Source organism: Vibrio sp. 1078-1 (genome assembly GCF_033340475.1).
Genome location: NZ_JAWOWM010000023.1, coordinates 1 through 48,897, shown reverse-complemented (window position 1 = coordinate 48,897; position 48,897 = coordinate 1). Strand labels below are relative to the sequence as shown.

The following is a 48,897-nucleotide window of genomic DNA, read 5'->3' as shown; positions in this document are numbered from 1 at the left end:
GCGGGGTGGAGCAGCTTGGTAGCTCGTCGGGCTCATAACCCGAAGGTCGTCGGTTCAAATCCGGCCCCCGCAACCAAATACAAGACGATAGATTGAGTACTTATTTAGTATACAATTGTTAAGTCGTCTACGGATGCGCCGCTTGATTCAACGCCTGCTTCTCGCAACCAATCACATCGCTCTTTTCATAATGCTGCGAAGCATGAATCCCCAAAAGCTAAACTTTTATCCGCATCATATGATGTCGGACGATTTCGTTTGTGTTTAAAACACGATATGAATCGGCTGACGTACAGTATGATGAGGCTTCGCGTGTTTTATCTACTTTAATTAACAGAGTTATCCACATACGTCGTTCTGTGGATAAGTTGGTTGATAAAGTGTTTTTAGCTTGACTTTTTATGATGGGGAAGAAAGATCTTTTCTCTAAAATGAAGTTGAAACAACAAAGAAATACCAATTAAATCTTTGTTATATAAAGAAAAAATAAGTTTTTTGTCGGATCGAGTACGTTAAAATACGATCATTAACTGGTATTTTTTTGATCCTAGTCATTTCTCCGAGCTGTGTTTAACTTTTTTCTGTTAGCTTGTTTTTCTTGAATCTCAAATTTTTTTCCACATTACAAAATTGAGAACAAGGTCATGAATTGAACATGCAAAAGTACTTTCAATCTCTTGCATATAGACTACGCTCTATGCGTCTCTCGGCAGTCCCTTCTCGACTATCCTTATTAAGCGTTGCTTTTTCGTCTCTATAGATGAATTACTCTCAGTGGGGAGTTGATTCAGTTGCTCTGTCAAAGCCCATTTAATGTGCTCATCAAGTAATTTATTTTCACCTTGCCGACTTTCCAGCGCATCTATGATTCGCTGACTATATTCTGCATTACCAAGTGCGACAGCGATGTTACGTAGCCACTGTATATGACCAATACGACGGATAGCGGAGCCTTCCATATTTTTTAGAAAAGTCGCTTCATCCCAGTTAAACATGTCGACGAGGTCAGGGTTTTTGAAACTGTCACGACGGTGGAAATCATCTTGCTCCGTTATGTCGGCGTAGCGGTTCCATGGGCAAACCAATTGACAGTCGTCACAACCATAAATGCGGTTACCCATTGGCTTTCGAAACTCTTCAGGAATCACGCCATCGAACTCGATGGTGAGATAAGAGATACAACGCCTGGCATCGACAACTTTGTCTTCAACGATGGCTTGTGTTGGGCATGATGTAATGCATGCTTTGCATTTACCGCACTGATCAACGCTTGGCTCATCTACGGGTAGTGGTAAGTCGATAAGTAGTTCACCTAAAAAGAACCACGATCCACAGTCTTGATCTAAAATCAGGGAATGTTTCCCGGTCCAACCTAAGCCCGCTTTTTGGGCGAGAGGTCGCTCTAATATTGGTGCGGAATCAACGAAAGGTCGGTAACCATATTGACCAACCTCTTGTTCAATAAGTTTGCCGAGCTTATTTAGCTGCTTTCTGACGAGCTTGTGATAATCACGCCCTAGTGCGTAGCGGCTAATATAGGCATGACTTTTATTCGCGAGGTTTGAAGCGAATTGAGCCTCTGGTGGCAGATAGTCCATCCGGACGCTGATAACACGAACGGTTCCCGGGAGTAGCTCATGGGGTCTAGCACGCATCATGCCGTGACGAGCCATCCAATCCATTGAGCCGTGATAGCCTGCATCAAGCCATTTTTGTAGTGCTGCTTCATGTTCACTCAGATCAACGTCGCAGATCCCAACTTTTTGGAAGCCGAGTTCTTTTCCCCAAACTTTGATTTGTTGTGCGAGTTGTTCGTAGTTCATGTTAACCACCGGAATAAAGGGGGGCGGATCTTAACGGATCTCTGGCTTTGGTGCTACCCAGTTAGGTACGTTTTTGATGTTGTGAATACTGCTTATTGAAGTCATTTGCATATATTCTAAATCTAGGTCGATACTAAGATGATTAAGATACCGTTTATTGGATACTTTTTTCGCACATATGACATTTGAAAGCTTGTCTCTCAAAACCAACACGGTTTACTATTCCTGTTCTTTTGATTTTTATATAGTCAACGATCATTAGTTAGAGAAGCATCAATGAGCACGAAACAATTCAATTTAAAAGATGAGCATGAAACGGTTGCACTAGGCACCGCTCTGGCTCAGCTTTGTTCCCAGCAAACCACAATTTATCTGCATGGTGATTTGGGTGCAGGTAAAACAACCTTTAGTCGTGGTTTTGTCCGTGCTCTTGGTCATCAAGGTAACGTGAAAAGTCCAACTTATACTCTAGTCGAACCGTACCAGTTGGATCAGTGGCAAGTATATCACTTCGACCTTTATCGTCTTGCGGATCCTGAAGAGCTTGAGTTTATGGGGATTCGAGACTATTTCACAGACGATGCGATTTGCTTGGTTGAATGGCCTGAAAAAGGGCATGGCTTACTGCCACAACCGGATCTTGATGTAAACATTCGCTACCAAGGTGAGCAACGTGTAGCCGAACTAACAGCTAATAATGATTATGGTGTGCAGTTACTCAGTCGATTGGAGCTATGTTGAGTTTTTCAAATTTTAGAGTGGTGGCGACGTTTGTCGCCACTTTTCTCCTTCTCATCCCCAATTTAGCATTTGCTAACGTCGTTAAGAGTTTTCGAGTTTGGCCTTCACCTGATGAAACGCGTGTTGTCATCGATTTAGGCTCGGAAGCTGACTATTCCTATTTCTCTTTATCAGGGCCGGATCGCCTTGTCGTGGATTTAAAAAGCACGACGATGCAGGCCAAACTACCTGTTACTGTTACGGATAGCCCTGTTTTAAAACTGGTACGAAAAAGCTCGCCTCCAGAGAAGGGCACTTATCGTTTGGTGTTTGAACTAAAAAAGAGCGTTCAAGCGGAGTTATTTAAATTAAGCCCAACACCAGGTGGGCAGTATGGTCACCGCTTGGTGATTGATTTACCGCACGGTAAGAAGGCATCGACCTCTAAACCGAGTAAGCCAGCTGCGGCCAGCAAAGACATGAGCTCAGTTCAACGAGCTCAAGAAGTGTTAATTGTTATCGACCCTGGTCACGGTGGGGAAGACCCTGGCTCTATTGGCCCTTCACGTCGTAAGTACGAGAAAGATGCGGTATTGAGTATCTCAAGAAAAATTGCTGCTCAGCTCGATGCGACTCCTGGTATTAAAACGCGCATGACTCGTACGGGAGATTACTTTGTAAACTTAAACCGTCGTGTCGCGATTGCTCGTGAAAATGATGCACACTTACTGATCTCCATTCACGCTGATGCGTTTACCTCACCGAAGCCTCGCGGTGGTTCGGTCTTCGTACTAAATACTCGTCGTGCAAATACCGAAATTGCTCGTTGGGTCGAGAACCATGAGAAACAGTCTGAGTTATTGGGCGGCTCGGGTAATGCGTTCTTCACGAAGACAAAAGATCGTAATGTGAACCAAACTTTGCTGGACTTGCAGTTTAGTCACTCACAAAAAGAAGGCTATAAACTGGCAACAGAAATCCTAGGTGAGATGGGACGTGTTGCGCACCTGCATAACACCAAACCGATCAACACCAGCCTTGCGGTTTTACGCTCTCCACAGATTCCGTCTGTGCTAGTGGAAACGGGCTTTATTTCTAACCCAACAGAAGAGCGTTTACTGTTTCAACGAGCGCACCAAGATAAGTTAGCTCAGGCTATCACTAAGGCGGTCGTCAAGTACTTAAAAGATAACCCACCAGAGGGTACGGTGTTCTCGCCTTCAGCGAAGCCAATGGTACATATTGTAAAGCGTGGCGAGTCATTATCGGTGATCGCGAACAAATATGGGCTTAGCTCTAAAGCGCTGATGTCGGCAAACAACTTGAAGTCGACAGGCTTGGCAATTGGTCAGAAGCTCAACATTCCTTCTGCTGGTACGATTAAAGTGCCAAGTAAACCGATTACTGTTGAGACAGAAACCATTACGCACAAGGTTAAGTCTGGTGAGTTCTTAGGTAAGATTGCGAATCACTATAAAGTGAAGGTTTCAGATATCCGCCGAGAGAATAACTTGAAGTCAGATACGTTGTGGGTAGGGCAAAAGTTGAAGATAACGGTCGCGGTAAAAGATAAACCGATTCGTAAGCACAAGGTTTCTCGGGGTGAGTTCCTTGGCAAAATAGCGTCCAAATACGGCGTTAGCGTATCGAGCATTCGTAAAGCGAATAACTTACGCTCTGATCAGCTAGCGGTTGGGCAAGTCCTGATCATTCCAAACAAGTAGGTGAGCTTCTAACTCATTATGACGATTAAAATTTTGCCAGCCAGACTTGCAAACCAAATCGCCGCAGGGGAAGTGGTCGAAAGACCTGCTTCTGTGATTAAAGAGCTGGTTGAAAATAGTCTTGATTCTGGCGCAACTCGAATCGATATCGATATCGAGAAAGGAGGCGCAAAGCTGATTCGTGTTCGTGATAACGGAAAAGGTATCGCGAAAGATGAACTCGGCTTAGCGCTCAGTCGTCATGCGACATCTAAGATACATACCTTAGATGATCTCGAAGCCATTATGAGTCTAGGTTTTCGCGGTGAAGCGTTAGCCAGTATTAGCTCAGTCTCGCGTTTGACGCTCACGTCGCGTCCTGCGGCACAAGAAGAAGCCTGGAGTGCCTACTCCGAAGGGCGTGATATGCAGGTGAAGCTTAAGCCAGCAGCGCACCCGATTGGCACTACCGTTGAGGTGTTGGACTTATTTTTTAATACTCCAGCGCGTCGCAAGTTTCTTCGTACGGAGAAAACCGAATTTGCTCATATTGATGAGTTATTGAAACGCATTGCGTTAAGCCGCTTTGATGTCACCATCAATGTGCGTCATAACGGCAAGATCATCCGTCAATATCGCGCGGCGAAAAATCAGCTTCAAACCGAAAAGCGTATTGCTGCTGTCTGCGGTAATGCGTTTGTGCGGCATATGCTCAGAATCGAGCTTGAGCATCAAGGGTTAAAGCTACATGGGTGGATTACCACACCAGAGGGAGCAAGGCAGCAAAGCGATTTACAATATTGCTATGTGAATGGCCGAATGATGCGTGACAAATTAATCAATCACGCGATTCGTCAAAGCTATGAAATGAGCTTAAAGCCAGATCAGTTTGCTGCGTATGTGCTCTTTATTGAGCTAGATCCGCACCAAGTAGATGTGAATGTTCACCCTGCTAAGCATGAAGTGCGTTTCCACCAAGCTCGTTTGGTGCATGATTTCATCTATCAAGCTTTGACGGATGCACTTTCACAAAGCGCCGTGATTGATAAACCACAGGTGAATGAATCGGCATTTCATCGCGTGGAACCGACTGAATCCGAAGAGATTGAGCATTCGCCAGAGCCTGAAAAAGTACAAGAGCCAGCATCTTCACCAGTACCAGAGCGGGTTTATCAAGCGATAGAGAGTACACCGGCTTATCCTGGACGCAGTGATTATGAAGTGAAGCCTCGTAATAGCGGTCCTAGTGAAACCTCCGTGCGAGAGGCGCGCGTAGTGGAGTCATTCAAACGTAATGATTGGGTGGAATCCAAACCTGCACCAAAGCCAAGTCACAGTAAAGAGCGCCACGTAGAACCAGCGCCAACTAAACAAGAAGTACGCGCTTATCACGAGCTGTTGAAAACGCTAGAGTTTGAGGCTCAGGCAGTCACTCCAATAGCGCCCCAAACGATAACTTCGCACACATCAATGCCATCGATTACTGCATTAGGCAAAGCGCTGATGGTGGTCGATGAACAATTTGTTTTGATGAGCAGTGACAGTGGGGCGGCGTTAGTCTCGTTACCTAGAGCAGAATTTTATCGTGTAAAAGGCCAGCTTTCTCCAAGCGATGGTGCACTCAAGGCACAACCTCTGCTTGTTCCTCTATCTATTAAGTTAGAGGCCGAATTAGTGAGACTGGCCCAAGATTATCAACAAGATTTGGCATTGCTTGGTATTCAATTGAAAGCGAGAAACGAGCACGCCTTAATGGTGATGGGCGTCCCAGCTCCGCTGCGTCAACAAAACTTACAAAATTTAGTACCAGATCTGTTATCTTACGCGCAATCTTGTGTGAACGAAGGTATAGCAGCGGCTCAGATGCTGTCTGAGTTGATAGATTGGCTCGCATTACAGGTCACGACAGTGAAGAGTCACTATACTTTTTCTGAAGCCATTCAAATTATTGCGGAACTTGAACAGCTAAGACATGGTCAATTGCCATTAGAAGATACAAAATTCGTATCCGCTGTTGATTTCTCTGCCACGATAGCCAAATTAAAACCATGACAGATAAACTACCTTTGGCGCTATTTTTAATGGGGCCAACTGCATCAGGCAAAACTGAGCTGGCGATTCGTCTTCGTCAAAAATTTCCGATTGAGATCATCAGTGTTGATTCTGCTTTGATCTACAAAGGGATGGATATCGGTACGGCGAAACCGGATGAAAAAGAGTTAAGTTTGGCGCCTCATCGCTTGATAGATATTTTGGATCCAAGTGAATCTTACTCTGTCGCCGACTTTCGTCGAGATGCATTGAAAGCGATGGATGATATTGTTGCAGAAGGAAAAATTCCACTTCTTGTGGGTGGAACAATGCTGTATTACAAGGCGTTACTTGAAGGTTTATCACCACTTCCTGCTGCAAATCCTGAAATTCGTCAGCAAATTGAACAAGAGGCATTGACTAAAGGTTGGTCAGTGTTGCACGATGAACTCAAAGAGGTTGATCCTGTGTCAGCCGCGAGAATCCATCCCAATGATCCCCAACGTTTATCTCGGGCATTGGAAGTTTTTCGCATTTCAGGTAAAACTTTGACTGAATTGACTCAAACGAAAGGTGAAAGCCTACCATACCGAGTCAAGCAGTTTGCAATAGCTCCCAAGGATAGGGCAGAACTTCACCGTCGGATTGAACTCCGTTTCGAGAAGATGATGGAAGCGGGCTTTGAAGAAGAAATGAAAGCGTTACATTCGCGAAAAGATCTTCACCCCGATCTTCCTTCCATACGATGCGTCGGTTACCGACAGATGTGGGAGTATTTAGATGGGGAGTGTACACGTGACGAAGCGGTATTTCGTGGCGTATGCGCGACTCGTCAATTGGCCAAGCGTCAAATCACCTGGTTACGCAGCTGGGATGATTTAACTTGGTTGGATAGCGAGAACATTGAACAGGCATTAGAAACGATGTCGGAAGCAATAGCATCTGATTGACATAGCTGTGTATAATGTGATCGTTTTTGCGTGAACGCACTCTCAAAGGATCTGTTGTTGGCGGTTTTTATACTATGCTGCTAATTACTTAGAGTGCATTTTTGATTCGTTTAGCTCAGATGCAAAAGCCGTATCTTTTGCATTGCACCACTAGCTAAATAATTACAACTACAAATTAAATAAGGAAAATAAAAATGGCTAAGGGGCAATCTCTACAAGACCCATTTCTAAACGCGCTACGTCGTGAGCGTATCCCGGTATCTATCTACCTTGTGAATGGTATTAAACTACAAGGTCAGATCGAATCATTCGATCAATTTGTGATCCTGCTGAAGAATACTGTTAACCAAATGGTGTACAAGCACGCGATCTCAACAGTTGTGCCGGCTCGTCCAGTGAGCCATCACAGCGGTGAACGTCCACAAGGTGAGCGTCCACAAGAGAAATCTGAAGATTAATTCTTCATCGAGTATTTTTAAAATAAGGAGTTGATTGCTTGTTTGACCGTTATGAATCCGGTGAGCGAGCCGTACTTGTTCATATCAACTTCACGCAAGAAGGTGAATGGGAAGATCTGGCTGAGTTCGAAATGCTGGTTTCTTCTGCTGGGGTAGAGGCGCTACAAGTGGTAACTGGTAGTCGTCAATCCCCACACCCGAAATACTATGTCGGAGAGGGTAAGGCCCAAGAGATTGCTACAGCGGTACAATCAACTGGTGCCGAAATTGTGATTTTTAATCACGCCCTCTCTCCTGCCCAAGAACGTAACCTCGAAGCACTGTGCCAATGTCGAGTTCTCGACCGCACTGGTCTTATTCTCGATATCTTTGCTCAACGAGCTCGAACACACGAAGGTAAGCTACAGGTAGAGCTGGCTCAACTTCGTCATATCTCTACTCGTTTGATTCGTGGTTGGACACACCTTGAAAGGCAGAAAGGTGGTATCGGTTTACGTGGCCCGGGTGAAACCCAGCTGGAAACCGACCGTCGCTTATTGCGTGACAGAATCAAAGCCATCCTGCGACGCTTAGACAAAGTAGCGAAGCAGCGTGAACAAGGGCGCCGCGCCCGAAATCGAGCTGAAATCCCAACGGTTTCACTTGTGGGTTACACCAACGCGGGTAAGTCGACACTCTTCAACCGTATTACAGAAGCTGGCGTGTACGCGGCTGATCAATTATTTGCTACTTTGGACCCGACTTTACGTAAGATAGAGTTAGCAGATGTTGGTCCTGCCATCTTGGCAGACACGGTTGGTTTTATTCGACATTTGCCACACGACTTGGTTGCGGCCTTCAAGGCAACCTTGCAGGAAACGCAAGAAGCTGACATTTTGTTACATGTTGTTGATGCCAGTGATGAGCGTTTTCGTGAGAATATTCAAGCTGTTCATGAAGTACTAGAAGAGATCGACGCGCATGAAGTGCCGACTCTGGTTGTCATGAACAAAATCGACAATCTAGATTCGCAGAAACCACGTATAGAACGAGACGAGGAAGGCGTACCTCGCGCAGTTTGGGTTTCAGCAATGGATGGGTTGGGCATTGATGTCCTGTTTGAGGCGCTGACGGAACGTCTGGCGTCACAAATGGTCGAGCATCAGTTGCGAATTCCTCCACAGTATCAAGGACGATTCCGTAGTACCTTCTTCCAAATGAAGTGTATTCAACGTGAGGAATATGACCAGGATGGTAACTTGTTGATCGATATTCGAATGCAGCAAGTAGATTGGTCTAGACTTGAAAAAAGAGAAGGGGCAGTTTTGACTGGCTTTATAGTCACTTAAAGGACTGCTACAGTATAACGTCATATCAAATGATGGAGCTTTCTAATGGCGTGGAATGAGCCTGGAAATAACAACGGCAACAATGGCCGCGATAATGACCCTTGGGGTAATAATAATCGTGGTGGCCAGCGTCCTGGTGGCCGAGATCAAGGTCCGCCAGATTTAGATGAAGTGTTCAACAAACTGAGTCAAAAGCTGGGCGGCAAGTTTGGTAAAAAAGGCGGCGGTGGTTCTCCAATCGGCGGCGGTGGTGGTAGTGCAATTGGCTTTGGCGTGATTGCTCTGATTGCTGTTGCAGTTTGGTTCTTCGCTGGTTTTTACACCATCGGTGAAGCAGAGCGTGGTGTTGTACTGCGTTTAGGTAAATACGATCGTATCGTAGACCCAGGTCTTAACTGGCGTCCTCGCTTTATTGATGAGTACGAAGCGGTAAACGTACAAGCGATTCGTTCACTACGTGCATCTGGTCTAATGCTGACCAAAGATGAAAACGTTGTAACAGTTGCGATGGATGTGCAGTACCGAGTGACTGACCCATACAAATACTTGTACCGTGTAACCAATGCAGACGACAGCTTGCGTCAAGCAACGGATTCTGCACTACGTGCAGTAATTGGTGACTCATTGATGGATAGCATTCTAACCAGTGGTCGTCAGCAAATTCGTCAAACTACGCAAGAAACACTGAACCAAATCATTGATAGCTATGATATGGGTCTGGTACTTGTTGATGTGAACTTCCAGTCTGCTCGTCCACCAGAGCAAGTGAAAGATGCGTTTGATGATGCAATCGCAGCACGTGAGGATGAAGAGCGTTTCATTCGTGAAGCTGAAGCATACAAGAACGAAATCTTGCCTAAGGCAACGGGTCGAGCAGAGCGTTTGAAGAAAGAAGCACAAGGTTACAATGAGCGTGTCACTAACGAGGCTCTTGGTCAGGTAGCACAGTTCGAAAAACTACTACCAGAATACCAAGCAGCGCCTGGTGTAACGCGTGATCGTCTGTACATCGACGCAATGGAAGAGGTGTACTCAAGCACTTCGAAAGTGTTGATTGACTCGGAATCAAGCGGCAATCTTCTTTACCTTCCAATCGATAAGTTGGCGGGACAAGAGGGCAAAGCAGATACCAAACGTAAATCGAAGTCATCTTCAACCTATGATCAAATTCAACTTGAGTCTGATCGTACACAAGAAGACACTTCGAACACGCAGTCTCGTTCAACAGGTTCACGTCAAGGGAGATACTAAGAATGCGTAAGTTAATGATCCCTGTACTGGTAATCGCACTGGCATTAATGTTGATGTCTTTGTTTGTGATTCCTGAAGGTGAGCGCGGTATCGTGGTTCGATTTGGTCGTGTCTTGAAAGACAACAACGACATCACTCGAATTTACGAGCCTGGTCTGCATTTCAAGATGCCTTTGTTTGACCGTGTGAAACAACTTGATGCACGTATCCAAACAATGGATGGTCGTGCAGACCGTTTCGTAACGTCTGAGAAAAAAGACGTTATCATTGATACCTACGTGAAGTGGCGTATTGAAGATTTTGGTCGCTACTACCTCGCGACAGGCGGTGGTAACTCGCTAACGGCAGAGGCACTACTTGAGCGTAAAGTGACGGACGTGCTTCGTTCTGAAATCGGTGCTCGTGAAATCAAACAGATCGTATCTGGTCCACGTAACGATGATGTGCTACCAGAAGACGCAAGTGCCGATGTTGTCGCAACTGAAGCGGCTCGTGAAGCGCTTGAGATTGATGGTGAACGCGACCTAATCATGTCTGAAGTATTGAAAGACACGCGTGAAAGCGCAATGAAAGACTTGGGTGTTCGTGTCGTTGATTTCCGAATGAAGAAAATCAACCTGCCTGATGAAATCAGTGAGTCTATCTACCGTCGTATGCGTGCGGAGCGTGAGTCCGTTGCTCGTAAGCACCGTTCTCAAGGTCGTGAAAAAGCGGAAGTTATTCGTGCTCAAGCAGAACTAGAAGTAGCAACTATTCTAGCTGAAGCTGATAAAACGGCGCGTGTGACACGAGGTGAAGCGGATGCTGAAGCTGCGAAGATTTATGCTGAAGCGTACAACAAAGACCCTGAGTTCTTTAGCTTCCTACGCTCGCTACGTGCGTATGAGAAGTCCTTCAGCTCTAAGAGCGATATTCTGGTGCTTGATCCGAAGAGTGAGTTCTTCCAATACATGAACCAGTCGAAGGGCAGCATGGAGAAATAATCTCCGCGTCTCATTGAAATAAAAGGCTCCTTAGGGAGCCTTTTTTGTATCTGATGCTAAGTGCTAGCTCATCATGATGGCGATGACGGCTCCAGCAACTACTAGGCAGCCACCGATGCGTCGTAGCTGATTGTTGGGTTGTTCACTTAATTGAGCCACCATATTCCGCCAACCGTTAGGAGCAATCAGTGGCCCAATGCCTTCCACGATCAAGACGAGCCCAATCGCCAACCATATGGATTCAGACATAGCGCTTTCCAGTCGAATAGAGAAAGCTAAATACTATCAGTGATATGCTGATTTCAAAATGAACAAAGCGGCAAGATGACATTCTGGTAGCAACTCTGTGAACAAAAAATGACTGCAAGAAGCGTGATTCGGTGCTAGAATCCATTTTTAACTAGCAATCAGACTTGGAAAGATGGGAAATAACGTAGTCGTTCTAGGCACCCAATGGGGTGACGAAGGTAAAGGTAAAATCGTAGACCTTTTAACTGAAGATGCAAAATACGTGGTACGCTACCAAGGCGGTCACAACGCAGGTCACACTCTCGTAATTGACGGTGAAAAAACCGTTCTTCACTTAATTCCATCAGGTATCCTTCGCGATAACGTAAAATGTGTTATCGGTAACGGTGTTGTACTATCACCTGAAGCTCTACTTAAAGAAATGAAGCCTCTTGAAGAGCGCGGTATTCCAGTACGCGAGCGTCTTTTCATTTCTGAAGCATGTCCGCTAATTCTTCCTTACCACGTTGCAATGGACCAAGCTCGCGAAATCGCTCGCGGTAAAAAAGCTATCGGTACTACTGGTCGTGGTATCGGTCCAGCATACGAAGATAAAGTTGCTCGTCGCGGTCTACGCGTTGGCGACCTATTCGATATGGCGACTTTCGCAGAGAAGCTAAAAGAAGTCATGGAGTTCCATAACTTCCAACTAGTTAACTTCTACAAAGCGGAGCCAGTAAGCTACGAAGAAGTACTTGAGCAAGCTAAAGGCTACGCTGAACTACTAACGTCAATGGTTATCGACGTAACTGACGAACTAGACGCAGCACGTAAGCGCGGCGACAAGATCATGTTCGAAGGTGCACAAGGTACACTACTTGATATCGACCACGGTACTTACCCGTACGTAACGTCTTCTAACACGACTGCTGGTGGTGTTGCTGCAGGTTCTGGTTTTGGTCCTCGTCACATCGGTTACATCTTGGGTATCGCAAAAGCGTACTGTACTCGCGTTGGTGCTGGTCCATTCCCGACTGAACTATACGACGGTTTAGATAAGCAAGATCCAATTGGTAAGCACTTAGGTGAAGTTGGCCACGAGTTCGGTGCGACAACTGGTCGTCTACGTCGTACAGGTTGGTTCGATGCTGTTGCTATGCGTCGTGCAATCCAAATCAACTCTGTATCTGGTTTCTGTCTAACTAAACTAGACGTACTAGATGGTCTAGAAGAGCTAAAAATCTGTACTGGTTACAAGATGGAAGATGGCTCTGTGCTAGAAGTTTCTCCGATGGCTGCTGAAGCATTCGAAAAAGCAACGCCAATCTACGAAACAATGCCTGGTTGGTCTGAGAACACATTTGGTGCTAAGTCACTAGATGCTCTACCACAAGCCGCTCTTGACTACATCAAGCGTATTGAAGAGCTAACTGGCGTTCCAGTAGACATCATCTCTACAGGTCCTGACCGTAACGAAACTATCATCAAAGTTCACCCATTCGAAGCTTAATTGATAGCCGTTAAAGATTGCAAAAGCCGACCTTCTGGTCGGCTTTTTTGTATCTGAACAAAAACAGCGTGACTCTCATATGGCAAGCTTTTGCCGCTGAGCCTAAATCAGAGGCAAAAATTGTCTAAAGCTTAGCTGTTTTTTGCCGATAAGGTTATCAAGCAGAGGAGATCCTTCACCGATCTTTGGTTTCTTAGATACCTTAAGGGTACGTTTATGAAGTTACGAACAGTGGCTGCTTCACTGTTGTTGACCTTGGTTGCTACCACAGTGAAAGCCAATGTTGCTGATGTGGGGGCACCAGTTCCGATCTATACCGAAGCAGAGCTGATAAAGCTTATTGAGCAAAATAAGCACTTACAACGTGTGCGCGCTGATAACTGCCAGCTGGTGGAGGATATCGTAGCTCGTGCGACTCGAATTAACTTACCCGCTTATGAATTTCTGTACGGAGATATGTTGGCTTGGGGGGTGTGTGTCGAGCAAGATGTCGAACTGGGTCTTTACTACATCGAAAATGCAGCGCATCAGGGGTTACCAGCTGCACTAGAGCAGATTGGCCGATACTATTCGCGTGGCACTTTAGTACAGCAAGATAAAGAACGTGCAATTCCATATTTGCGAGAAGCTGCGTCAATGGGAAACCTAAACGCGCGTATTCATCTGGCCGAGTTGCTTTTACGTGATTATGGCAGTCCACTCGATTACGAAGATGCGTATCGTTGGTTATATAACTCTGTCACAGCAGATAAGCGGCAGCATAAGCGCATAACTGTATTGAGAAACGGCCTTGAACAGCGCATGCCACAAAACGTTATTGCTCGAGCTAAACGGCGAGACACCTTTTGGTAACGCTTCAATATTGCAAACAACTTCATACAACAAAGCCCACGTCACGTGGGCTTTGTTGTTTTCCCGATAGTTGGTAGCGCTTAAACCACTTTGTGTGGACCGAAGCATTCGTAATGGAATTGCTCTTCTGGTACGCCAAGTTCTAATAGCTGTTTCGCTACGTGCTGCATAAATCCTACAGGACCACAGAAGTACACCTGCACTTTATCTTGCTTTAATGCAGCTTCAATTTCATACAGATTGACAAAGCCCGTGAAGTGGAAGTCTTCACCTAGCTTGTCTTCTGCCGTTGGTTGGTTATACCAAACGAGCGCGTTCATATTTTCTTTTTCTGCAACGAGTTGGTTTACGTGTTGCTTGAAAGCATGCTGTTGGCCATTTTCGGTTGCATGAACCCAAGTTACAGGTGCTTGATGTGCTGAGAGACTTTCTAGCATTGACAGCGTTGGAGTAAGTCCCACACCAGCAGAAATTAGAACAACGGGTGTTTGTGGTTCGGCATCCATAAAGAAATCACCGGCAGGGGCCGCAAGCTGCACTTTTTCGCCAATGTTCAGGCTATCGTGCAGGTAGTTCGACACTTTTCCGCCTTCTTCACGTTTTACTGAGATACGGTAGGTGTTCTCTTGGACCGCAGAAGACAGGCTATATTGGCGAATTTCTTGGTTTTCTAACTGGTCACTGTTGATGTAGATGCCAAGGTATTGTCCCGGTTTATACGGCGCCACTTTTTGGCCATCGGTTGGCTTGAACACAAAGCTGCAAATGTGTTCGCTCTCAATCTTTTTATCGACTAATTCAAATTCGCGTAGACCGCGCCAGCCGCCTTCCAAAGCTTCATTTTGTTGGTAAATTTGTTCTTCGCGCTGAATAAATACATTCGCAAGTACGCCGTAAGCCTCAGCCCAAGCATCCAACACTTCTTGACCTGGATTAAAAAGCTCATCGATTGTCGCAAGTAAATGCTTACCAACGATTTGGTACTGATCTTCTGTGATCAAAAAGCTCGTGTGCTTATGCGCAATTTTCTCTACTGCGCCAAGCAGAGCTGGCAAATTTTCAATATTGGCAGCATAGGCACAGATAGCGTTGAATAATGCTTCACGCTGATCGCCGTTACGCTGGTTACTCATGTTAAAAATATCTTTCAACTCAGGGTTATGAGTAAACATACGCTCGTAAAAGTGCGCGGTCAGTTTTGGTCCTGTTTCGGCGATGAGTGGTGCGGTCGCTTTGACGATCTCGATAGTTTGATTGCTGAGCATAAGGGCTTCCTACTTTAAGTTGTATTTATAATGCATGTTTAAAGTTGTATCTCAAATGTATCTTTCGATCAAGAAAAGATTTACACTTTTATCGATAGCTCAAGTTTGGGGTTTTAGCATCACCAGCGGGTTATTGAGTCGCACTTTGGGAGAGAATATGCAGTTAACTAGTTTCACTGATTATGCGTTGAGAACCTTAATTTTCTTGGCTTCGTTGCCGGAAGATGAGTTAACCAGCATTACCGAAGTGACGGATTTATTTGGTGTGTCGCGCAACCATATGGTTAAAGTTATCAATCGGTTAGGGCAGTTGGGTTATGTCCATACCGTGCGCGGAAAAAACGGTGGTATCCGGCTGATGAAGCCAGCGTCTGAAATCACAGTCGGTGGTGTTGTGCGCGATTTAGAGCCGTTAGATTTAGTCAACTGTGGTGTGGATTTTTGCCATATTACCCCTGCTTGCCGCCTCAAAGATAAATTGGCGAAAGCAAAAAGTGCCTTTCTGGCGGAGTTGGATGACTGCACGATTGAATCCTTGCTCAGTGACAATTCTGAACTTTTGATCTTGCTGGCTCGTCCTTAACTCATTTGCATGCCTAGAGTCGATCTCGATCATTCTTTTTTCAAAGCAATTCTGTAGCTTATCGAGAGACTCAGATATACTAGCCATATACCTTCCTTGCTAGATAGGCGTGCCTATGTCAGACAATATTCCAAACGATCCTTTTGCAGATCGTGAATCCAAAAATTACGAAAATCCAATTCCAAGCCGAGAGTTTATCATCGAGTTTCTAGAGCAAGCGGGCGTTCCAATGAATCGTAACGACTTGTTTGAGGCACTAAAGCTTGAGGGCGAAGAGCAATACGAAGGGTTGCGTCGTCGGCTACGTGCGATGGAGCGAGATGGCCAACTGGTGTTTACCCGCCGTCAGTGCTATGCATTGCCTGAAAAACTTGAAATGGTGAAAGGTTACGTGATTGGTCATCGTGATGGCCATGGTTGGGTACGTCCAGAAGGCAGCGTCGGCAAGGATGATGATATTCTGTTACCGCACCATCAGATGAAGAACATCATCCACGGTGATTTTGTCTTAGTGCAACCGACAGACAACAGCAAGCGCGGCCGCCGTGAAGGACGTTTGGTGCGTGTGCTAGAGGAGCGCAATGATCAAATCGTTGGTCGTTTCTTCCTTGAATATGGATACTCCTATGTTGTCCCAGATGACTCGCGTATCAGCCAAGATATCCTGATCCCAAATGAGCACAAAGCGGGTGCACGCATGGGTAACGTAGTCGTAATTGAAATTACTGATCGTGGCTCACGCTCACGCGGCATGATGGGTAAAGTGGTTGAAGTCCTTGGTGAAAACATGGCACCAGGTATGGAAACACAAATTGCGATTCGTACACACCAAATCCCTCACGAATGGCCAGAAGCCGTCGATAAACAAATCGAAAACTTAGGCGAAGAAGTACCAGAAGAAGCGAAAGTTGGTCGTGTGGATCTACGTGATTTGCCACTAGTGACCATTGACGGCGAAGACGCACGAGACTTTGATGATGCCGTTTACTGTGAAAAGAACAAAGAAGGTGGTTGGCGTTTATGGGTAGCGATTGCTGACGTCAGTTACTACGTTCGTCCTGACTCTGCGTTGGATAAAGAAGCGATCAATCGTGGTAACTCAGTATATTTCCCTTCGCAAGTTGTGCCAATGTTGCCAGAAGTACTGTCGAACGGTCTATGTTCGCTTAACCCGCAAGTAGATCGCTTGTGTATGGTGTGCGAAATGACCATTTCCGATACAGGTAAGCTGTCTGGTTACAAGCATTACGAGGCGGTGATGAACTCGCACGCTCGTCTCACATATAGCAAAGTGAGCGCGATTCTAGAAGGGGATGAAGAACTACGTGAGCGCTACCAGCCGCTTGTTTCTCATCTAGAAGAGTTGCACAAGATGTACAAAGTGCTGAAAGAAGCACGAGATCAACGCGGTGCAATCGAATTTGAAACCGTTGAAACCAAATTTATTTTCAATGCGGAACGTAAAATCGAAAGCATTGAGCCAGTAATTCGTAATGACGCGCATAAGATCATCGAAGAATGTATGATTTTAGCCAACATTGCTTCGGCATCGCTGGTAGAAAAAGCGAAAGAGCCCGCGCTTTATCGTATCCACGAATCTCCAGGTGAATTACGCCTGCAAGGTTTCCGTGACTTCTTAAGTGAACTTGGTCTTGAGCTAAAAGGTGGTTTAGAGCCTTCACCAACGGACTATGCTGATCTCGCACGTCAAATCTCCGGGCGTCAAGATCAAGAGTTGATTCAGACCATGCTGCTACGCTCAATGAAGCAAGCGGTATACAACGCAGATAACGCGGGGCACTTTGGGTTGGCATTGAAACGCTATGCGCACTTTACGTCGCCAATTCGTCGTTACCCTGACTTGTTACTTCACCGTGCAATCAAGTATCTGATTGCTAAAGAAGAAGGTCGTAATCAAGATCGCTGGACACCAACAGGTGGCTATCATTACTCGTTTGACGACATGGATTTTTACGGCGAACAATGTTCGATGACAGAGCGCCGTGCTGATGATGCAACACGTGATGTTGCGGATTGGCTGAAGTGTGAATATATGCAAGACCACGTCGGTGACGAACTAGACGGTGTTATTGCTAATGTCACTAGCTTTGGCTTCTTTGTACGTTTAACGGATTTGCACATCGATGGTTTGGTACATATTTCTACCCTTGCGAACGACTACTATCAATTTGACCCGATTGGTCAACGACTTATTGGTGAAAGTTTCGGTAACATCTATCGCTTAGGTGATGCAGTAAAAGTAAAAGTACTGGCTGTTAACCTCGATGATAAGCAAATTGACTTTGAATTGGTCGAAACAAGTCGTAAGCTACGCGGCGAAGGTAAGACTGCGAAGAAACGCGCAGCGGAAGCAAAACGCAAAGCGAAAGATAAAAAACGCGCTGCGACTCGCTCTTCATCGAAAGAAGGTGGCGCGGCTCGTGCAGTTCCTGCGATAGAGCCAACTAAACGCCCAGAAGAAACGGGCGCAACGAGTAAGCGCAATGGCCCAAAACGTGGTGACGCCGAAGGCAACGAGAAGCCTAAAGTGAAAAAAGCACGTAAAAAGAAGCCGCACAGTAAGCCGAAGAAAACCAAGCGCACTAAAAAAGAAGCGCAGTAGGTTGAAGCGCCAACTTAGTTCAAACTCGGTTGGCGCAGGCAATACGACCAGAACAACAGGTTAAACAATGAGTAACGAATTTATCTACGGCATTCACGCAGTGAAGGCGGTATTGGAGCGCGAACCAGAGCGTTTTATCGAGGCGTACGTTTTAAAAGGTCGTCAAGATGATCGCCTAATGCCAATCCTAAATGATCTTCAGGTTTGTGGTGTTTCTATTCAGCAGATGACACGTAAAACCTTGGATGACAAAGCGCGCGGTGCAAATCACCAAGGCATCATCGCTCGTGTGAAACCAGCGAAGCAGCTGAATGAGAACGATATAGATGACATCCTGGCGCAGCACGAATCACCACTGCTATTAGTGTTAGACGGCGTGACCGATCCACACAATCTTGGTGCGTGTTTACGTAACGCAGATGCGGCAGGTGCTGCGGCGATCATCGTACCGAAAGATCGTTCTGCGCCAATGAACGCAACCGTAAGCAAAGTGGCTTGTGGTGCAGCTGAAGTCGTGCCATTGATCCGAGTGACTAACTTGGCTCGTACTATGCGTACATTGCAAGAGAAAGGCATCTGGTTTGTTGGTACTGCGGGTGAAGCAACGCACGACATCTACCAAGCCAAACTGACTGGCCCCCTTGCTATCGTAATGGGGGCAGAAGGTGACGGTATGCGTCGTCTAACTCGTGAAACCTGCGACGATTTGATTAAGATCCCAATGGCTGGTAGCGTTTCAAGCTTGAACGTATCTGTGGCATCCGGCATCTGTTTGTTTGAGGCAGTTCGTCAGCGTATTGCTGCAAAGTAACGACGAAACAAACAGTTACTGTAGAATCAGACATAATGATAAAAACAAAGGATGGGGTGCCATCCTTTGTCGTTTTCACCGATTTATAAATAAAAATCCTCAGGGAAGTTATGACTCAACAAGACATTAAATTCATCGCCTTCGATCTAGATGGTACTTTGCTTGATAGCGTGCCCGATCTAGCTGTCGCGGCAGACCAAGCAGTACAGGCGCTTGGCTTTCCATCGGTTTCAGAAGAACAAGTTCGTGATTACGTGGGTAACGGCGCAGACGTGCTTATTGGTCGCTCATTAAGCCAAAGCCTGACCATCAACCCGGAGCTGAGTGAAGAGCTTCGTGCTAAAGCGCGTGTATTGTTTGATGATTACTACGAGCAAAGCGGTCACAAGCTAAGTCATCTTTACCCAACGGTAAAAGAGACACTAGCAGAGCTGCACAAAGCGGGCTTTGTTATGGCATTGGTGACCAACAAACCTTCAAAGTTTGTGCCTGACGTTTTGGAAAAGCACGACATCGCAAAATACTTCGTTGATGTCCTTGGCGGTGATGCATTCCCAGAGAAAAAACCAAACCCAGTAGCATTGAACTGGTTGATGGAAAAGCACCAAATCCAACCAAGTGAAATGCTGATGGTTGGCGACTCGAAAAACGATATTCTCGCAGCAAAGAATGCAGGCTGTGCCTCATTTGGTCTGACATATGGTTACAACCACGGTGAACCTATTTCAGCATCAAATCCAGATTTCGTCGCTGACAGTTTGGCAGAATTATTGGACGTTGTAGCGGTTTCTGCATAACGGCTACAAAAGAGCTTCCAAAATACTCGTTAATGAGTACACTGAGTAAACCGTGCACCTATTACTGCACGGTTTTTTTCATTTAATTAGATTAAGAAGTCAAAGGAATCATTCTAATGAGCAAACCCATTGTATTGAGTGGTGTTCAACCTTCAGGTGAACTAAGTATCGGTAACTACTTGGGTGCTCTACGTCAATGGCAGCAGATGCAAGACGATTATGATTGCCAATATTGTGTGGTAGACCTTCACGCGATTACGGTTCGTCAGGACCCTAAAGCGCTGCATGAAGCAACTCTAGACGCACTGGCAATTTGTCTGGCAGTTGGTGTTGACCCGAAGAAGAGCACGCTATTTGTTCAGTCACATGTACCAGAGCATGCTCAATTAGGTTGGCTTCTTAACTGCTACACTCAAATGGGTGAGCTGAGCCGTATGACTCAGTTTAAAGACAAATCGGCACGTTACGCGAATGACGTAAACGTCGGTCTATTTGACTACCCGGTGTTGATGGCGGCTGACATTTTGCTTTACGGTGCACACCAAGTACCTGTAGGCAGTGACCAGAAGCAACATCTAGAATTAGCGCGCGATATCGCAACGCGTTTCAACAATATTTACTCGCCAGAGCAGCCAATCTTCCAAGTTCCAGAGCCTTACATTCCGACAGTAAATGCGCGTGTAATGAGCCTTCAAGACGCAACGAAGAAGATGTCTAAATCTGATGACAACCGTAAGAACGTTATCACGCTGCTGGAAGAGCCTAAGTCGATCCTTAAGAAGATCAACAAAGCGCAAACCGATACCGAAACGCCACCAAGTATCCGTCATGATATCGAGAACAAGGCGGGCATTGCTAACCTAATGGGTCTGTACTCCGCGGCGACAGGTATGAGCTTCGAAGAGATTGAAGCGAAGTACCAAGGCGTAGAAATGTATGGCCCATTTAAGAAAGATGTTGGTGAGGCAGTTGTAGCAATGCTTGAGCCAATTCAAGCAGAATATCACCGTATTCGCGCTGATCGTGCTTACATGGACGAGGTAATGCAGCAAGGCGCTGAGAAAGCCTCGGCACGAGCGGCTGAAACGCTTAAGAAAGCATACGAAGCAGTAGGTTTTGTAGCTCGCCCATAGTTGCTAAGAACGAATACGAAAAAGCTCCACTTTGGTGGAGCTTTTTTTATGCCTGTATTACTGAAATGGTGTGTCTTTCATACAGCGTTCCATGTCGTAATATTCAACACGTCCTCGAGCCCCTAGAAAGGCAGACTTCACAACCATGCCTCTATCAATGAAGTAACTAAGCTGTACGCATGATATATCGTAGCTGAGTTCTTTAATTCTCGCTGGAATCCAGTAGGTTCCTGGCGTTCTTAGACGCTGAGTAAAGGTAATAACACCCTCGTCACTGACTTCTAGCTCTTCAATACCATCCAGTTCATTTTTGGCTGATTCGATGATGTCTTGATTCGCCGTAGGTTGAAGTGGCTCACTGGCGGTCAACTGACACCCCGCTATCAAGCCAAGTAGGGAGAGAGCTAGCACACTGCGTTGAATTTTTTTCATTTGTCGTTCCTGGGTTTACAGCTAATGAGATCTTATTGTCTCGCGCAGGTGTTATATCTTTTGTGTATGTTTTTGGCTAGTGAGTAATGAAAAGTTATTGAATAAATCATGAAAACTTTGAAGTATGAGGGGCCTGTATAAGAGAGAACGAAGCGAGTAATAGATTCTTGGGCTTGAACAGTGATACAAGTGAAAATTAAAGCATTCTAAATTAGTGACTAATTATATTTTTTATTTGTAACGGAACGGTTGGGTTAATAAGCAACTCAACAAGTGATGTATTTTCTACTCCTTAACATGAAGTGAAAAAGTAAACTGAGTAATCAATCTAAATTCTGACTTGTTTATCAATAGCGCTCTGTATTTATTACAAAAAATGTTTGAATGGGATGCTCTGGCATATTTTCTTATATTCACATGTGATTCATTTCACGGCTTTAATTACTCATTCTTATTTATTTCATAAATAAACCTGATAGTAGACGCAAATGGCAGGCTCTAATCAGAGCTAAGTTTGCATTTACATAAATATCAGGTACGACAATGGACACGTTAATCAAACCCTCAATACTCGCATTAACCATCGCCAGTGCACTTAGTGCAAACGCGAACGCAGAGATTATTATTTCCCAATACGTAGAAGGCGGCGCTTATAATAAAGCGGTAGAGATCGCTAATACGGGTGATACTGCGGTGACACTCACTGGCTACGAGTTGGCGAAATCATCAAATGGTGGTGGTACTTGGGGCAGCACATTCGACCTTAGCCAAGTGACGCTACAAGCTAACCAAGTGTATGTACTGGCGCATGGTGACGCGAGCGACGCCATCAAAGCGGTAGCAGGTATCACAGATAAAAGCGTTGCGAACTTTAACGGTGACGACCCGATCGCACTGCTTAAAGATGGTGAAGTGCACGACATCATCGGTGTGATGGGTGACGTAGATTTTGGTAAAGACACCACATTAGTTCGTAACAGTGATGCACTAACCCCTTCTGCTACTTATGATGCATCTCAGTGGACGGCATTTGAGAAAGACAACATTGACGGCCTTGGTGAGCTAAATGCGACTGAGCCACCAGCACCATTCGCTTGTGAAGTCGACGGTCAGCAACCTAACTTCACTACCATCCAAGATATTCAAGGTGAAGGCGATACGTCTCCATTCATTGATGGTTACCCATACATTACTGACGAAGATCATTTCGTAACTGGTGTCGTGACTGCTGTTACCACTGGCCTAACCAAAGGTTTCTACCTACAAGCATTAGAAAGCGACAACAACGACAAGACCTCAGAAGGCTTGTTCATTCATACCGACGCGGCGGACACGGCGCTGAAAGCTGGTGATGTTGTTTGTGTGAAAGGTAAAGTTCAAGAGTATTACAGCAATACTCAGCTTGCTTCTGATGCTAACAGCTATGTGAAAACAGGCACCTCTGAAACCTCTCGAGTTACCGATCTTGTTATCAAAGAAGGTGAGACACTACGTGATGCGCTTGAGCGTCATGAAGGGATGCAAGTTGAGTTGACCTCGGCAAGTGACTTGTTTGTAACTCGCAACTTCTCTTACGACTACGATTCACGTCGTAACAATATGATGCTCTCTCATGAAGCGCCATTGTTAAAGCCGACTCAATTACACGCGGCAGAGAGCGATGCAGCCGTTGAGCTAGCAAAAGACAACGCAGCAAACCGCGTATACCTAGAATCAGATGGCAAAGCACCAAACGGCCAAATCCCATACTACCCAGATTTTGCTAAAGATGCAGACCAAGATGGCTCTTCAGAGCAGCACATTCGCCTTGGTTCTCGAGTAGAAGGTCTTCAGGGTGTCGTGGCTTACAGCTACAACGAATACCGCCTGATTGCGACCAATGAAGTCGATAACACCAACTTTGTGACTTCAGGTGAAGGCTTCGATGTGGCTCGTAAAGATGCCCCAGCGATTGCGGACTCAGATTTGCGTATTGCAAGCTTCAACGTACTGAACTACTTCAACTCCGTGGCTGACAGTGGCCATGAAAACCCAACCGGACAAAACCGTGGTGCGACTAACCTAGATGAGTTCCTGATCCAACAAGCGAAAATCGTTGCGGCGATGAACAAGATGGACGCTGACATCATTGGTTTGATGGAAGTGGAAAACAACGGCTTTGGTGATGGCAGTGCTATCCAAAACTTAGTTGATGCCCTAAATGCTGAGATTGATGACGCTGAAGCTCATTACACGTATGTCGAAATCGAAGAGCAAGACAAATACCAAGACGAATACTTTGGCAGTGATGCGATCATGGTGGCGATTTTATATCGTGCTAACGCAGTAACGCCAAAAGACGCTGCAAAAGTGATCATCACGCCAGAGCAGCACATTGCAGAAAACACAATTACTCGTAAAGAGGGCACAGAAAGTAACCCTGCTTACGATAAGTACCAACGCCACAGTCTACTTCAGACCTTTACGGTGAAAGAGACGGGTGAAGATTTGTCTATTGTCGTAAACCACTTTAAGTCGAAAGGCTCTGAGTGTATTGAAGAGTGGATTGCTGGTGTAGAAGATTCTGAGCCAGCGGATCTGCAAGGCAACTGTAACAACTTCCGCGTTTCTGCTGCGCACGCAGTGGGTGAAGCGTTGAAAGAGGTGAAAGGCGATGTATTGCTCATGGGCGACCTCAATGCTTATGGCATGGAAGACCCACTTCTGACACTGACTGATTACTCGAAAGAGAAATACGGCCGTGACATTTATACTGCTGCTTACACAACCATTGGTGATGGTGAACTTCAAGTAGAGAAGACCAAAATTGAAAAAGGTTACGGTCTGCACAATTTAAACACGTTGCTGCACGGCACTGATACGTTTTCTTACACCTATTCGGGCGAGCTGGGTAATTTGGACCACGCATTGGCAAGCAGCAGCCTAGCGCAAAAAGTGGTAGCAATTGAAGATTGGCACATCAACTCACTAGAGAGTAACTTGTTCGAATACAGCAGCAAGTACACAGGTGATATGCCGAAGTACAAAGATGCGTTCTCTGCCTCTGACCACGATCCAGTGATCATCGCGATTGATTTACCAGATGATGACATCGATTTACCGAAAGCAGGTGACAACTTAGCCGTCGATGTCCGTTTACCACCAACGGCGGTTGTGGGCGATATTGTTACGGTGAACTTAACGCCATCCACACAAGCGGCTGCGGCAAGCAGCGATACGAAAGCTTACTCGGCTAGCCAAACTTTAGTTCAAGCTGATATTGATGCGCGTAGCGTGAATATTGAGTTTGAACAAACGCCAGAGCAAGGTAATTATCAGTTAGAAGAGAAAGTGACTGACTCGACAGGTAATATCGTGAAGTTTAGCTCTGTTCGTGATGTTTCAATGACGCAAACTGAAGCTGGAACAGAAGGGTCGAAGGATTCAGATGGTGGTTCGTTTGGTTTTGGTGCTCTATTTGCGCTGCTAGGTCTCGGCTTATTCCGTCGTCGCCGCTAAGCGAATTTACTTCCTGACAAACAGTTCCTAAATAACTGTAAAGACCAAAGGCCAGCCTATGCTGGCCTTTTTATTCAGCAAAAACTTGCCTTTCTTGCTTGGTATAGCAAAATACCGCCCTTGATTGTCACGAACGTGGCGATTCACTACGTAAGCATTGCCAAAACGGATTGGAGCAACCGACCCTTTATGTTGTTGATCATCGATAACTACGACTCTTTTACCTACAACCTTTACCAATACTTCTGCGAGCTTGGTGCAGACGTAAAGGTGGTGCGTAACGATGAAATCGATATCCAAGGCATTGAGGCGCTCAACCCAACTCATTTGGTGATCTCGCCAGGGCCATGTACGCCGAACGAAGCAGGTATTTCACTGAAAGCGATAGAACACTTCGCTGGTAAGCTTCCAATATTGGGTGTTTGCCTTGGCCATCAAGCGATAGCGCAAGTGTTTGGGGGTGAAGTGGTACGTGCACGACAAGTGATGCACGGTAAGACCTCACCGATTCGTCATAACGGTCGTAGTGTGTTTAAAAATCTGAATAACCCACTCACGGTAACCCGTTATCACTCTCTTGTGGTGAAAAACGGTACTTTACCCGACGTGTTTGAACTGACTGCATGGACAGAACTGCCGGACGGAAGCATGGATGAAATAATGGGTTACCAACATAAAGCCTTGCCAATTGATGCGGTGCAGTTCCACCCAGAATCAATCAAAACTGAGCAAGGTCACGAGTTGCTTGCGAACTTTTTAGCACGCAAAGCGATCTGATCGCGATCACTTTTCTTAACAAATCATTCATCTTTTTGCTGAGGTGAGCAGATTGCAAAACTATGCGATTCTCTCGAGTCTCTTTGTCTATTCATGTCTTTTTAAACCTTCTATCCCCTGTATTACATAACATTTATAAAAAATCACTTCTCTATTTTACTTTCTTGATGCATAAATAGTCATAAGCAGTGATTAATGGAAGTTGCTTTCGAGAACGAAAAGAATAAATCACTATTGAAATGGTTAATTAAATGTAAATACAATGCCGCAATAGCTTAAATGCAAAACATTATTTGCTGGCAAAGAGAGCCGGTTAAATTCGCTTATCTGCTACGCATGCGGTATCAAGAAGGAATGTGCAATGACAACGGAAATTAAAGTAGAGCGCGGTTTATTCGATGAGGTAATGGTACCTTGCTATAACCCGATGGAAATGATCCCTGTTAAAGGTAAAGGTTCACGTGTTTGGGATCAGGAAGGTAATGAATACATCGACTTTGCTGGTGGTATTGCAGTGAGCTGTCTTGGCCATTGTCATCCAGTAATGGTAAACGCACTAACAGAGCAAGCTAACAAGCTTTGGCACTTAAGTAACGTTATGACGAACGAACCAGCCCTTCGTCTGGCGAAAAAGCTAACAGAAGTGAGTTTTGCTGAGCGTGTGTTCTTTGCTAACTCTGGCGCAGAAGCAAACGAAGCCGCTTTGAAGCTGGCACGTCGTTATGCAGCAGACGTTCATGGTACTGAGAAATCTGAAATCATTGCATTCAAACAAGGTTTCCACGGTCGTACATTCTTTACCGTAACGGTTGGTGGCCAAGCGGCATACTCTGACGGCTTCGGTCCTAAGCCAGGCGACGTGACACACCTTCCTTACAACGATATCGAAGCTTTACAAGCACACATGTCTGATCGTACTTGTGCGGTCATGATGGAGCCATTACAAGGTGAAGGCGGCATCGTGCCACCAACGCCTGAGTTCGCTCAAGCGGTTCGCGAGCTGTGTGACAAACACAACGCCTTACTGATCTTCGATGAAGTGCAAACTGGTAATGGCCGAACAGGTAACTTCTACGCTTACCAAGGTTTAGGTATCACGCCAGATATTCTAAGTACTGCGAAATCACTTGGTGGCGGTTTCCCAATCGGTGCAATGCTAACGACAGCAAAATTGGCAGAGCACATGAAAGTGGGCACTCACGGTTCTACATATGGCGGTAACCCACTAGCGTGTGCGGTTGCAGAAGCGGTTGTAAATGAAGTCACTAAGCCAGAGGTGTTGGCTGGTGTACTAGAACGCGAAGCAATGTTCCGTGAAGGTCTAGAGAAGATCAACGCGAAGTACAACATCTTCTCAGAAGTGCGCGGTCAAGGCCTATTACTTGGCGCTGCACTAAATGAAGAATGGCAAGGCCGTGCGCGTGACGTGCTGGTTGCTGCAGGTAAACAAGGTCTCATGGTATTGGTTGCGGGTGCCAATGTCGTACGTTTCACACCATCACTCGTTATCACACAACAAGAAATTGAAGAAGGCTTGGCGAAACTGGATAAAGCGATCGCGACTTTAGTTTAAGCGCGATATCAGTTTAAACGTCAACGCAGACACCCCCGTCAAGGATCTCTGATGGGGGAATTGTTCCTACAATATAGTTAGGATCTTCTTGCATCTGGAGGGAGTATTGATGCTAGTAGTTCGCCCTATCGCGATGTCGGATTACGACGCACTGCACACTTGTGCGGTGGAGTCTGGTCACGGATTTACATCTCTACCGGTTAACGAAGAACTGTTAACCAATCGAATCAAACATTCAGAGTACAGCTTTGGTAAGCCAGATGTGGCAGAACCAGGCGATGAAGGCTACCTGATGGTTGGCTTTGACTCTGAAACGGGTGAGGTTGCGGGTACCACCGGAATCGAAGCATCTATCGGCTGGGATGTCCCATTTTACTCATATCACATTAGTAAAGTTGTGCACTCGTCGCCAAAGCTTGGCGTTAACAACGTCGTTAAACTGCTTACTTTTGGTAATAACTACACGGGTAACAGCGAAATTTGTACCTTGTTCTTGCGTGAGAAATTCCGCCAAGGTCTGAATGGTCGTCTAATGTCGAAGTGTCGTTTCCTAATGATGGCAGAGCACCCAGAGCGCTTCTCTGAAACGATCTTTGCGGAGATGCGTGGCGTTTCAGACGACGAGGGTAATTCACCATTCTGGCAATGGCTTCAAGAGCATTTCTTCTCTATCGATTTCACTCTTGCAGATTACCTGACAGGTATCGGCAAGAAAGGCTTTATCGCCGACTTGATGCCGAAACTGCCTATTTACATCAATCTGCTCAGCCCAGAAGCGCAAGCCGTGATTGGTCAAGTACATGACAACACGCGTCCAGCGCTGAAGCTGCTTGAGCGTGAAGGTTTTACCAACCGAGGCTACGTCGACATCTTCGACGGTGGCCCAACGGTTGAGTGTGATCTGCGTAATATTGAGTCGGTACGTCATTCATTCCGTGCGCAAGTCAAAATCTCTGAACATTCCAGCACACAAGACTTCTTGATGTGTAATTCATCTTTCGAGAACTTCCGTGCGACAGTCACTAAAGCGGCGTATGACGCAGAAACACAAAGCGTGATGATTGCACCAGACGTTGCGGATGCACTTTCGGTTGAAGAAGGGGATTTCGTTCGCCTTCTTCCGCAGTAACAGACGACAGAATTTAAGGATAGAAACAATGACACATTGGATTGCAGGTGAGTGGGTACAAGGTCAGGGTGAAGCATTTACGTCTCTGTCGCCGTACAACCAAGAAGTAATCTGGCAAGGCAAAGGTGCAACGGCAGAGCAGGTGAACCAGGCGGTATCTGCAGCGCGTGAAGCGTTTATTGACTGGAAAAAGCGTCCATTTGCAGAGCGTGAGGCGATCGTGTTGGCTTTTGCTGAGAAAGTAAAAGAGAACAGCGAAAAAATCGCTGAAGTGATTGCCAAAGAAACCGGCAAGCCAATCTGGGAAACACGTACCGAAGCGGCAGCGATGGCAGGAAAAATTGCGATTTCTATTCGCGCTTATCATGACCGCACTGGTGAGGCGAGCCGTGAAGCAGCAGGCAACCAAATCGTATTGCGCCACCGCCCATTGGGCGTGATGGCGGTGTTTGGTCCTTACAACTTCCCAGGCCACCTACCAAATGGTCACATTGTGCCTGCGCTATTGGCTGGTAACACGGTAGTCTTCAAACCGTCTGAGCAAACGCCATGGACGGGTGAATTGGCAATGAAGCTATGGGAAGAAGCCGGTCTGCCGAAAGGCGTGATTAACCTTGTCCAAGGCGCGAAAGAAACTGGTATCGCCCTCGCTGACGCAAAAGGCATTGATGGCGTACTGTTTACGGGTAGCGCGAATACGGGGCATGTATTACACCGTCAATTTGCGGGTCAACCAGGCAAGATGCTCGCACTAGAAATGGGTGGTAATAACCCGATGGTGATCTCTGATAAATATGGTGATTTGGATGCCACGGTTTACACCATCATCCAGTCAGCGTTTATCAGTGCTGGGCAGCGTTGTACGTGTGCTCGTCGTTTGTATGTGCCATTGGGTGAAAAAGGCGATGCGCTTATCACCAAGCTCGTTGAAGCGACACGCAATATTCGCGTAGACCAACCATTTGCAGAACCTGCGCCATTTATGGGACCGCAAATTTCGGTCGTGGCAGCCAAGTTTATTCTTGATGCACAAGCTAATCTACAGTCTCTTGGCGGTGAAAGCTTGATTGAAGCGAAAGCAGGAGAGGCGGCGTTTGTTTCTCCTGGCATCATTGATGTAACGAACATTGCTGAGTTACCAGATGAAGAATACTTCGGCCCACTTCTGCAAGTGGTGCGTTACGAAGGGTTAGACAAAGCCGTGGCGCTAGCAAACGATACGCGCTTTGGCTTATCTGCTGGTTTGGTCTCAACCGACGACCAAGAATGGGAATACTTCGTTGACCACATTCGTGCAGGTATCGTGAACCGTAACCGCCAGCTCACTGGTGCAAGCGGTGATGCGCCATTTGGTGGTCCGGGGGCGTCGGGTAACTTGCGCCCAAGCGCTTACTACGCAGCAGATTACTGTGCGTACCCAATGGCATCAATGGAAGGTCAAGAGACTGTCTTGCCTGCAACATTGAGTCCAGGTGTAGCGCTATAAGTTTTAATAATAGAGTCGCAACTATGCATTGCGGCTCACCTTGCCGGCGCATCATTTAGGTATGGGTTGTAGTGATCGTTGGCAGAACACGAAAAGTGAGCAAAGACTCGGAAAAGCGTGTTGACTGACTGGCATTTACCGTCACAGGTTGATGGTTGCTCGTTCATTATTCTGGACAACTTTTGTTGTGAACGAGCAGCCAACTTCCGCTTACCTTTAAACTCTACATCTCGTAACAAGGAGTCGTTATGACGCCCGATGTGTTATTTGAATCGCTATGGCAAGATTACATTCAACGTCTTTGCCCTTCGGCGGCTAAAGTGCATCAGCTGCTTCAAGAAGATGAGCCTCTGATTAATGATCATATAGCTTTACGTACCTTCAATATCGCGCCTCTTGGTATTGAAACTCTAGCTAAGCCATTTGTAGCTATTGGTTACAAGGCGTGTGGTGATTACGTTTTCGAAAGCAAAAAGCTGGTTGCTAAGCACTATGAGCACCCAGATCCGAAGCAACCTAAAGTATTTATTAGTGAGCTAAAAGTTGAAGAGTGCTCGCCTGAGCTACAAGAGATTGTGAAAAATTTGGTGGCACAAGTCGATGCTGACAAGCTGAACGATAGCGCATTCTTACATGGTGGACGCTTGTGGGATTTAAGCTTTGCTGATTACCAAACGTTGGCTAAAGAAAGTGAGTACGCATCTTGGCTTGCGGCGCATGGTTACGGAGCAAACCACTTCACGGTGAGCGTTAACCAACTCAATGAATATGAAGAAGTGAAGCAGGTAAACGATCATCTGCGTACCGCTGGGTTTACCATTAATGAAAATGGTGGTGAAGTGAAGGGCACTCCTGAGGTGTTGCTAGAGCAGTCATCGACCATGGCAGATAAAGTAGCGGTTCGTTTTAGCGAAGGCACTGAAATTATCCCTGGCGGGTTTTATGAATTTGCTAAGCGCTATCCGATGGAAAATGGTGATTTGTACCCAGGTTTCGTGGCCGCTTCAGCTGACAAAATCTTTGAAAGTACGAATGGCTAAGTTTTAGGGTTAACCTGTTAAGCTTACTCATTAGTGTTCGCTGCACCCTATCTTATTTGGTCATGAGTAAATAAAAAGCCACCAATGTTGCCATTGGTGGCTTTTATAATTTTGTTCGTGTCACTCTAGTTTGAGATTAACGAGTACCGTAAACCACGATGGTTTTACCGTGAGCAGAGATTAGGTTCTGCTCTTCTAGCATCTTCAAAATACGACCTACTGTCTCACGAGAACAGCCAACAATTTGACCGATTTCTTGACGAGTGATCTTGATTTGCATGCCGTCTGGGTGAGTCATTGCGTCTGGTTGTTTTGCAAGGTTCAGAAGCGTCTGAGCGATACGACCAGTTACGTCTAGGAACGCCAGGTCACCCACTTTTTGGCTAGTTACTTGAAGACGACGAGCCATCTGCGCAGAAAGACGCATTAGGATGTCTGGGTTTACTTGGATAAGCTGACGGAACTTCTTGAAAGAAATTTCAGCAACTTCACAAGGAGATTTAGCACGAACCCAAGCTGTGCGCTCTTGGTCTTCCTCGAATAGACCAAGTTCACCAATAAAGTCTCCTTGGTTTAGGTAAGAAAGGATCATCTCCTTACCTTCTTCGTCTTTGATAAGAACCGCAACAGAACCTTTAACGATGTAGTACAAAGTTTCTGCCTTTTCGCCCGCGTGAATTAGCGTGCTCTTTGAAGGGTACTTATGAATATGACAGTGTGAAAGAAACCACTCTAATGTTGGGTCGGTTTGAGGTTTACCTAGAACCATAATATCTCACTTCCTCTGCAGGGTACGCTTGCGCTATCCATATTTTAGCTAAGCCTGAATTAGGCCTACTAGAATAAGAGCACTTTTTATATGCTGCAAGCTCTCTTGTGTTTCGGTAAGAAATAGTATCCTTTTTCGAAAACGATTTCTTGATTTTAATCGTGCCATGATTGAGATTTTGTAAGCAAAACTGTGCACATGATCACGGTATGAAAAGTAAACATCTTCGCAGGCAGGTTTTTAGCCAATTTTCCCTGTTTCGATGAGCTGTTGTAGGATAGGCCGAACTATGAGCTCCATTGCAAAGCTCATCTTACCGCCGGGTACGACAATCGTGTTGTGGCGTGACATGAATGAGCCATCAATCATGGCCAGCAGATATGGGAAGTCGACATTCTTGATACCGCGTAGGCGAATCACCACAAAACTCTCATCCAAACTAGGGATGCCTTTTGCATTAAGTGGGTTGGAAGTATCAACGGTCGGTACGCGCTGGAAGTTGATGTGAGTACGAGAAAACTGCGGAGTGATATAGTTGAGGTAATCGTCCATGGATCGCACGATTGAGTCCATTACCGCTTCACGCGAATGGCCGCGATCGCGAGTGTCACGTACGAATTTTTGTATCCACTCTAAGTTCACAATCGGCACCATGCCGATTAAGAAATCCACATGTTGAGCAACATTAACATCGCCATCGACCACGCCACCATGTAACCCTTCATAAAACAGAACGTCGCTGTTTTCGGGTAAGTCTTGCCACGGTGTAAACGTGCCTGGCATTTGATTGTAGGGAACCGCTTCGTCAAACGTGTGCAGATAACGGCGCACGCTGCCAGTGCCGTCATGCCCGAACTTACGGAAAAACTCTTCTAATCCCGGGAAGTCATTAGCTTGTGGGCCAAAGTAGCTAATGTGTCGACCTTGCTCGCGGGCTTTGCGGATTTCGATGTCCATTTCTGGGCGAGTAAAGCGATGGAAGCTATCGCCTTCAACCCATGCGGGTTTAACGTTCATCATATTGAACATTTTACGGAAGGCTTCAGATGTAGTGGTCGTGCCGGCACCGGACGAACCAGTAACCGCAATAATTGGGTGTTTAGCTGACATGACAAACCTTGTCGAAAATTACTTACCTGTAATGTGCAGTAGAGTTACTACTGCACGGTCGATATCCCACTATAGCACGTAACAATACCTTGTCATCGAGTGGGATACGGTAAAATGTGAAGGGTCTAAAATTTTGTTTTATGCTGAATATCGACGGTTTCGTGTAGCTCAGAGAACACGATAACCGCTTCACCTTTTTCCAATTGAGCTTTAACTTGATCAATTTTGTCATGCAAAGAAACCTCGACGGTTCCGTAATCCGTTCCTTCGCGTAAGACGAATTCACGAATTAAGTTTTCCAATGTTTCCGGCGCAATGTCTTGCCATGGAATGATCATAAATACCTCTAACTTTTATGATGAGCGGCTAGTTTACTGCGTTCGTTGCTTGGATACAGCAGAAAGGTAATCTGCGGCGATACTTTCGTAATACGCGGGCAGCGCTTCCTCCAACCAAAACTTAGGTTTTAACGCCGTTCCTGTCAGGAAGCCAACATGGCCACCGTGCTCAAAGAGACGGTAATCAATATTATCTGGCAGAACAAACTTCGGTATCACATCATCGGTCATGAACGGATCGTCTTTGGCATGGATGATCAGTGTGGGTAGCGTGATTTGCTGTAGTTTACTTAAGCCAGAGCATTGGTCGTAATAATCTTGTGCGTCTTTAAAGCCATGCAATGGTGCGGTAATCAAATCATCGAATTCATACAGCCGTGTGACACGTTTGATTGAGTTGTAGGACAGCGCCAGCTCGCCATGCAGTAGATGATGCTTTTGTAACGCGTTACGTTTCAGTGAAGAAAGCAGATAACGGCGATACACTTTTGAAAAGCCTTGTTCTATACGGTTCGCACACGCCGCTAGGTCTAAAGGCGCTGAGATAATAGTCGCTGCATTCAAAATAGGGTGGTCTTTATATTGGGCTAAATAATTCGCCAACATGTTACCGCCAAGAGAAATACCAACCGCAACCTTGGGGTTATCAGGAAAGCGTTGCTCAAGGTGCTCTAAGAAGTGGAGGGCGTCAGTCACTTCACCAGAATGATAGGCGCGAGCTTTCTTGTTTGGCTTACCGCTACAACCGCGGAAATGCATCATCACCGACAGCCATCCAGATTGAGCAAATGCATTCATTAGCCCATTGGCATAAGGGCTATAGAAGCACCCCTCTAATCCATGAAATAAAACAAAAATCGGCTTTTTTTGTGCAGGCTCTTGGGTTGGGTCCTCGCTCCACGCGAGATCGAGAAAGTCGCCATCGGATGTATCGAGGGTTTGCCAAATCGGCGTAAACAACGCTTTTTTGCGAATAAAACGCGGCAAAAGCGTTTGGAGATGCGGGTTTTTGATCCCGGCGGCTGCGAAAAATTGTGTCATACCTAACTGCTCTTATGCGGTCCTTCGGTGTCCGTTGAAGAACTTATTAATATAATCCTTTATAAAGATTATAGGTATTCTACAGATTTATGGGCGTTTTGGTGGTTGAATGTTTGGCACCGGAATAGCAAAGGCTTGCTGCAAATGTTCCCCACCGAGTTGACGACAGTATCTCAACGTCAGTGGGTCATCATCATTTTTGAGTAGTGCAAGTGAGTTAATGCAGTCCACCAAATCCGCTTGTTGCTGCTTTTCTAGTTGCAGCTCAAACTGCAAGGTCTCACGATACAAAGCGTCATTGACTTGAGACTTAAGGTGGCGACGAAGGTCGCGAAAGGAGTGAAGTAAAGTTTCGCTCCTACCTAGACAGTCTTGCACCAAGGGCCAGTCTTTTTCTTGGAAAATGAGTTGCTGCTCATCGAGCCATCTGAGCAGCAGGAGTAGGTTCACGTTGCCGTGATAATTGTTCTGCAATGATAAACACGCTTCTTTCACTTCTCGCACACCATAAAACTGCAGACTGAACTGCCAAAGGTGTTCTAGGGTGAGTGTGTATTCAGCGTGTTGATTACTCATTGATTAAACTCTAGCTCCATCTGCTCCAGTTCTTCCTGAGCAGACATCCATTCCATTTCAATTTCTTCGAGCTCAGCTTTACTGGAAGCTTGAAGTGCCAGTACTTGGTTAAGTTTAGCTTTATTTTCGGCCGCATACAGTGAGTTGTCCGCCAATTGTTCTTCAGCTTCGGCCAGTGCAGCACCTAACTTATCCATTTTATTTTCTAGTTGTGTCAGCGTTTTGCGAATTGGCGCTGTCTGTTTTCGAAACTCTGCATCGCGACGTTTTTGCTCTTTCTTCGCAGCTGCGCTGTTGGCCGTATCTTTGCTTGGCTGCGCAGCCTGCGCTTCTTTGCGTTCCGCTCTTTGTTGTTCGGTTAACCATTTATAATAGTCATTTAAATCACCGTCGAACGGAGCAACTTGTCTATCATGCACTAAATACAAGTCATCGGTCGTAGCGCGCAGTAAATAGCGGTCGTGCGAAACAATCACCATCGCACCTTCGAATGTTTGCAGTGCCATCGTAAGTGCTTGGCGCATGTCCAAGTCTAAGTGGTTGGTCGGTTCATCAAGTAGCAACAGGTTTGGCTTTTGCCACACAATTAAAGCCAATACCAAACGGGCTTTTTCGCCACCAGAAAACGGCGCAACTTTTTCTAGTGCTTTGTCACCTTGGAAGCCAAAGCTACCTAGGTAATCACGTAGCTGCTGTTCGGTTTGATCGGGTGCGATTTGCATCATGTGTTGCAGCGGCGTTTCTTCAGGATGAAGCGTTTCTAACTGGTGCTGAGCGAAGTAACCAATTTTCACGCCTTGTGAGTAAGTTAGGTCACCACCTTGCGCGTTAAGTTCACCAGAGAGCAGCTTGATTAAGGTCGATTTACCCGCACCATTACGGCCGAGTAGACCAATACGACTGCCAGGAACCAAGTTTAAGCGGATCTTCTCTAAGATGAGGTTGTCACCGTAACCTGCAGATACTTCATCCATCATCATGATTGGGTTTGGCAGCGCAGCTGGCTCACGGAATTGAAAGCTAAATGGGTTATCGAATTGAGCTGGCAGTACTTTTTCCATGCGCTCCAAAGCTTTGATACGGCTTTGGGCTTGGCGTGCTTTTGATGCTTTGTAACGGAAGCGGTCGATGTAGCTTTGCATGTGCGACATCTGCTTCTGTTGCTTTTCAAACATCGCTTGTTGCAACACCATCTTTTGTGCGCGTTGGTTTTCGAATGACGAGTAGTTACCCGTGTATTCGTTCAGCTGCTGATTCTCGATGTGAATGATGCGACCAACAATTGGATCAAGGAAGTCTCGGTCGTGCGAGATCAGAATCAGCGTGCCAGGGTAGTTTTGTAGCCAACGCTCTAACCACATTACCGCGTCCAAATCCAAGTGGTTGGTTGGTTCGTCGAGTAGCAGTAGATCAGAACGACACAATAGCGCTTGAGCCAAGTTAAGACGCATACGCCAACCACCCGAGAATTGGGTCAAACTCCAACTCATTTGCTCTTGGCTGAACCCTAAACCATCGAGCAGTTCTGCCGCGCGAGCGCGAATGCTGTAACCACCAATGGTTTCAATTTTACCGTGTATCTCGGCAACTAGGGTTCCGTTGTCTTGTGTTTCTGCTTCAGCTAACTGCTTTTCGAGAGCGCGGTACTCGCGATCACCATCAATGACGTATTCCAGTGCAGTGCGCTCTAGCGCAGGCGTTTCCTGTGCGACCCAGGCCAGCTCCCAGTGTTGAGGTTGGCTAAATGAGCCAGCATCAATTGACAGTTCATCTTTCAGTAGGGCAAACAGCGTTGATTTACCGCAGCCGTTTTTGCCCACAAGACCGACTTTATCGCCAGGGTGAATAGTCGCAGAAGCTTGGTCTAAAAGAGGTTTACCGCCACGCAGTAACTGAATATCAGAGAAGGTAATCATAAAGTTTTCATTCACTTTGCGCAGTGCGCGTTGCTTGGTTACATAGCGAAGTGGTTTCAATCGTTTTTAAAGCCACTTGGGTATATATCTAGCGGTGAATAGTAGGGGTATTGGCCGGAAAAGTCGATTGATTCGCTTTAATTGCATTATGCTGTACAAAAAAGTATAACAATTTGATAACGGATAAAAATAACCACAAGGACGACCATTTGGCTGTTGCACCGTCTATTCTCCCAAAAGTTCTGGTCATTTATGCTCATCCAGAGCCACATAACTCGATTGCCAATCAAGTGATGATAAAAAAAGCTCAGTCGCTTGATCACGTCACTGTGCACGATCTTTACGGTGTTTACCCTGATTTCTTTATTGATGTGAATTACGAACATGAGTTGTTGCTCGCTCACGATGTGATTGTATTTCACCACCCACTTTATATGTATTCATGTCCAGCCCTATTAAAAGAGTGGCTAGACCGAGTGTTAGGTAAAGGCTTTGCGTTTGGCGGAGGTGCGGCGCTAGAAGGAAAATACTGGCGCAGTGTCATTACAACAGGTGGTAAAGAAGAAGCCTTCAGCGCGAAGGGGTACAACAAATACCCACTTGAGCAAATCTTGCAACCGTTTGAACTGACGGCAGCCCTATGCCAAATGCACTGGATTGAACCTCTGGTGTTGTATTGGTCAAGAAATGTTTCGGATATTGAACGCTACGAACATGCTGAGTTATACCGTGGATGGCTGAGTAACCCACTTGAAAACTGGCAAGCGGCAGATCGAGGAGGTCAGTATGGCGATCACCAGTGAGTTTCTTCAAAGCAGTGTGGTCTTTCTTTCGGCTGCGGTTATTGCGGTGCCGATTGCTCAGCGCCTTGGGCTTGGCTCGGTTTTAGGTTATTTACTCGCTGGTGTGTTGATTGGCCCATGGGGGCTTGGCTTAATTAGCGACGTTGATGCCATTTTGCATTTTGCCGAGCTTGGGGTTGTGTTGTTACTGTTTTTGATAGGGCTGGAATTAAACCCTAAAAAATTGTGGCAGATGCGAGGGCCGATTTTAGGTTTAGGCGGTGCGCAGGTTGTGGTCACGACCGCCGTGATTGGTAGTGTCGTCAGTATGTTTGGCGTAAGCATGCAAGTGAGTTTAGTGATCGGGATGGGGTTGGCGCTGTCCTCGACGGCGATTGCGCTTAAAGTCATTGAAGAGCAAGGGCTTAATGGTACCGAAACGGGGCAATCTGGTTTTGCGGTGCTGCTCTTTCAAGATATTGCAGTGATCCCGATGCTGGCGATGTTGCCCTTGCTAGCAGGCGGGCATAGTGGTGGAAGTTGGTTGGATGTCTTCACTATTTTAGGCAGCGTGGTAGCACTGTTGATTGGTGGTCACTTTTTACTACGTCCGCTATTTCGTTTTGTCGTGATGAGCGGCGTTCGTGAGCTCTTTACCGTTGCTGCACTTTTAGTTGTGCTTGGCATTTCGGTCGTGATGCAAAAGCTCGGCCTTTCGATGGCATTGGGGACTTTTTTAGCAGGCGTTTTGCTGGCAGAGAGTGAGTATCGCCATGAGTTGGAAATCGCTATCGAGCCATTTAAAGGTCTGTTGTTGGGGTTATTCTTTATTGCGGTGGGCATGGCGGTAAACTTGGGGTTATTGGCATTACATCCTTTAGAGATTCTCGGTGCGGTGGTGGCTTTGGTCGTGGTTAAGGGTTTGGTTTTGTATGCATTGGCGAGAGCTGCCCGTGTCGGAGCCAAAGCGAGAAGCCGTATGGCTGCAATTTTGAGCCAAGGCGGTGAGTTTGCCTTTGTCATATTTACCGCGGCGAGCCAAGAGGGCATTTTGTCCAAAGAGCAAGTGGCGTTTCTGTTGGTGGTGGTCAGTCTATCCATGGTGACGACTCCTCTTTTGCTGATGGGACAAAAGAAGTGGTTTGCTCATACCCTGAATCAAGAAGAAGAGGGCATGACCACGAAAGTCGTGGATCGCCGACCACGCGTTATCATTGCAGGCTTTGGACGTTTCGGTCAGATCGTCGGACGTTTAATGTATGCCAATAAAATCAAAGTGACAATATTAGAAAGTGATGCCAGCCAAATCCACCTATTACGTAAGTATGGTTACAAAGTGTTTTATGGCGATGCTACACAAATTGACCTATTGAGGGCTGCTGGCGCTGATAAAGCGGAAGCATTGATTATTTGTACTGATTCACCTGATGAGGTGATGGCCATCGTGGACATTTGTCGCGTGCACTTCCCGAAACTTAAGTTGTTAGCCCGAGCAAGAAGCCGTGTCGAGGCTTACCAGTTAATGAGTCATGGTGTAGAGAATTACTCTCGTGAAACATTTCTAGGGGCACTAGATCTCGGTCGCCAAGCGCTCGTAGAACTGGGTATGCATCCTTATCAAGCAAAGCGGGCAGAAGCACATTTTCGCAAGTTAGATAATGCTATGCTTAAGGACTTATTGCCTCAACACAATGAAGATAAGAAATTAGCTCAAAGAGCGAAAGAGGCCCGCAAAGAGCTAGAAGAAATATTTGGTCGTGAAATGGAGAGCGACCATCAGTCACCTAATCATTGGAAGTAGTACTTGAGCCAAGACTCAAGCTAAGGAAATAGCGTGAAAATCAAGAAACGTTTTATTGCCGGCGCTAGCTGCCCAAATTGCAGCCAGCAAGATACCCTGCGCTGGTGGATTGAAAATAACATCGAATTAGTTGAGTGTGTCGAGTGTGAGTTTACAGAGCAGCGCAAACCACAATCTGTAGAGAAAAATAAACACTCAGATCAGGAAATGATCGGAATTTTTAAGCCGGAGTAATTGAACTTCGATAATTGATCCCCATAATACACCCAGATATCTCAGTACTTAACCCCATTCAGGTTAAGTCAATTAATCTCCCTGGAGTTAGTATGAAAATTGAAAAGAACGTTGTTGCAAGCCTTGCATACAAAGTAATGATGGAAGACGGTGTCGTTGTTGATCAATCAACAGCAGAAGCACCTCTAGATTACCTTCACGGTCACAACAACCTAATCACAGGTCTTGAAAAAGAACTTGAAGGTAAAGTGGCTGGCGACAAGTTCTCAGTAACGGTAGCTCCTGAAGAAGCTTACGGTGAGCACAACGATGCGCTAGTACAGCGCGTTCCTGCGGACGTGTTCCAAGGCGTTGAGCAAATCGAAGTGGGCATGCGCTTCCTAGCTGACACTGACCAAGGTCCAATCCCTGTTGAAGTAACAGAAGTTGACGGCAACGAAGTGGTTGTTGACGGTAACCATATGTTAGCTGGTCAAACACTAACTTTCGAAGTAGAAGTTATGTCTACACGTGAAGCAACAGCAGAAGAGATCGAACACGGTCACATCCACCAAGGTGGTGGCTGTTGTGGTGGTCACGATCATGACCACGATCACGAAGAAGAAGGCGGCTGCTGTGGCGGCGGTAGCTGTGGTTCTCACTAATCATAAGCGCCTTCACTAGATAATCTTATCTAGCAAAGCTTTGAAAAGCGCAAGTTGAGTTTTCAACTTGCGCTTTTTGTTTATCTAAGGTGTAGTGCCAACCATACAAGGAATAACAGTTGGACAAAGTGATGACGAAACCTTTCTCGATTGCCATTCATGGTGGTGCGGGCACAATCTTGCGTGAACAGATGAGCGATGAGCTGCAACAATCCATCTTGGCGGATTTAGAAGCTGCGGTAAAAGCGGGACATCAAATTCTAGACACGGGCGGTGAAGCCTTAGATGCAGTCGTAGCGGCAGTGAAAGTATTGGAAGACTCTCCTAACTTTAATGCGGGTAAAGGCTCAGTGCTGACCAACAACGAAATGGTTGAAATGGACGCTTCTGTGATGGATGGTAGAAACCAAGCGGCAGGTGCTGTTGCCGGTGTTCGTCATATCAGAAACCCAATTGAGCTCGCTCGTGACGTGATGCGAAACAGCAATCATGTGCTGTTGGTGGGTGAGGGCGCAGAGAAGTTTGCTTTTGAGCAAGGCCATGAGTATACCGAGCAAGATTACTTCTTTACTGATCGCCGTTATGAGCAGTTGCTGTCTATGCGTGAGAAAGGACTGTTTGCTTTGTCGGAATCTCGTTACCCAGATGACCGTAAGCACGGTACGGTTGGTGCGGTGGCATTGGACCAACAAGGCAACTTAGCCGCTGCCACCAGTACGGGTGGCGTGACGAATAAGAAATACAACCGAGTCGGAGATTCTGCTCTTATTGGTTGTGGTACGGTGGCCGAAAATGGCGTCGTGGCAGTTTCCACTACGGGTGTCGGCGAGTTCTTTATTCGTAAACGTGTTGCGGAAGACGTTGCAGCACGTATGCGTTACTTACAAGAAGATATTCATACGGCTTGTGAACACATTATCCAAGGTGATCTCAAACAGATGGGCGGAGAGGGCGGTTTGATTGCCATTGATGCTAAAGGTGAGATGCACTTTGCGATGAACAGTTCTGGCATGTACCGAGCAGGCATTAATACGCAAGGCGAGCTGAGCGTTAAAATCTACGCCGACGAATAGCTTCCTCTTGAGTACCTTCTTAAGTAATTAATACAACAAAGCCCAGAACATGTTCTGGGCTTTATGCTATTTGAGCCTGCATTTTAATAATGCGGTGGTGGGGTTTCTTCTGACGGATCGGCTAAATTCGACGAGTCCATATTTTTTACTTTACCTACCACATATTTCATCTGATCGAGCATCTTGGTAATTTGCAGTTGTTGCTGCGATAAAGCGCCGTTCAGATCTTCAATAGTCTGTTCTTGGAACGCAAGCTGACATTCTAAGTCATTAATGCGTGCTTCCAATTGCTGAATGATTTTTTCTGTCATGATCCGTTCTCTAACTGCCAAGCTTGGGCAATACCTGCTGAAGTAGCAGTAATTACGCGTTGTTTTGAATCAAAGGCTGCATCATACACGACCGCACGGGGAGGGCGAGTGTCTTTTTTGGGCTCCACTTCAAATCCACTCATTCGTTTTCCGGTTTGAGTATCCCATATCGACACACGGCCAGAAGGGCTTCCTGTGACTAGTTGAGTCCCGTCGTCAGAAAATCGTGCGGTAGAGAAAATTAATTGGCGTGACCAACTGCTCAACTGTGTGACTTCTTGTCCAGTTTTTAAATCCCAAACAATCGCTTGGTTTCCGCCATCAGATGTCATTGCTAATTTTCCATCTCTTTGCAGGGCCACGCGAACAATTCGTTGTTCATGTTCGAAGGTTCGTAGTACTTGTCCGGTTTCGGTGTCCCACAGATACGCTTTATAGTCATTACCTCCGGTTAGGGCGAAGCGCCCATTAGGAGAAATGGCCACGGAATTGACTTTTTCACGATGCGCAAGGAACTCCATGCGACGCCCGGTGACTAAGTTGACATAAATTGCTTTACCGTTGGATAACCCAAGCAGAACTTGTTCACCATTACTGGTGATATCAACGTCGCGAATGAGCGCATCAGAGATAGACCAAAGGCCTTCGGATTGCGTCCAGCCTAGGTCCCAAACTGCGAAGTTCATTTGGCTTGCTGTAATTGCGTAGCGACCATTGTCAGATATGCGGATATGGGAAACCACATTGGCATCGGCATCGAGTTCACCCAGATTGGCTAGTTGTTCGTTTTGCTCTAGGTCCCACAACATCAAATGACGTTGTTGAGAATAGAGCAGAGCAAACCGTCCATCTCTGCTAAGTGCGAAGCTCGTCGCACCTTGAGGTTCTATCGGCCAACGCTGCACTTCACGCTCGGCGAAAAAGCAACCATTTAACGTGGTGATGACAATTAAATATAGGAATAAATGAAAAATTCTTTGCATCACATCTAATAATCCGGTTTGTGTCTTAAGACATATAGCTAGTATATTGGTATAACGATTGTCTTCACTAGTCTCATAGAAGATTTGTGCACAACAACCAATGGCAGAGCCATTATTGGGAGAATTTAATGAAATCAGTTTTAAAAGTGTCGCTACTTGCTGCAACAGTTATGCTAGCGGTAGGTTGTCAGAAAGAAGAAACTAAAACAGAAACCGCACCTCAAGCAGAACAAGTTCAAGCAGAAACCGGTAAAGCGGTTCACTTTAAAACCGACGACGACAAAGCGGCATACGCAATCGGTGTTTCATTTGCTAACTACCTAAGCACAAGCATCGACAAGCCAAGCGAAATCGGCATTAATCTTAACAAAGATTTGGTACTAAAAGGTATCGAAGACGTCTTCAAAGGCAATGCTGAATTGAATGAAGAAGAAACACGTGCAGCACTAGAATCTCTAGACAAGCGTGTTGCAGAAAAGATGCAAGCACAAGCGGCTGAGAAAGCAGCTGAAGCGAAAAAAGCTGGCGATGATTTCCGAGCTGAGTTTGAGAAGCAAGAAGGCGTAGTGAAGACAGATACAGGTCTTCTATACCAAGTAATGACACCAGCTGAAGGTGAGAAGCCAAAAGACACTGATACGGTTCAAGTACACTACAAAGGTACTCTGATCGACGGTACTCAGTTCGACAGCTCATACGATCGTGGTGAACCTGCAACGTTCCCACTTAACCGTGTAATCCCAGGTTGGACAGAGGGTGTTCAGTTAATGCCTGTGGGTTCTAAATTCAAATTCGTTATCCCGCCAGAGCTAGCATACGGTGACCAAGACACACCAAGCATTCCTGCTAACTCAACGCTAGTATTTGAAGTTGAGCTGCTAAAAGTTGAGAACGACAACGCAGAGCAATAACAATAAGCTGCGATAAGTTATTGAAAAAGGTCCGTTTAACGGGCCTTTTTTGTTCTAGGTCACTAGTTGGTGAGTTTGCTAGGTTGCTTTTCAAATTTTCTGATAAACTTACACCAATTTGTTGATTTTTCGCTCGAAGGCTTATGACAACTACAGAAACAATAAACGCGGAGATGTTGCTCGAAATGGAATCCGTTAACGTGATGCCGTTTACCGAGCACGACAAAATCATTTTAAGATCTTATGAGGCGGTCGTGGATGGTATCGCCAGCCTGATAGGTCCATTTTGTGAAATCGTTCTTCACTCTCTAGAAGACTTAAATACCTCTGCAATTAAAATCGCTAACGGTGAAAACACGGGGCGCCAAGTCGGCTCACCAATCACCGATTTAGCGCTTAAGATGCTAAAAGACATCGAAGGCTCGGAGCGCAACTTCTCACGTTCGTACTTTACCCGTGCAAAAGGTGGCGTGTTGATGAAGTCGATTACTGTCGCCATTCGTAATGGCGAAAATCGCGTGATTGGTTTGTTGTGTATCAACGTCAACTTGGATGCGCCTTTCTCGCAAGTCCTTCAGTCTTTCATGCCGACGCAAGAAGCGAAAGAAGCGGCTTCCTCGGTCAACTTTGCTAGTGATGTAGAAGAGCTGGTGGACCAAACTGTTGAACGCACCATCGAAGAGATCAATGCGGATAAGTCCGTGTCTAACAACACCAAAAATCGCCAGATCGTGATGGAGTTGTACGACAAAGGTATCTTCGATATTAAAGATGCCATCAACCGTGTCGCGGATCGCCTTAATATTTCAAAACACACCGTTTACTTGTACATTCGTCAACGTAAAACCGAGGATGATGAAAGGTGAGCAAACTGACTTACACGTTAGTGGTGAATGGTCCCGTTTATGGCAGCCAGTCAGCGCGCAGTGCTTATCAGTTCGCCAAAGCGGTGATAGAGCAAGGCCATCAGCTAGTGAGCGTCTTCTTTTATCAAGATGGTGTGACTAATGGTACTGCTTTGAGTGTGCCAGCCAACGATGAGTTTGATCTCAATAAGGCGTGGCAGTTTTTGGCTAAAGAGCATGGTGTTCGCCTAGAAACTTGTGTCGCGGCCGCTTTGCGTCGCGGGATTGTAAGTGAAGAAGAAGCAAATCAACATGGTTTGGTACAGAACAATCTAGCCGATGGTTTTGAACAAGCAGGCTTAGGTAGCCTAGCTGAAGCGATGTTAACCCAAGACAGAGTGGTACAGTTTTGAGTCAGTTAACTTATCTATTTCGTAGTGCGCCACATGGCAGTGCAGCTGGTCGTGAAGGTGTGGATGCACTGTTAGCCGCGTCGGCTTACTGTGAAGATATCAGCGTCATTTTCATGGGTGACGGGGTATACCAGCTTCTACTCGGGCAAGACCCCAACAATATTTTGAGTAAAGATTACGCGCCGATGTTAAAGCTTTTCGATTTATACGACATCGAACAAGTCTTTGTGTGTTCAGAGTCGTTAACCCAGCGAGGTTTGGCGCAAGCGGATTTAGTCATTGAAGCCCAAGCGTTAAGCTCAGAACAGCTCAAAGATAAGTTACAACACGCTGGCAAGCTACTGTCTTTTTGAGGAAGTTATGTTACACATCATAAAAACAGTCTCTGCTCTAGAAGACGCTATGCCTTTATGCAGTGAACAGGATGACATCTTACTTATAGAAGATGCAGTGTACGCTGCTAACTCGCAACATAAAGCACTTTCCCATCTAAAAAACCGCAGCGTATTTGTGTTAGAGAGCGATGCACAAGCTCGCGGTATTGCAAATCGTATTAGTCCATCGCTGACGATTGTGAATTATTCAGGCTTCGTTGAACTAACAGCAAAACAGGATAAATCCCTAACTTGGGATTGAACAAGATTTGCTGTCGACAAAGCTTTACGGATGAATTGTTCTAATTGAACAAAAAAGATCCGTATATTTCTTGACACACCTCTCACTGCTGCATAGAATTTTGCGTCCCTAGCTGCATTGGCAGTTGGGGATAGATTTTTCACAAAGCTTACTTTCAAGTAAATCAGGAGCTAGTTAATGGCAACTATTAACCAGTTGGTACGTAAGCCACGTGCAAAGCAAGTTGTTAAAAGCAACGTGCCTGCACTAGAAGCGTGCCCACAAAAACGTGGTGTATGTACTCGTGTTTACACTACTACACCTAAAAAACCTAACTCAGCACTTCGTAAAGTTTGTCGTGTACGTCTGACAAACGGCTTCGAAGTTACATCGTACATCGGCGGTGAAGGTCACAACCTTCAAGAGCACTCAGTTGTTCTAATCCGTGGTGGTCGTGTTAAAGACCTTCCAGGTGTGCGTTACCACACTGTTCGCGGCGCACTAGACTGTGCTGGCGTAAATGACCGTAAACAAGGTCGTTCTAAGTACGGTGTGAAGCGTCCTAAGTCTTAATGGATTCCGTTAAGTAAGGCCAAACACTAAATTATTTTTAATTTTTTGAAAAAACTGAAAAGTTTTGGATAAAACCTGAAGAAGACAACGGAGATAAATCCATGCCACGTCGTCGCGTCATTGGTCAGCGTAAGATCCTTCCAGATCCAAAATTCAAATCTGAATTGCTGGCAAAATTCGTTAACATCCTAATGGTTGACGGTAAAAAATCTACTGCAGAGAAAATCGTTTACACTGCACTAGATGCTATGGCTGAAAAGTCTGGTAAAGACCACTTAGCTATTTTTGAAGAAGCTCTTGAAAACGTTCGCCCAGCGGTAGAGGTTAAATCTCGCCGTGTTGGTGGTTCAACTTACCAAGTACCTGTAGAAGTACGTCCGGTTCGCCGTAACGCACTTGCTATGCGTTGGTTGGTTGAAGCTGCGCGCAAGCGTGGTGAAAAATCTATGGCTCAACGCCTAGCTGCTGAAATGCTAGACGCGTCTGAGAACAAAGGTACTGCGGTTAAGAAACGTGAAGACGTTCACCGCATGGCTGACGCAAACAAAGCGTTCGCTCATTACCGTTGGTAATACCTTCTGTGCTGCGAGGTTCTCTCGCAGCACTTTTCTATACTCTAAGGTACACCTTAGTAAGAGGATACAATCGTGGCTCGTAAAACTCCTATTGAGCTATACCGTAATATCGGTATCTGTGCTCACGTAGATGCAGGAAAAACAACCACAACTGAGCGTATTCTGTTCTACACTGGCCTTTCTCACAAAATCGGCGAAGTTCACGATGGTGCAGCAACCATGGACTGGATGGAGCAGGAGCAGGAGCGTGGTATCACTATCACATCCGCTGCGACTACTACATTCTGGCGTGGTATGGAAGCACAGTTCCCTGAGCATCGCGTAAACATCATTGATACCCCTGGACACGTTGACTTTACTATCGAAGTAGAGCGTTCTCTTCGTGTACTTGATGGTGCTGTGGTTGTGTTCTGTGGCTCATCTGGTGTTGAACCTCAGTCTGAAACTGTATGGCGTCAAGCAGACAAATACCACGTTCCACGTTTGGTATTTGTAAACAAGATGGACCGTGCGGGCGCAGACTTCCTACGCGTTGTGAACCAAATTAAGAATCGTCTTGGTGCGACTCCTGTTCCAATCCAGCTGAACGTTGGTGCGGAAGATGAGTTCAGAGGTGTCATCGACCTTATCAAGATGAAAATGATCAACTGGAATGATGCCGATCAAGGCACTTCGTTTACTTACGAAGACATCCCAGCTGACATGATTGAACTTGCTGAAGAGTGGCGCAACCACATGGTTGAATCCGCTGCTGAAGCTAGCGAAGAGCTGATGGACAAGTACCTTGAAGAAGGTGAATTGACTGAAGCTGAGCTCAAACAAGCTCTACGTACTCGCACACTAAATAACGAAATCGTACTGGCTACTTGTGGTAGTGCGTTTAAGAACAAAGGTGTTCAAGCGGTACTGGATGCAGTAGTTGAGTTCTTGCCATCGCCTGTTGACGTACCTGCAATTAAAGGTGTCGACGAAAGAGAAAATGAAGTTGAGCGTCATGCTGACGACAACGAACCTTTCTCAGCGCTAGCGTTTAAGATTGCGACTGACCCATTCGTGGGCACGCTAACTTTCATGCGTGTTTACTCCGGTGTTGTAAACTCGGGTGACGCTGTTTACAACTCAGTAAAAGAGAAGAAAGAGCGTTTCGGTCGTATCGTTCAGATGCATGCGAATAAGCGTGAAGAAGTGAAAGAAGTTCGCGCTGGTGATATTGCAGCTGCTATCGGTCTGAAAGACGTAACAACAGGTGACACACTGTGTGATCAGAACCACAAAGTGATTCTAGAGCGCATGGAGTTCCCTGAACCAGTTATTCAGATTGCTGTAGAGCCTCGTTCTAAGGCAGACCAAGAGAAAATGGCTATCGCGCTAGGTAAACTAGCAGCGGAAGATCCATCATTCCGCGTGGAAACGGACGACGAATCAGGTCAGACTCTGATCTCCGGTATGGGTGAACTTCACCTAGACATTATCGTTGATCGTATGAAGCGTGAATTCAGCGTTGATTGTAACGTTGGTAAACCTCAGGTTGCTTACCGTGAAACCATTCGTGGTAAAGCGGAAGTTGAAGGTAAGTTTGTTCGTCAATCAGGTGGTCGTGGTCAATACGGTCATGTTTGGGTCAAACTTGAGCCTTCTGAGCCTGGTGAAGGTTTCGTATTCGTAGACGAAATCGTGGGCGGTGTGATTCCTAAGGAATACATCAGTTCGGTATCGAAAGGTATCGAAGAGCAAATGAATAGTGGTGTTCTAGCGGGTTACCCTGTACTAGATATTAAAGCTACACTATTTGATGGTTCTTACCACGATGTAGACTCAAGCGAGATGGCGTTTAAGATCGCTGGCTCGATGGCATTCAAGAAAGGTGCACTAGAAGCACAACCTGTGATTCTAGAACCTATGATGAATGTCGAAGTAACCACTCCGGAAGACTGGATGGGTGACGTTGTTGGTGACCTAAACCGTCGTCGCGGTATCATTGAAGGCATGGACGAAGGTGTGGCTGGTCTTAAGATCATCCGTGCTCAAGTACCACTATCCGAAATGTTCGGTTACGCAACTGATCTACGTTCTGCAACTCAAGGCCGTGCGTCTTACTCTATGGAGTTTCACGAGTACGCTGAAGTGCCGAAAAACTTCGCAGATAAAATTATTGCAGAGCGTGGTTACTAATTGACGATTGAACTGCAAAAAGTTTACGACTTTTTGCGAGATCAGGGCGTCCAAATATTGCGCTAACGGGCGTTGGCGCATAAAATAACAATTTCTGGCGCGTCGTCGATCAATAATGATCACGACGAATCATAACTAGGAAGGAACACGATCGTGTCTAAAGAAAAATTTGAACGTACGAAACCGCACGTTAACGTTGGTACTATCGGCCACGTTGACCACGGTAAAACA

The 48,897-nt window shown here is 46.0% G+C and carries 46 protein-coding genes; 34 read left to right on the top strand and 12 right to left on the bottom strand.

Going from position 1 to position 48,897, the window contains the following annotated elements:
• Positions 1-695: 695 nt before the first annotated feature.
• A complete protein-coding gene (gene queG / locus R7190_RS23750) occupies positions 696-1,823 on the bottom strand; it encodes a tRNA epoxyqueuosine(34) reductase QueG (protein WP_005381370.1) in 1,128 nt (375 codons plus the stop codon).
• A 276-nt stretch (positions 1,824-2,099) separates the two neighbouring features.
• Here queG and tsaE point away from each other — a divergent pair, with 276 nt between their 5' ends.
• The 8 genes from tsaE (at position 2,100) to hflC (ending at position 11,247) form a co-directional block, all read left to right on the top strand.
• Positions 2,100-2,564 (top strand): tRNA (adenosine(37)-N6)-threonylcarbamoyltransferase complex ATPase subunit type 1 TsaE, encoded by a 465-nt coding sequence (tsaE, locus tag R7190_RS23745; RefSeq protein ID WP_005381372.1) that lies wholly within the window; start codon positions 2,100-2,102, stop codon positions 2,562-2,564.
• Positions 2,558-4,267, top strand: coding sequence for an N-acetylmuramoyl-L-alanine amidase (locus R7190_RS23740; protein ID WP_005381374.1), 1,710 nt, complete (start codon positions 2,558-2,560; stop codon positions 4,265-4,267). Before tsaE ends, R7190_RS23740 begins: the two co-directional genes overlap by 7 nt.
• 18 nt (positions 4,268-4,285) lie before the next feature.
• Entirely contained in the window at positions 4,286-6,298 is a 2,013-nt protein-coding gene (gene mutL, locus R7190_RS23735; protein WP_005381376.1) for a DNA mismatch repair endonuclease MutL, read from the top strand.
• Complete coding sequence (gene miaA / locus R7190_RS23730) at positions 6,295-7,227, top strand: tRNA (adenosine(37)-N6)-dimethylallyltransferase MiaA (RefSeq protein WP_005381378.1); 933 nt, start codon at positions 6,295-6,297, stop codon at positions 7,225-7,227. Before mutL ends, miaA begins: the two co-directional genes overlap by 4 nt.
• 194 nt (positions 7,228-7,421) lie before the next feature.
• Positions 7,422-7,685, top strand: a complete 264-nt coding sequence (gene hfq / locus R7190_RS23725; RefSeq protein WP_005381379.1) for an RNA chaperone Hfq — start codon at positions 7,422-7,424, stop codon at positions 7,683-7,685.
• Between the two features lie 38 nt (positions 7,686-7,723).
• Complete coding sequence (gene hflX, locus R7190_RS23720; protein WP_005381380.1) at positions 7,724-9,013, top strand: ribosome rescue GTPase HflX; 1,290 nt, start codon at positions 7,724-7,726, stop codon at positions 9,011-9,013.
• Positions 9,014-9,058: 45 nt separating this feature from the next.
• Positions 9,059-10,264, top strand: a complete 1,206-nt coding sequence (gene hflK, locus R7190_RS23715; RefSeq protein ID WP_017633728.1) for an FtsH protease activity modulator HflK — start codon at positions 9,059-9,061, stop codon at positions 10,262-10,264.
• Between the two features lie 2 nt (positions 10,265-10,266).
• A complete protein-coding gene (gene hflC / locus R7190_RS23710) occupies positions 10,267-11,247 on the top strand; it encodes a protease modulator HflC (protein WP_005381382.1) in 981 nt (326 codons plus the stop codon).
• 63 nt (positions 11,248-11,310) lie between these two features.
• Here the strand turns inward: hflC and R7190_RS23705 are convergent, their stop codons facing one another.
• On the bottom strand, positions 11,311-11,496 hold the full coding sequence (locus R7190_RS23705; protein WP_005381383.1) for a DUF2065 domain-containing protein: 186 nt from the start codon (positions 11,494-11,496) through the stop codon (positions 11,311-11,313).
• Positions 11,497-11,668: 172 nt separating this feature from the next.
• On the opposite strand from R7190_RS23705, the gene R7190_RS23700 reads away from it, so the two are divergent.
• Positions 11,669-12,985 (top strand): adenylosuccinate synthase, encoded by a 1,317-nt coding sequence (locus R7190_RS23700; RefSeq protein WP_005381385.1) that lies wholly within the window; start codon positions 11,669-11,671, stop codon positions 12,983-12,985.
• 216 nt (positions 12,986-13,201) lie between these two features.
• On the top strand, positions 13,202-13,837 hold the full coding sequence (gene motX / locus R7190_RS23695) for a flagellar protein MotX (RefSeq protein WP_005381388.1): 636 nt from the start codon (positions 13,202-13,204) through the stop codon (positions 13,835-13,837).
• Positions 13,838-13,917: 80 nt separating this feature from the next.
• On the opposite strand, the gene hmpA is transcribed toward motX, so the two are convergent.
• Positions 13,918-15,102: an NO-inducible flavohemoprotein gene (gene hmpA / locus R7190_RS23690; RefSeq protein WP_186584610.1), complete on the bottom strand. Its 1,185-nt coding sequence runs from the start codon at positions 15,100-15,102 to the stop codon at positions 13,918-13,920.
• A 157-nt stretch (positions 15,103-15,259) separates the two neighbouring features.
• On the opposite strand from hmpA, the gene nsrR reads away from it, so the two are divergent.
• From nsrR to trpS, 5 genes are all read left to right on the top strand, one after another.
• On the top strand, positions 15,260-15,685 hold the full coding sequence (gene nsrR / locus R7190_RS23685) for a nitric oxide-sensing transcriptional repressor NsrR (protein WP_005381392.1): 426 nt from the start codon (positions 15,260-15,262) through the stop codon (positions 15,683-15,685).
• A 115-nt stretch (positions 15,686-15,800) separates the two neighbouring features.
• Complete coding sequence (rnr, locus tag R7190_RS23680; protein WP_017821742.1) at positions 15,801-18,308, top strand: ribonuclease R; 2,508 nt, start codon at positions 15,801-15,803, stop codon at positions 18,306-18,308.
• A gap of 67 nt (positions 18,309-18,375) precedes the next feature.
• Positions 18,376-19,119, top strand: coding sequence for a 23S rRNA (guanosine(2251)-2'-O)-methyltransferase RlmB (gene rlmB / locus R7190_RS23675; RefSeq protein WP_005381395.1), 744 nt, complete (start codon positions 18,376-18,378; stop codon positions 19,117-19,119).
• Between the two features lie 110 nt (positions 19,120-19,229).
• Positions 19,230-19,916, top strand: coding sequence for a phosphoglycolate phosphatase (locus R7190_RS23670; protein ID WP_005382834.1), 687 nt, complete (start codon positions 19,230-19,232; stop codon positions 19,914-19,916).
• Between the two features lie 116 nt (positions 19,917-20,032).
• The gene (trpS, locus tag R7190_RS23665) at positions 20,033-21,049 is read left to right on the top strand and encodes a tryptophan--tRNA ligase (RefSeq protein WP_005381398.1); all 1,017 of its coding nucleotides are present in this window, start codon (positions 20,033-20,035) and stop codon (positions 21,047-21,049) included.
• A gap of 57 nt (positions 21,050-21,106) precedes the next feature.
• Here trpS and R7190_RS23660 read toward each other — a convergent pair whose 3' ends face one another.
• Positions 21,107-21,481: a hypothetical protein gene (locus R7190_RS23660; RefSeq protein ID WP_005381401.1), complete on the bottom strand. Its 375-nt coding sequence runs from the start codon at positions 21,479-21,481 to the stop codon at positions 21,107-21,109.
• Positions 21,482-22,024: 543 nt separating this feature from the next.
• On the opposite strand from R7190_RS23660, the gene R7190_RS23655 reads away from it, so the two are divergent.
• The 6 genes from R7190_RS23655 to R7190_RS23630 all read left to right on the top strand — a co-directional run bounded on the left by R7190_RS23655 (position 22,025) and on the right by R7190_RS23630 (position 30,984).
• Positions 22,025-24,979: an ExeM/NucH family extracellular endonuclease gene (locus R7190_RS23655; RefSeq protein ID WP_186584611.1), complete on the top strand. Its 2,955-nt coding sequence runs from the start codon at positions 22,025-22,027 to the stop codon at positions 24,977-24,979.
• Positions 24,980-25,168: 189 nt separating this feature from the next.
• Positions 25,169-25,756: an aminodeoxychorismate/anthranilate synthase component II gene (locus tag R7190_RS23650; protein ID WP_031780782.1), complete on the top strand. Its 588-nt coding sequence runs from the start codon at positions 25,169-25,171 to the stop codon at positions 25,754-25,756.
• Positions 25,757-26,117: 361 nt separating this feature from the next.
• The gene (locus tag R7190_RS23645; RefSeq protein WP_064354372.1) at positions 26,118-27,329 is read left to right on the top strand and encodes an aspartate aminotransferase family protein; all 1,212 of its coding nucleotides are present in this window, start codon (positions 26,118-26,120) and stop codon (positions 27,327-27,329) included.
• Positions 27,330-27,438: 109 nt separating this feature from the next.
• Positions 27,439-28,458, top strand: a complete 1,020-nt coding sequence (gene astA, locus R7190_RS23640; RefSeq protein WP_005381422.1) for an arginine N-succinyltransferase — start codon at positions 27,439-27,441, stop codon at positions 28,456-28,458.
• 28 nt (positions 28,459-28,486) lie between these two features.
• Complete coding sequence (astD, locus tag R7190_RS23635) at positions 28,487-29,944, top strand: succinylglutamate-semialdehyde dehydrogenase (protein WP_186584612.1); 1,458 nt, start codon at positions 28,487-28,489, stop codon at positions 29,942-29,944.
• 248 nt (positions 29,945-30,192) lie between these two features.
• Positions 30,193-30,984, top strand: a complete 792-nt coding sequence (locus tag R7190_RS23630; RefSeq protein WP_042523639.1) for a DUF1338 domain-containing protein — start codon at positions 30,193-30,195, stop codon at positions 30,982-30,984.
• A gap of 136 nt (positions 30,985-31,120) precedes the next feature.
• Here R7190_RS23630 and crp read toward each other — a convergent pair whose 3' ends face one another.
• From crp to R7190_RS23600, 6 genes are all read right to left on the bottom strand, one after another.
• The gene (crp, locus tag R7190_RS23625) at positions 31,121-31,753 is read right to left on the bottom strand and encodes a cAMP-activated global transcriptional regulator CRP (protein WP_005381432.1); all 633 of its coding nucleotides are present in this window, start codon (positions 31,751-31,753) and stop codon (positions 31,121-31,123) included.
• 240 nt (positions 31,754-31,993) lie between these two features.
• Complete coding sequence (locus R7190_RS23620) at positions 31,994-32,863, bottom strand: phosphoribulokinase (protein WP_005381434.1); 870 nt, start codon at positions 32,861-32,863, stop codon at positions 31,994-31,996.
• A gap of 125 nt (positions 32,864-32,988) precedes the next feature.
• On the bottom strand, positions 32,989-33,201 hold the full coding sequence (locus R7190_RS23615) for a YheU family protein (RefSeq protein WP_005381436.1): 213 nt from the start codon (positions 33,199-33,201) through the stop codon (positions 32,989-32,991).
• A 33-nt stretch (positions 33,202-33,234) separates the two neighbouring features.
• Positions 33,235-34,242 (bottom strand): hydrolase, encoded by a 1,008-nt coding sequence (locus R7190_RS23610; protein WP_085570107.1) that lies wholly within the window; start codon positions 34,240-34,242, stop codon positions 33,235-33,237.
• A gap of 87 nt (positions 34,243-34,329) precedes the next feature.
• Entirely contained in the window at positions 34,330-34,818 is a 489-nt protein-coding gene (locus R7190_RS23605; protein ID WP_017633738.1) for a TIGR02444 family protein, read from the bottom strand.
• Entirely contained in the window at positions 34,815-36,734 is a 1,920-nt protein-coding gene (locus R7190_RS23600; protein WP_085570108.1) for an ABC transporter ATP-binding protein, read from the bottom strand. The genes R7190_RS23605 and R7190_RS23600 overlap by 4 nt, the downstream gene beginning before the upstream one ends.
• A 209-nt stretch (positions 36,735-36,943) precedes the next feature.
• Between R7190_RS23600 and kefG the strand changes: the two genes are divergently transcribed.
• From kefG to R7190_RS23575, 5 genes are all read left to right on the top strand, one after another.
• On the top strand, positions 36,944-37,537 hold the full coding sequence (gene kefG, locus R7190_RS23595; RefSeq protein ID WP_005381444.1) for a glutathione-regulated potassium-efflux system ancillary protein KefG: 594 nt from the start codon (positions 36,944-36,946) through the stop codon (positions 37,535-37,537).
• Positions 37,521-39,317 (top strand): glutathione-regulated potassium-efflux system protein KefB, encoded by a 1,797-nt coding sequence (gene kefB, locus R7190_RS23590; RefSeq protein ID WP_262672174.1) that lies wholly within the window; start codon positions 37,521-37,523, stop codon positions 39,315-39,317. The genes kefG and kefB overlap by 17 nt, the downstream gene beginning before the upstream one ends.
• A gap of 33 nt (positions 39,318-39,350) precedes the next feature.
• Positions 39,351-39,551 (top strand): YheV family putative zinc ribbon protein, encoded by a 201-nt coding sequence (locus tag R7190_RS23585; protein ID WP_005381449.1) that lies wholly within the window; start codon positions 39,351-39,353, stop codon positions 39,549-39,551.
• A 92-nt stretch (positions 39,552-39,643) separates the two neighbouring features.
• Complete coding sequence (gene slyD, locus R7190_RS23580) at positions 39,644-40,195, top strand: peptidylprolyl isomerase (RefSeq protein ID WP_005381451.1); 552 nt, start codon at positions 39,644-39,646, stop codon at positions 40,193-40,195.
• 131 nt (positions 40,196-40,326) lie between these two features.
• Positions 40,327-41,268, top strand: coding sequence for an isoaspartyl peptidase/L-asparaginase family protein (locus tag R7190_RS23575; protein WP_186584613.1), 942 nt, complete (start codon positions 40,327-40,329; stop codon positions 41,266-41,268).
• An 83-nt stretch (positions 41,269-41,351) separates the two neighbouring features.
• On the opposite strand, the gene R7190_RS23570 is transcribed toward R7190_RS23575, so the two are convergent.
• Complete coding sequence (locus R7190_RS23570; RefSeq protein ID WP_005381455.1) at positions 41,352-41,579, bottom strand: SlyX family protein; 228 nt, start codon at positions 41,577-41,579, stop codon at positions 41,352-41,354.
• A complete protein-coding gene (locus tag R7190_RS23565; protein ID WP_005381457.1) occupies positions 41,576-42,562 on the bottom strand; it encodes a WD40 repeat domain-containing protein in 987 nt (328 codons plus the stop codon). The genes R7190_RS23570 and R7190_RS23565 overlap by 4 nt, the downstream gene beginning before the upstream one ends.
• A gap of 128 nt (positions 42,563-42,690) precedes the next feature.
• Here R7190_RS23565 and fkpA point away from each other — a divergent pair, with 128 nt between their 5' ends.
• The 8 genes from fkpA (at position 42,691) to fusA (ending at position 48,666) form a co-directional block, all read left to right on the top strand.
• Positions 42,691-43,473 (top strand): FKBP-type peptidyl-prolyl cis-trans isomerase, encoded by a 783-nt coding sequence (fkpA, locus tag R7190_RS23560; RefSeq protein ID WP_017821751.1) that lies wholly within the window; start codon positions 42,691-42,693, stop codon positions 43,471-43,473.
• Positions 43,474-43,616: 143 nt separating this feature from the next.
• A complete protein-coding gene (locus R7190_RS23555; RefSeq protein ID WP_005382804.1) occupies positions 43,617-44,339 on the top strand; it encodes a transcriptional regulator in 723 nt (240 codons plus the stop codon).
• Entirely contained in the window at positions 44,336-44,731 is a 396-nt protein-coding gene (gene tusD / locus R7190_RS23550; protein ID WP_005382803.1) for a sulfurtransferase complex subunit TusD, read from the top strand. Before R7190_RS23555 ends, tusD begins: the two co-directional genes overlap by 4 nt.
• The gene (tusC, locus tag R7190_RS23545) at positions 44,728-45,084 is read left to right on the top strand and encodes a sulfurtransferase complex subunit TusC (RefSeq protein ID WP_005382801.1); all 357 of its coding nucleotides are present in this window, start codon (positions 44,728-44,730) and stop codon (positions 45,082-45,084) included. The genes tusD and tusC overlap by 4 nt, the downstream gene beginning before the upstream one ends.
• A gap of 7 nt (positions 45,085-45,091) precedes the next feature.
• On the top strand, positions 45,092-45,367 hold the full coding sequence (gene tusB / locus R7190_RS23540) for a sulfurtransferase complex subunit TusB (RefSeq protein WP_054575286.1): 276 nt from the start codon (positions 45,092-45,094) through the stop codon (positions 45,365-45,367).
• Between the two features lie 177 nt (positions 45,368-45,544).
• Complete coding sequence (gene rpsL, locus R7190_RS23535) at positions 45,545-45,919, top strand: 30S ribosomal protein S12 (RefSeq protein WP_004399892.1); 375 nt, start codon at positions 45,545-45,547, stop codon at positions 45,917-45,919.
• A 101-nt stretch (positions 45,920-46,020) separates the two neighbouring features.
• Entirely contained in the window at positions 46,021-46,491 is a 471-nt protein-coding gene (gene rpsG / locus R7190_RS23530; RefSeq protein WP_005382796.1) for a 30S ribosomal protein S7, read from the top strand.
• A gap of 75 nt (positions 46,492-46,566) precedes the next feature.
• A complete protein-coding gene (fusA, locus tag R7190_RS23525; protein WP_005382794.1) occupies positions 46,567-48,666 on the top strand; it encodes an elongation factor G in 2,100 nt (699 codons plus the stop codon).
• Positions 48,667-48,897 lie beyond the last annotated feature (231 nt).

Excerpts from the sequence above, each read along its gene's own strand:
- queG (WP_005381370.1), bottom strand. The coding sequence starts at position 1,823 with ATGAACTACGAACAACTCGCACAACAAATCAAAGTTTGGGGAAAAGAA.
- tsaE (WP_005381372.1), top strand. The coding sequence starts at position 2,100 with ATGAGCACGAAACAATTCAATTTAAAAGATGAGCATGAAACGGTTGCA.
- R7190_RS23740 (WP_005381374.1), top strand. The coding sequence starts at position 2,558 with ATGTTGAGTTTTTCAAATTTTAGAGTGGTGGCGACGTTTGTCGCCACT.
- mutL (WP_005381376.1), top strand. The coding sequence starts at position 4,286 with ATGACGATTAAAATTTTGCCAGCCAGACTTGCAAACCAAATCGCCGCA.
- miaA (WP_005381378.1), top strand. The coding sequence starts at position 6,295 with ATGACAGATAAACTACCTTTGGCGCTATTTTTAATGGGGCCAACTGCA.
- hfq (WP_005381379.1), top strand. The coding sequence starts at position 7,422 with ATGGCTAAGGGGCAATCTCTACAAGACCCATTTCTAAACGCGCTACGT.
- hflK (WP_017633728.1), top strand. The coding sequence starts at position 9,059 with ATGGCGTGGAATGAGCCTGGAAATAACAACGGCAACAATGGCCGCGAT.
- hflC (WP_005381382.1), top strand. The coding sequence starts at position 10,267 with ATGCGTAAGTTAATGATCCCTGTACTGGTAATCGCACTGGCATTAATG.
- R7190_RS23705 (WP_005381383.1), bottom strand. The coding sequence starts at position 11,496 with ATGTCTGAATCCATATGGTTGGCGATTGGGCTCGTCTTGATCGTGGAA.
- R7190_RS23700 (WP_005381385.1), top strand. The coding sequence starts at position 11,669 with ATGGGAAATAACGTAGTCGTTCTAGGCACCCAATGGGGTGACGAAGGT.
- motX (WP_005381388.1), top strand. The coding sequence starts at position 13,202 with ATGAAGTTACGAACAGTGGCTGCTTCACTGTTGTTGACCTTGGTTGCT.
- hmpA (WP_186584610.1), bottom strand. The coding sequence starts at position 15,102 with ATGCTCAGCAATCAAACTATCGAGATCGTCAAAGCGACCGCACCACTC.
- nsrR (WP_005381392.1), top strand. The coding sequence starts at position 15,260 with ATGCAGTTAACTAGTTTCACTGATTATGCGTTGAGAACCTTAATTTTC.
- rnr (WP_017821742.1), top strand. The coding sequence starts at position 15,801 with ATGTCAGACAATATTCCAAACGATCCTTTTGCAGATCGTGAATCCAAA.
- rlmB (WP_005381395.1), top strand. The coding sequence starts at position 18,376 with ATGAGTAACGAATTTATCTACGGCATTCACGCAGTGAAGGCGGTATTG.
- R7190_RS23670 (WP_005382834.1), top strand. The coding sequence starts at position 19,230 with ATGACTCAACAAGACATTAAATTCATCGCCTTCGATCTAGATGGTACT.
- trpS (WP_005381398.1), top strand. The coding sequence starts at position 20,033 with ATGAGCAAACCCATTGTATTGAGTGGTGTTCAACCTTCAGGTGAACTA.
- R7190_RS23660 (WP_005381401.1), bottom strand. The coding sequence starts at position 21,481 with ATGAAAAAAATTCAACGCAGTGTGCTAGCTCTCTCCCTACTTGGCTTG.
- R7190_RS23655 (WP_186584611.1), top strand. The coding sequence starts at position 22,025 with ATGGACACGTTAATCAAACCCTCAATACTCGCATTAACCATCGCCAGT.
- R7190_RS23650 (WP_031780782.1), top strand. The coding sequence starts at position 25,169 with ATGTTGTTGATCATCGATAACTACGACTCTTTTACCTACAACCTTTAC.
- R7190_RS23645 (WP_064354372.1), top strand. The coding sequence starts at position 26,118 with ATGACAACGGAAATTAAAGTAGAGCGCGGTTTATTCGATGAGGTAATG.
- astA (WP_005381422.1), top strand. The coding sequence starts at position 27,439 with ATGCTAGTAGTTCGCCCTATCGCGATGTCGGATTACGACGCACTGCAC.
- astD (WP_186584612.1), top strand. The coding sequence starts at position 28,487 with ATGACACATTGGATTGCAGGTGAGTGGGTACAAGGTCAGGGTGAAGCA.
- R7190_RS23630 (WP_042523639.1), top strand. The coding sequence starts at position 30,193 with ATGACGCCCGATGTGTTATTTGAATCGCTATGGCAAGATTACATTCAA.
- crp (WP_005381432.1), bottom strand. The coding sequence starts at position 31,753 with ATGGTTCTAGGTAAACCTCAAACCGACCCAACATTAGAGTGGTTTCTT.
- R7190_RS23620 (WP_005381434.1), bottom strand. The coding sequence starts at position 32,863 with ATGTCAGCTAAACACCCAATTATTGCGGTTACTGGTTCGTCCGGTGCC.
- R7190_RS23615 (WP_005381436.1), bottom strand. The coding sequence starts at position 33,201 with ATGATCATTCCATGGCAAGACATTGCGCCGGAAACATTGGAAAACTTA.
- R7190_RS23610 (WP_085570107.1), bottom strand. The coding sequence starts at position 34,242 with ATGACACAATTTTTCGCAGCCGCCGGGATCAAAAACCCGCATCTCCAA.
- R7190_RS23605 (WP_017633738.1), bottom strand. The coding sequence starts at position 34,818 with ATGAGTAATCAACACGCTGAATACACACTCACCCTAGAACACCTTTGG.
- R7190_RS23600 (WP_085570108.1), bottom strand. The coding sequence starts at position 36,734 with ATGATTACCTTCTCTGATATTCAGTTACTGCGTGGCGGTAAACCTCTT.
- kefB (WP_262672174.1), top strand. The coding sequence starts at position 37,521 with ATGGCGATCACCAGTGAGTTTCTTCAAAGCAGTGTGGTCTTTCTTTCG.
- slyD (WP_005381451.1), top strand. The coding sequence starts at position 39,644 with ATGAAAATTGAAAAGAACGTTGTTGCAAGCCTTGCATACAAAGTAATG.
- R7190_RS23575 (WP_186584613.1), top strand. The coding sequence starts at position 40,327 with ATGACGAAACCTTTCTCGATTGCCATTCATGGTGGTGCGGGCACAATC.
- R7190_RS23570 (WP_005381455.1), bottom strand. The coding sequence starts at position 41,579 with ATGACAGAAAAAATCATTCAGCAATTGGAAGCACGCATTAATGACTTA.
- R7190_RS23565 (WP_005381457.1), bottom strand. The coding sequence starts at position 42,562 with ATGCAAAGAATTTTTCATTTATTCCTATATTTAATTGTCATCACCACG.
- fkpA (WP_017821751.1), top strand. The coding sequence starts at position 42,691 with ATGAAATCAGTTTTAAAAGTGTCGCTACTTGCTGCAACAGTTATGCTA.
- R7190_RS23555 (WP_005382804.1), top strand. The coding sequence starts at position 43,617 with ATGACAACTACAGAAACAATAAACGCGGAGATGTTGCTCGAAATGGAA.
- tusB (WP_054575286.1), top strand. The coding sequence starts at position 45,092 with ATGTTACACATCATAAAAACAGTCTCTGCTCTAGAAGACGCTATGCCT.
- rpsL (WP_004399892.1), top strand. The coding sequence starts at position 45,545 with ATGGCAACTATTAACCAGTTGGTACGTAAGCCACGTGCAAAGCAAGTT.
- rpsG (WP_005382796.1), top strand. The coding sequence starts at position 46,021 with ATGCCACGTCGTCGCGTCATTGGTCAGCGTAAGATCCTTCCAGATCCA.